Annotated in this window: 52 protein-coding genes (1 of these 52 cut by a window edge); 22 read left to right on the forward strand and 30 right to left on the reverse strand. The window is 66.9% G+C overall.

The features are described from left to right. Nucleotides 1-12: 12 nt before the first annotated feature. The 8 genes from INT49_RS08710 to INT49_RS08745 all read right to left on the reverse strand — a co-directional run bounded on the left by INT49_RS08710 (nt 13) and on the right by INT49_RS08745 (nt 6,299). Nucleotides 13-585 carry a hypothetical protein gene (locus INT49_RS08710; RefSeq protein ID WP_193117350.1) on the reverse strand — a complete coding sequence of 191 codons (573 nt, stop codon included), beginning with the start codon at nt 583-585 and terminating at the stop codon, nt 13-15. Between the two features lie 535 nt (nt 586-1,120). Continuing rightward, complete coding sequence (locus INT49_RS08715) at nt 1,121-1,294, reverse strand: helix-turn-helix domain-containing protein (RefSeq protein WP_193117351.1); 174 nt, start codon at nt 1,292-1,294, stop codon at nt 1,121-1,123. A 78-nt stretch (nt 1,295-1,372) separates the two neighbouring features. Next, nucleotides 1,373-1,636 carry a hypothetical protein gene (locus tag INT49_RS08720; RefSeq protein WP_193117352.1) on the reverse strand — a complete coding sequence of 88 codons (264 nt, stop codon included), beginning with the start codon at nt 1,634-1,636 and terminating at the stop codon, nt 1,373-1,375. A gap of 895 nt (nt 1,637-2,531) precedes the next feature. Continuing rightward, nucleotides 2,532-3,632 (reverse strand): tyrosine-type recombinase/integrase, encoded by a 1,101-nt coding sequence (locus tag INT49_RS08725; RefSeq protein WP_193117353.1) that lies wholly within the window; start codon nt 3,630-3,632, stop codon nt 2,532-2,534. A gap of 92 nt (nt 3,633-3,724) precedes the next feature. Beyond that, entirely contained in the window at nt 3,725-4,015 is a 291-nt protein-coding gene (locus INT49_RS08730; protein ID WP_193117354.1) for a hypothetical protein, read from the reverse strand. A 165-nt stretch (nt 4,016-4,180) separates the two neighbouring features. Continuing rightward, on the reverse strand, nt 4,181-5,125 hold the full coding sequence (locus tag INT49_RS08735; protein WP_193117355.1) for a type II secretion system F family protein: 945 nt from the start codon (nt 5,123-5,125) through the stop codon (nt 4,181-4,183). Then, on the reverse strand, nt 5,122-5,994 hold the full coding sequence (locus INT49_RS08740; protein ID WP_193117356.1) for a type II secretion system F family protein: 873 nt from the start codon (nt 5,992-5,994) through the stop codon (nt 5,122-5,124). The genes INT49_RS08735 and INT49_RS08740 overlap by 4 nt, the downstream gene beginning before the upstream one ends. Then, a complete protein-coding gene (locus tag INT49_RS08745) occupies nt 5,991-6,299 on the reverse strand; it encodes a hypothetical protein (RefSeq protein ID WP_404801946.1) in 309 nt (102 codons plus the stop codon). The genes INT49_RS08740 and INT49_RS08745 overlap by 4 nt, the downstream gene beginning before the upstream one ends. 162 nt (nt 6,300-6,461) lie before the next feature. Here INT49_RS08745 and INT49_RS08750 point away from each other — a divergent pair, with 162 nt between their 5' ends. From INT49_RS08750 to INT49_RS08785, 8 genes are all read left to right on the forward strand, one after another. After that, complete coding sequence (locus tag INT49_RS08750; RefSeq protein ID WP_193117357.1) at nt 6,462-8,240, forward strand: hypothetical protein; 1,779 nt, start codon at nt 6,462-6,464, stop codon at nt 8,238-8,240. Between the two features lie 218 nt (nt 8,241-8,458). Beyond that, nucleotides 8,459-8,665, forward strand: coding sequence for a hypothetical protein (locus INT49_RS08755; RefSeq protein ID WP_193117358.1), 207 nt, complete (start codon nt 8,459-8,461; stop codon nt 8,663-8,665). Beyond that, the gene (locus tag INT49_RS08760; RefSeq protein WP_193117359.1) at nt 8,662-9,006 is read left to right on the forward strand and encodes a hypothetical protein; all 345 of its coding nucleotides are present in this window, start codon (nt 8,662-8,664) and stop codon (nt 9,004-9,006) included. Before INT49_RS08755 ends, INT49_RS08760 begins: the two co-directional genes overlap by 4 nt. A gap of 63 nt (nt 9,007-9,069) precedes the next feature. Next, on the forward strand, nt 9,070-9,783 hold the full coding sequence (locus INT49_RS08765) for an SOS response-associated peptidase (RefSeq protein WP_193117360.1): 714 nt from the start codon (nt 9,070-9,072) through the stop codon (nt 9,781-9,783). A gap of 25 nt (nt 9,784-9,808) precedes the next feature. Further along, complete coding sequence (locus tag INT49_RS08770; RefSeq protein ID WP_193117361.1) at nt 9,809-9,991, forward strand: hypothetical protein; 183 nt, start codon at nt 9,809-9,811, stop codon at nt 9,989-9,991. 387 nt (nt 9,992-10,378) lie between these two features. Further along, a protein-coding gene (locus INT49_RS08775) for an IS3 family transposase (protein WP_226850018.1) occupies nt 10,379-11,544 on the forward strand; the annotation gives its coding sequence in 2 pieces (ribosomal slippage) (nt 10,379-10,663 and nt 10,666-11,544; 1,164 coding nt in all). Nucleotides 11,545-11,654: 110 nt separating this feature from the next. Continuing rightward, entirely contained in the window at nt 11,655-12,968 is a 1,314-nt protein-coding gene (locus tag INT49_RS08780) for a hypothetical protein (protein ID WP_193117362.1), read from the forward strand. Nucleotides 12,969-13,003: 35 nt separating this feature from the next. Beyond that, entirely contained in the window at nt 13,004-13,591 is a 588-nt protein-coding gene (locus INT49_RS08785; protein ID WP_193117363.1) for a recombinase family protein, read from the forward strand. Here the strand turns inward: INT49_RS08785 and INT49_RS08790 are convergent. The 9 genes from INT49_RS08790 to INT49_RS08830 form a co-directional block, all read right to left on the reverse strand. Continuing rightward, complete coding sequence (locus tag INT49_RS08790) at nt 13,580-13,834, reverse strand: hypothetical protein (RefSeq protein ID WP_193117364.1); 255 nt, start codon at nt 13,832-13,834, stop codon at nt 13,580-13,582. The two genes, INT49_RS08785 and INT49_RS08790, sit on opposite strands and share 12 nt — an antisense overlap. A gap of 129 nt (nt 13,835-13,963) precedes the next feature. Continuing rightward, entirely contained in the window at nt 13,964-15,163 is a 1,200-nt protein-coding gene (locus INT49_RS08795) for a hypothetical protein (protein ID WP_193117365.1), read from the reverse strand. A 120-nt stretch (nt 15,164-15,283) separates the two neighbouring features. Beyond that, nucleotides 15,284-15,961 carry a hypothetical protein gene (locus INT49_RS08800; protein ID WP_193117366.1) on the reverse strand — a complete coding sequence of 226 codons (678 nt, stop codon included), beginning with the start codon at nt 15,959-15,961 and terminating at the stop codon, nt 15,284-15,286. Between the two features lie 330 nt (nt 15,962-16,291). Further along, nucleotides 16,292-19,624: a type I restriction endonuclease subunit R gene (locus tag INT49_RS08805; RefSeq protein WP_193117367.1), complete on the reverse strand. Its 3,333-nt coding sequence runs from the start codon at nt 19,622-19,624 to the stop codon at nt 16,292-16,294. Then, nucleotides 19,624-20,841 (reverse strand): restriction endonuclease subunit S, encoded by a 1,218-nt coding sequence (locus INT49_RS08810; RefSeq protein WP_193117368.1) that lies wholly within the window; start codon nt 20,839-20,841, stop codon nt 19,624-19,626. The genes INT49_RS08805 and INT49_RS08810 overlap by 1 nt, the downstream gene beginning before the upstream one ends. Continuing rightward, nucleotides 20,838-22,388: a type I restriction-modification system subunit M gene (locus INT49_RS08815; RefSeq protein WP_193117369.1), complete on the reverse strand. Its 1,551-nt coding sequence runs from the start codon at nt 22,386-22,388 to the stop codon at nt 20,838-20,840. Before INT49_RS08815 ends, INT49_RS08810 begins: the two co-directional genes overlap by 4 nt. A gap of 295 nt (nt 22,389-22,683) precedes the next feature. Beyond that, complete coding sequence (locus INT49_RS08820; protein ID WP_193117370.1) at nt 22,684-24,339, reverse strand: recombinase family protein; 1,656 nt, start codon at nt 24,337-24,339, stop codon at nt 22,684-22,686. A gap of 33 nt (nt 24,340-24,372) precedes the next feature. Continuing rightward, a complete protein-coding gene (locus tag INT49_RS08825; protein WP_193117371.1) occupies nt 24,373-25,575 on the reverse strand; it encodes a hypothetical protein in 1,203 nt (400 codons plus the stop codon). Between the two features lie 459 nt (nt 25,576-26,034). After that, nucleotides 26,035-27,207, reverse strand: coding sequence for a CpaF family protein (locus INT49_RS08830; RefSeq protein WP_226850019.1), 1,173 nt, complete (start codon nt 27,205-27,207; stop codon nt 26,035-26,037). Between the two features lie 148 nt (nt 27,208-27,355). Here INT49_RS08830 and INT49_RS08835 point away from each other — a divergent pair, with 148 nt between their 5' ends. The 6 genes from INT49_RS08835 to INT49_RS08860 all read left to right on the forward strand — a co-directional run bounded on the left by INT49_RS08835 (nt 27,356) and on the right by INT49_RS08860 (nt 34,956). Continuing rightward, nucleotides 27,356-28,549: a YihY/virulence factor BrkB family protein gene (locus INT49_RS08835; RefSeq protein WP_226850021.1), complete on the forward strand. Its 1,194-nt coding sequence runs from the start codon at nt 27,356-27,358 to the stop codon at nt 28,547-28,549. Nucleotide 28,550: 1 nt separating this feature from the next. Continuing rightward, nucleotides 28,551-29,297, forward strand: a complete 747-nt coding sequence (locus INT49_RS08840) for an SOS response-associated peptidase (protein ID WP_193117372.1) — start codon at nt 28,551-28,553, stop codon at nt 29,295-29,297. 76 nt (nt 29,298-29,373) lie between these two features. Then, on the forward strand, nt 29,374-30,780 hold the full coding sequence (locus tag INT49_RS08845) for a sensor histidine kinase (RefSeq protein WP_193117373.1): 1,407 nt from the start codon (nt 29,374-29,376) through the stop codon (nt 30,778-30,780). Beyond that, complete coding sequence (locus INT49_RS08850; protein WP_193117374.1) at nt 30,777-31,466, forward strand: response regulator; 690 nt, start codon at nt 30,777-30,779, stop codon at nt 31,464-31,466. Before INT49_RS08845 ends, INT49_RS08850 begins: the two co-directional genes overlap by 4 nt. Before the next feature lie 224 nt (nt 31,467-31,690). Continuing rightward, nucleotides 31,691-32,443, forward strand: a complete 753-nt coding sequence (locus INT49_RS08855) for an ABC transporter ATP-binding protein (RefSeq protein WP_193117375.1) — start codon at nt 31,691-31,693, stop codon at nt 32,441-32,443. Further along, nucleotides 32,443-34,956: an ABC transporter permease gene (locus tag INT49_RS08860; RefSeq protein ID WP_193117376.1), complete on the forward strand. Its 2,514-nt coding sequence runs from the start codon at nt 32,443-32,445 to the stop codon at nt 34,954-34,956. The genes INT49_RS08855 and INT49_RS08860 overlap by 1 nt, the downstream gene beginning before the upstream one ends. Before the next feature lie 150 nt (nt 34,957-35,106). Here INT49_RS08860 and INT49_RS08865 read toward each other — a convergent pair whose 3' ends face one another. Next, nucleotides 35,107-35,562 carry a hypothetical protein gene (locus tag INT49_RS08865; RefSeq protein WP_193117377.1) on the reverse strand — a complete coding sequence of 152 codons (456 nt, stop codon included), beginning with the start codon at nt 35,560-35,562 and terminating at the stop codon, nt 35,107-35,109. 393 nt (nt 35,563-35,955) lie between these two features. Here INT49_RS08865 and INT49_RS08870 point away from each other — a divergent pair, with 393 nt between their 5' ends. Continuing rightward, nucleotides 35,956-36,204: a WhiB family transcriptional regulator gene (locus tag INT49_RS08870; RefSeq protein ID WP_193117473.1), complete on the forward strand. Its 249-nt coding sequence runs from the start codon at nt 35,956-35,958 to the stop codon at nt 36,202-36,204. Nucleotides 36,205-36,328: 124 nt separating this feature from the next. Here the strand turns inward: INT49_RS08870 and INT49_RS08875 are convergent, their stop codons facing one another. Continuing rightward, nucleotides 36,329-37,819 carry a sensor histidine kinase gene (locus tag INT49_RS08875; protein ID WP_193117378.1) on the reverse strand — a complete coding sequence of 497 codons (1,491 nt, stop codon included), beginning with the start codon at nt 37,817-37,819 and terminating at the stop codon, nt 36,329-36,331. Nucleotides 37,820-37,918: 99 nt separating this feature from the next. Here INT49_RS08875 and INT49_RS08880 point away from each other — a divergent pair, with 99 nt between their 5' ends. Continuing rightward, nucleotides 37,919-38,425 carry a DUF2505 domain-containing protein gene (locus INT49_RS08880; RefSeq protein ID WP_193117379.1) on the forward strand — a complete coding sequence of 169 codons (507 nt, stop codon included), beginning with the start codon at nt 37,919-37,921 and terminating at the stop codon, nt 38,423-38,425. 105 nt (nt 38,426-38,530) lie between these two features. Here the strand turns inward: INT49_RS08880 and INT49_RS08885 are convergent, their stop codons facing one another. From INT49_RS08885 to INT49_RS08895, 3 genes are read right to left on the reverse strand one after another with little or no spacing between them, the layout of a single operon-like run. Next, nucleotides 38,531-39,013, reverse strand: a complete 483-nt coding sequence (locus INT49_RS08885; protein ID WP_193117380.1) for a DUF6912 family protein — start codon at nt 39,011-39,013, stop codon at nt 38,531-38,533. A gap of 43 nt (nt 39,014-39,056) precedes the next feature. Further along, the gene (locus tag INT49_RS08890) at nt 39,057-40,280 is read right to left on the reverse strand and encodes an AAA family ATPase (RefSeq protein ID WP_193117381.1); all 1,224 of its coding nucleotides are present in this window, start codon (nt 40,278-40,280) and stop codon (nt 39,057-39,059) included. Next, nucleotides 40,277-40,918, reverse strand: coding sequence for an SAF domain-containing protein (locus INT49_RS08895; RefSeq protein ID WP_193117382.1), 642 nt, complete (start codon nt 40,916-40,918; stop codon nt 40,277-40,279). The genes INT49_RS08890 and INT49_RS08895 overlap by 4 nt, the downstream gene beginning before the upstream one ends. 214 nt (nt 40,919-41,132) lie before the next feature. Between INT49_RS08895 and INT49_RS08900 the strand changes: the two genes are divergently transcribed. Continuing rightward, nucleotides 41,133-41,372, forward strand: a complete 240-nt coding sequence (locus INT49_RS08900) for a helix-turn-helix transcriptional regulator (RefSeq protein ID WP_193117383.1) — start codon at nt 41,133-41,135, stop codon at nt 41,370-41,372. 61 nt (nt 41,373-41,433) lie between these two features. Here INT49_RS08900 and INT49_RS08905 read toward each other — a convergent pair whose 3' ends face one another. After that, on the reverse strand, nt 41,434-41,979 hold the full coding sequence (locus INT49_RS08905; RefSeq protein ID WP_193117384.1) for a hypothetical protein: 546 nt from the start codon (nt 41,977-41,979) through the stop codon (nt 41,434-41,436). A 299-nt stretch (nt 41,980-42,278) separates the two neighbouring features. Between INT49_RS08905 and INT49_RS08910 the strand changes: the two genes are divergently transcribed. After that, on the forward strand, nt 42,279-43,280 hold the full coding sequence (locus tag INT49_RS08910) for a LysM peptidoglycan-binding domain-containing protein (protein ID WP_193117385.1): 1,002 nt from the start codon (nt 42,279-42,281) through the stop codon (nt 43,278-43,280). Continuing rightward, complete coding sequence (locus INT49_RS08915) at nt 43,280-43,681, forward strand: Rv3235 family protein (RefSeq protein ID WP_193117386.1); 402 nt, start codon at nt 43,280-43,282, stop codon at nt 43,679-43,681. Before INT49_RS08910 ends, INT49_RS08915 begins: the two co-directional genes overlap by 1 nt. 247 nt (nt 43,682-43,928) lie before the next feature. On the opposite strand, the gene secA is transcribed toward INT49_RS08915, so the two are convergent. From secA to mtrA, 7 genes are all read right to left on the reverse strand, one after another. Further along, complete coding sequence (gene secA, locus INT49_RS08920) at nt 43,929-46,955, reverse strand: preprotein translocase subunit SecA (protein ID WP_193117387.1); 3,027 nt, start codon at nt 46,953-46,955, stop codon at nt 43,929-43,931. 138 nt (nt 46,956-47,093) lie between these two features. Then, nucleotides 47,094-48,437, reverse strand: coding sequence for a winged helix-turn-helix domain-containing protein (locus tag INT49_RS08925; RefSeq protein WP_193117388.1), 1,344 nt, complete (start codon nt 48,435-48,437; stop codon nt 47,094-47,096). A 91-nt stretch (nt 48,438-48,528) separates the two neighbouring features. Continuing rightward, nucleotides 48,529-49,221, reverse strand: coding sequence for a ribosome hibernation-promoting factor, HPF/YfiA family (hpf, locus tag INT49_RS08930; protein WP_193117389.1), 693 nt, complete (start codon nt 49,219-49,221; stop codon nt 48,529-48,531). Between the two features lie 164 nt (nt 49,222-49,385). Then, nucleotides 49,386-50,261, reverse strand: a complete 876-nt coding sequence (locus INT49_RS08935; protein WP_226850023.1) for a ComF family protein — start codon at nt 50,259-50,261, stop codon at nt 49,386-49,388. A gap of 107 nt (nt 50,262-50,368) precedes the next feature. Continuing rightward, nucleotides 50,369-52,072 (reverse strand): LpqB family beta-propeller domain-containing protein, encoded by a 1,704-nt coding sequence (locus INT49_RS08940; protein ID WP_193117390.1) that lies wholly within the window; start codon nt 52,070-52,072, stop codon nt 50,369-50,371. Further along, on the reverse strand, nt 52,069-53,853 hold the full coding sequence (mtrB, locus tag INT49_RS08945; RefSeq protein WP_193117391.1) for an MtrAB system histidine kinase MtrB: 1,785 nt from the start codon (nt 53,851-53,853) through the stop codon (nt 52,069-52,071). The genes INT49_RS08940 and mtrB overlap by 4 nt, the downstream gene beginning before the upstream one ends. A gap of 16 nt (nt 53,854-53,869) precedes the next feature. Continuing rightward, nucleotides 53,870-54,565, reverse strand: coding sequence for an MtrAB system response regulator MtrA (mtrA, locus tag INT49_RS08950; RefSeq protein WP_193117392.1), 696 nt, complete (start codon nt 54,563-54,565; stop codon nt 53,870-53,872). A 196-nt stretch (nt 54,566-54,761) separates the two neighbouring features. On the opposite strand from mtrA, the gene INT49_RS08955 reads away from it, so the two are divergent. The 3 genes in view from INT49_RS08955 to INT49_RS08965 are tightly spaced (each overlapping or abutting the next) and all read left to right on the forward strand, a layout consistent with a single transcriptional unit that may run on beyond the window. Next, nucleotides 54,762-55,898, forward strand: a complete 1,137-nt coding sequence (locus INT49_RS08955) for a glycerophosphoryl diester phosphodiesterase membrane domain-containing protein (protein ID WP_193117393.1) — start codon at nt 54,762-54,764, stop codon at nt 55,896-55,898. After that, the gene (locus INT49_RS08960) at nt 55,895-56,611 is read left to right on the forward strand and encodes a DUF4129 domain-containing protein (protein ID WP_193117394.1); all 717 of its coding nucleotides are present in this window, start codon (nt 55,895-55,897) and stop codon (nt 56,609-56,611) included. Before INT49_RS08955 ends, INT49_RS08960 begins: the two co-directional genes overlap by 4 nt. After that, nucleotides 56,608-57,208 carry the 5' end (the start) of a DUF4350 domain-containing protein gene (locus INT49_RS08965; RefSeq protein ID WP_193117395.1) on the forward strand. It continues 626 nt past the right edge of the window, so the window shows 601 of its 1,227 coding nt (coding positions 1-601); its start codon is at nt 56,608-56,610; its stop codon lies beyond the right edge, outside the window. The genes INT49_RS08960 and INT49_RS08965 overlap by 4 nt, the downstream gene beginning before the upstream one ends.

Genomic DNA, 57,208 nt, shown 5'->3' on the forward strand with positions numbered 1-57,208 from the left:
CACCTTCACCCATCACGACCCACCCCTCGGACACCTCAACGATGAAAGCCCGAGGTTAGTGATGAGGTCTGCGGGGTCTGCGGGGTGCAGCTCCAGGGTGTGCAGGTCCAGGGTCCCGTTCGCGCAGTTGAGCTTCCACGGGTCCGTGTCAGTCTCGGGGGCGAACAGCTTTCGTGAGGCGAGGTCGAGCACGCCGGCCGATCCGTGACTGGACATACTGGCCTTCACGTCGGCCTGTAGCGACTTGTCTGCTAGCGCTTCACCCCAGGAGATGTTGAGCATCATCTCCAGCAGGTCGTGAGTGCGCTTGGCGTGTACGTCTCGTGCCCAGCGGGTGCCGTCCCAGCAGTGCCAGCCGGTGCCGTCTACGTACAGGGCGTGGCCCTCGGCGTAGGTGGCGAACCGCTTGGCGATGCGCTGATGTGAGCGGAGGCCCGTGTCGTTCCATACGGTGGGCGTGGGCGGGTAGGCGATGGCGGGGCCTGTGTCGCCAATCGCTGCGTGCTCGCGGTCGAACTGCGCCTTCTCGTCTGCCAGATACTGGGCGAGGGCATCGTCAGCGGAGCCGTCTGTAGTGATCGTCAAGATGCACCACCCCGACCGGCCTGCTCCATGACGGTGAGCATCACGCGGGCGATGCTGGGAAGGTCTCGGGGATCGATCATGATTCGGGATCGACCGTTAGTGACCGTGACGACAGGCGTCGTGGTCCCGTCCGGTCGATGCCAGCGCGACCTGCTTGCTATCACCTGCATCGGCTTGCTATCGTCTTCCATGAATGAATGCCTTACTGCCCTTGCCGGGGCGTTTGGTCCGGGGCGGTAACCCCGGTGTATGGAACTTGAATGACCTCACGCGTTTACGTGAGGGTCTAGCTACCGGGTCGGCACTTACAGGTGTCGGCCCGGTTGTCTTTGTGCGGCCTGATGGGCGACTTCCGCGAAAGTGCGGGCCAACGCTGCCCGCAGGTGGGGCTGTAGTGGCCGCTGCTCGGCTTCCCAGAGCGCGTTAGTGGCGCGTGCATGGTTGAACCAGGTCGCCTCTCGGTGTGCTCTCACGCGGGCTTCTGCTGCGGCGGTGCCGGGGCCGAGACTGTGCGCCAGATCGAACGGGGGGCGGTTCACGCGGTGGGGACCGGGACCAGAAGCGCGAGCACGTCGTCATGCTTCACGCGGATGTGCCGGGGGCCGAGGCGGAACGCGGGGAGGTCGCCAGCTGACACGTAGCGGCGAATGGTGCGGGTGTTGACTGCGAGCATTTCTGCGGCATCGTCAAGGGTGATGAGCGGATTCATTACGGGGTGCCCTTTCTGGCATGGGAAAGCCCCGGTGCGGTGTGCTGCCGGGGCTGAGGTCGTGCGGGGTGGTGCGGGTCAGGCGGTCTGCGAGGCGAGTGCTCGTGCGAGCCAGGCGTTGACTGCTCGTCGTGCTCGTCTTCCGTGGTCCGTGGGGAAGCCGAAGTGCTTGTCAGTGGCGATGCGTGCCAGCTCGTGCGCGAGGGCACTGCCGCCGACGGTGATCGTCTCGGGGTCGCGTCCGGTCCAGTCGCGGATCGTGTCTGTGAAGGACATGCGCCAGATGGCCTCCAAGTGCGTTCGGGCGCGGGCGGGGCCGTTGTCCAGTCCGGGGGTGTCCATGATCCGGCGCTTCACGTTGTCTCGTACGTCGTCATACACGCGTGAGGGGCCGTGGCCGGTGATTGCCCGGAGTGCGTCGAACACTTCGGGGGGCATGCGGCGGGGAACTGCCGGGGTGTTGCGTCCGACGTTTCGTGTCGGAGTGTTTGGTGCGAGAGTTGTCGTCATGTACGGTGGTCCTTGTCTTCGAAATTGATCGGCCTCCGCATTGCAGTGCGGGGGCGGTGCCCGCGAAAAGTCTGCGGGCGTACGGGATCGCCGGGTAGCCGTTTGGCTGTCCGGTTACTTCCCGTTTGCGCCGAACCCCTCGGCACATAACTAACACTACAGGCAGTGGTGTCCCAGTGGAGTGACCACAAGATGTACTGAGTTACAACCCTGTCATCCACATTCGACTGTTGATGGGCTGTGGACGGCTCGGGAAAGGTGGGGACAGTCCATAGCGGTTACGCACGAAACGCGAGCATGCATGTACCGCGGAATGTGGACGAGGGGTCCGACAGCCCATCGCAGCGGTGGACGACGGGCTGCGGCGAGCGCTGCGGATCACTCCGGAACGTCCTCCACGTGAGGAGGATCCCGGCGTGTCGCGGCAGTGTCGCGCGCGCTTCGCGGGGGCATGACACCTCCACCTCTGCGTTCAGCGCCACGAAGTAGGCGGCGAACCGGGTGAGATGCACGTCGGGGACGGCGCGAGCAACGGCGCTACCCGTAACGATCTGCTCTGCGTTCTCGAAACCGAGGACGTTCTCGCTTCCGGCCTGACCTGCGACGTTGTGGCTGGCGACCTGCTGGACCGCATTGTCGGTAGCGGCACCACCATTGGGGCGACCTGCGGAAACGTGGTTCGAGACCTGCTGGCGTGCGCGGGGCGTCTGGCCCAAATGAGCCATACCTACAGCGACTCCCCCAGCCGATCCGCAATCGCACGGTCACGCTCAGCCGTCGCATGCTGATAGCGCATCGCAATCTCCGGGCTGGTATGACCGAGGCGCGCCATAAGTTCCCGCGTCGTCGCGCCCGTAGCAGCTGCCAGAGTCGCACCCGTGTGCCGAAGATCCGCGGGGCGTACATCCTCTAGGCCGGCTGCTTTCACGGCGAGACGGAATGTGTACGTGTAACCGCCGAAAGATAGAGGTTGACCGGGGAAACGCGGCGAGGGGAAAAGGTGCCCCTGTTGACCTTCTGCGGCGTGCTCCCGGAGGTGGGCGAGGATCGGCTCATGGAGGACATTCGGGTAATGCACGGCGCGCACCGACCCGGCAGTCTTCACAGGACCGATAGCCTGCCCGCCATCGTGTCGGGCGCTCACCGTCTCCCTGATGTTCAGCACCCGCTTCCTGGTGTCCACGTCACGGCGGCGTAGACCTAGAGCCTCACCGGGCCGTAGTGCGCAGTACGCGGCGAGGGTGACTGCGAGGCGGCGCTCCTCTGGCATCTTCGCGGCAAGGGCATGCACCTGCTCCACAGTGAGCGCGTGGCCGTCGCGTTTCGGCGTGTACGTTGCCGCGCCCTTCACCCTCACCGGGGACTCGTGGAGGATCCCGTCATCTACAGCGGCACGGAAGATCTGAGCCATAACCCGGTAAGCACCGGCGCGTGCTGCGGGCTTGTCGGCAGGGAGAATCGACATCCACTTGCGGACCATGGCAGGCGTGACGGCAGACAGTGCCGTGGTGCCGAACGTGGGCCGGATCCAGCGCTGGTACGTCGTCCGGTACTTGACGGTGGAACGCTCACGGACACGATGGGTTGCTAGCCACTGCTCAGCGAACTCCCCCACCGTCGTCTTGTCATCGCGGCCCCTCCACGTCCCGGTCTCTAGGGCAGCGCGCTGGACGGACAGCCACCCGTCGGCGTCCATCTTCGCTGTGAACGTGACGGGCGCGTTGACTCGCTGCCCGTGAGGGTCGAGGTAGGAGGCCTGGTAGCGGCCAGAGGGGAGCTTGCGAATGGCCCCGAATGGTCTGCGTGTCCGTCGCTTCTGCGCTGCCATGGCCTGCCCCCACCTGATCGTGCAACTAACGTGCGGTTGCTTCTGTGCGTCCGCGACTACTCGTGTCCGCTTGCGCCTATTGCACGCTTACGCTAGCCTACGAACACTCCCGACCGAAAGACCTGGTCAACCCACCGATCCTGTTTGGTCCCCTTGTAGATCTGGACGATCTGGTCCGAGGCGACGGCCCAGAGCGCGACGACGATCCCCGCGGTCATCAGCGTGATGAGAACCCATCCGGGAACATCCCCGCGGTCCGAGCCGAGGCGTGCCAGGAGGCGCGCCAGAGGTCTCGGTTCGGTGGTGCCGGCGTGCTGCGTGACCCGGGCGGCAGGTCGCACGCGGCGGGTCGGGCGGTGCAGTCGGGTGCGGTGAACGGTCATGTCGGGCTCCTCATCGAATGGTGCGGTGGAATCGTCGGATCTGGACGGTGGACGGGCGGATCGTGCGGTCCTTCGGTCTGGTGGATCGGGGCGGTGACGCCTGGGGTTGGGCGGAGGACGGGGACTGGAGCGGGGGCGGTGGCTGCTGGAGACGGAGCGGGACGCTCAGACGGAGATCTGGAGGACGGCGAGCCCTGGGAAGATGGCGAAGACGATCACGAGCGGCATGACGAAGAAGACGACCGGCATGAGCATGTAGATCTCCCGGCGACCAGCGGTCTCCATCAGGTCGCGCTTGGACGCCTCGCGAGCGTCCTGCGCCTGTGCACGGAGCACGTCGGCGAGAGGTGTTCCGCGTTCGATGGCGACGGAGACCCCCTCCCCGAAACGGCTCAGGGACTGCAGTGGAGTGCGCATGCCCAGGGACGCCAGCGCCTGGGCGACGCTGGTCCCGGAGCGGATGTCTGCGACGGTCGCCGCGAACTCGTCCGGCAGAGCGCCGGTGGAGGTCCGGGCCACGCGCTCCATGGCCGCGATCGGGCTCTCCCCGGCCGCGACGGCGAGGGCGAGCAGATCGGCGACCGTGGGGAACTCCCTGGCCATCCGCGCAGCGCGACGAGTGATCTCGACGCCGAGCAGGTAGTCCCTCAGGAGCACCCCCAGGATCACGCCGAGAGCGACGATGAGCAGGCCCAGCACGGGACTCGCTCCACGGGTGCTCATCGCGAGAAGGGCGACGACCATCCCGAGGATCAAGCCGAAGGCGGCGAAGACGACCTGCTCGATGCGGAAGGAGTCCGCAGAGGAGCGCCGTCCGGCCAGACGGAGTCGACGCTCGAGCTGGTCCGCTCCCCCGGTGAGCCGTTCGAGCACTCCCAGGACGTGGTGTGCGACGGGCCCCAGCAGGTTCTCTGCGACCACCCGGGCTCGACTCGTGGCCGCGGACGGGCTGAACAGCGATGAGGACCGCGAACGTCGCAGGTACGGATCGATCCGGGCATCGAGGTCCCGCGATCGGAGCCAGGGCAGATGGCCGGCGATCAGCGCGAGACCGAGCCCGAGCACAAGGCCCAGGAGGGCGCCTGTGAGGGTGGTGCCCGACGCGGTCATCGCAGGACCCTCTCGTCCTGGGGCAGGCGCGCGATCTGCAGCATGACCCGGTACGCGATCAGAGACACCACAGCCCCGATCAGGATCATCGCCATTCCCATCGGGGAGTCGTAGGCCTGAGCGGCCTGCGGACGCGTCGACATCAGGGCCAGCACCAGCCAGGGCGCGACAAGGGCCAGTCGTGCCGCGTTGACCGTCCAGGACTGGCGGGCCTCGAGCTCTGCACGGGTCCTCGCGTCCTCCCGGAGGAAGGCGGCCAACGTGCGCAGGAGCCCTCCCAGGTCGGTCCCGCCGACGTCCCGGGTGATCCGCAGCGCTTCGACGATCCGATCCCCGACCGGATCGGCGAGCCGGACCTTGAGCCGGTCGAGACTCACGGCGAAGTCACCGCTGGCCTGGTAGTCGAGGGAGAACTCGTGGAAGGCGGGGCGGAGGTCCTCCGGCCCCTTCCTGCTGAGCTGGACCAGTGCCTCGGGAAGCGAGAGCCCGGCGCGGATCGCTGAATTGATGTGATCGACGGCTTCCGGCCAGACCTCGCGCATCGCTGTCGTGCGGCGCCGTGCCGCCGAGCGCAGGAACACGACCGGAACGACCATCGAGGCGACGCCGATGGTCAGAGATGGGACGACTGCGCTCGAGACGGCCCAGAGAGCAGCGGAGACCACCAGGCCGAGGCCTGCGCTCAGCGCGGGAACGGCCGCGGGCGGGACAGACGTCAGACCGACGGTGACCAGGTCATCTCGGAGGTGATCCATGATCCGTGCGATCCTTCCGCGCCGAGTCGATTCTCCCTCCTGCTCCCAGAGAGACCACCAGATCGACAAGATTCCGAGCCCGGTGATCAGTCCGAGGAAGGCGCCGTCGCTCATGCCGCCTCCGCCCGACCCAGCAGCGCTCCCAGGTCATGGCCCGCACGGGCGAACCGCTCCGCATGGGGCGGGCGTCCGTCTCCCCGCACGAGTCGATCCCCGCGCAGCGCGAACAGCTCCGAGATCTCGATGACCTCGTCCTCCACGCGTCCGCTGAGCCCGACGATCTCCCGGACCCGGCGCCGACCGTCGGCCAGCATGTCGAGGTGCACGACGAGGTCGATGGCGCTGGCGACGGTGGGGACGACGAAACGACTGGAGATGTTCTCCCCGGCGAGAATGTCGAACAGGGGGTGCATGAACACGGGGCCCACAGCGACAACCGGACGAGTCTCCTCAAGCACCACGGGCCCGATGACGCCTACCCGTGTATCAGTGCCTAGGATCTTGATAGTGGCGCGCCCTCCCTGCAGACAGCGCGCGACGTTCGAATACGGTCACGCAGTGAAGATGATGGGCGGCCCCAGGTGCGAGAACATAACTACAATCCGGCGGTCGACTGGACTAGGTTCGATCAACCACTCTTTGATCGTTTTGCCGAATCCCTACTTGCACGCACACACCCTGCCGCAGAGGTAGAGGTGTTCAGCGACAGCGGGGGCGATGGAGGCCGAGATCTTCTCGTCCGCGAGAACGGCGAGCTGACGATCTATCAGTTTAAGTTCTGGACCGGCAACGTCACGAGCGCGCCAGCCTCGAGGAAGAGTCAGATCGAGAGATCGTTCATTTCGGCCCTCCAGCACGACCCCGACATATGGGTTCTCGTCGTGCCAGCAAAACTCAATGACACCATGAAAAAGTTTGTCGGGAACCTCCATGCCCGCAAAAATGTTCAAGACTCTGTTCACGATGCCTCGCGGGTGAAGATTGAACTTCTCGACGTCCTAAAACTTGATCAACTTCTAATTAAATACCCGGAGACGATCGCGCTCATCCAGCACGAGGACCCCGCTTACCGACGTATTCTGGATCAGCTCGAAGCGCAGGGCCTAGGGCCGATCACAAACTCCAAGTCCCTCAACCAGGCCATTCAAGCAGCCACAGACAGGATTGAAACCGGAAGCGTCAACTGGGATGCCCGCATCGACCACCGAGGCGGAAAGTCCCGGATACTCCCTGTGGCCCGACACCCTCAAGCACAGGCTCTAGAGCCGATCCGGACAAAGTACCTCTTCCAGTTCCCCACCGGGGACTCGTCAAATGACGTTTCCGCTCGCTTCGAACAGATGCTGGCTTTCGGTTCGGAATCTGTGGAGGTTTCACGAGATCACATCAGCGCAATTGACTACGAGGGACCGGAGATATTCAGGGATTCCTTCGCAGGTGACAGCGAAACTACATCATGGCTTTTCACACCGCAGGACATCGGGGTCGAAGCGTTGCCACACCTGCTTCTACTGACATCGCAGGATGACGATGTCGTCGAGCTACCCGCTACAGCATTGCGAGCAACTCGAGGCATGTACGGGGGCACCTACTCGTTTGACTGCGGTTCAGGATTAACAGCAACTATTACTGCGGACGCGCGCTCGCGACATAACTGGAGAGCCTCTTTCTCGCTTTCGCCAAAGCGTATTGGCGTAGTGGAATATCTTCTGGCCGTAGAGAACGCCCTCGCTATACAGCGCGCCACAAAGCTAACACTGATTTCGCCGAGTGGCGAAGAAGGCACATTGTCCCGCAGTGCCCCACCTGAGCAACGCGGCTCCGCCTCAACCCCCTCCGACCTAGAAATCCTTGAGGCCAGCGCACGCGACCTCGTAGCGATTCAACGAATGCGGCGGCAACCTTTGTCAATGCCGGAAGAAATGACCGGCCCCAACAGAATGATGCTGCGGACGCTACGCTTGGCTCTCGAGGGTCACCTAACGCCCTATCCTTTCAGGGAGCACCGCTGGATTCTTGAGGATGGCGCATCGATGGAAGGGCAGCTGGCGGCTAGTGCAGCGGGGCGTGGGGCTGGATTTACCGCACAGACCACCCCGGAAGCAGTGTTTGAAATCGGAGATAACCGCATTACACTCCCTCCACTAATCTACTTCCACCCAAGTTGCATGTTTTCTTATGTCGACGAAACTGCCAGAAAGGTCCGAGATGTCGCTACGAACGGGGAGGCCTTTGTCATGTACTCGCCGCCCCTCCTTTCGGGCACGCCAAAAACGGCCACCCCCTGGGGCCTGCCTGACATCACCGAACCACGTACGCCGCGCATCGAGTGGGAGGGCTCTAACGAAGATGTGGGCTAAACAGATGCTGTCTCGAGACATCCAGACCGATCGTCGGGCACGCCAACCACGAAATAGAGCGGACGGTCACTTCGCTACAAACTTCTTGAGTCTCCGCGTCCAAGGACAAGCACGGCGGGCGTGGCTGGGCGAACTTCGCAATGGCTCTGATACGGCGCACCACCCTGGCCTCACCACACCGGGGCAGGATCGTCTGCCCCCTCCCCCACCATGAGCTCATGAAAATGAAGGACTGGCTCCGCGACCTCGAGCAAGAGATCGACCGACGCGTCGACGCAGCCATCCGCCGAGGCTCACTCACGAGCGCGGACGAGACCCTGGAGTGCCGCACAGCCCCCAACGGAGAGCGCATGCACTTCTCGATCCGCGGCATGCTCGAGGACGGTGACGGGTCGCAAGATCCCGGCTGGATGGAACCCGCGTGAGCGACCTCGATCTGTACTTCGCGCACCAGAAAGCCGTGCAGGTGACTCATGGCGTGACGATCCGCTATCGCCTTGCGCTGATCGGTCCATCGGTGGTCGTGCTGCACTCCGAGATCGATCCGACGCTGCCTGAGCGTTCGATCAGGATCACGGCGGGCCATGCCGAGCTGATCATCGACTCAGCGTCCTGGAGCGACCGCCGCGAGGAGCTCCAAGAGCACGTCCTTGCATGGATGCTCGAACACATCGACCTGCGCGCAGCGCGACCCCGACCCGGTGCCAGGAGGTATGACGCCGTCTGGATGAGCGCATGGCAGGAGGCCAACCCGGGCAGACGGTGAGCTCCGGTCCCCCAGTGTCAGTACTGAGTACGATCGAGGGCACAACGCCAAGGGAGGCAGCTCATGTGCGGTCGGTATGTACTCGAGGTCGACGCTCAGGGACTCCTGCGGTCCTACGCCGCGCAACCGGCGAAGGCGTTCGACTGGGAGCCGGTCTTCAGTGTCGCGCCCCGCACCAAGGCCCCCGTGGTCCGCGAGCACATCGATGATGACGGCGAGCTGCAGCGCACGCTCGAGTTCGCGCGGTGGGGCTTCAAGCCGGCATGGGCCAAGGAGAAAGGTCCGCGGCCCATCAACGCCCGCTTCGAGACGGCCCACACCAACGGCATGTTCCGTGCCGGCTTCGCGAGCTCGCGCGCCGTGGTCCCGATGACCGGCTACTACGAGTGGGTCGAGATGGACGACGGGAAGCAGCCGTACTTCGTCCATGCCAAAGGCGGCGAGCTGCTGCACGCTGCGGGCTTGACCACCGCCGAGCAGAACGCCGACGGCGAGTGGGACGTGTCCTTCACGATCATCACCCGCGAAGCAAAAGACGCTGCGGGTGATGTCCACGACCGCATGCCGGTGTTCTTGGACCAGGACCTCATGAACGAGTGGCTGGCACCGGGGAAGCTCGAGAAGGAGGAGCGCGAGCACCTGCACGGCGTGCTCGGCGACGTCTCCGAGGCGGTCGCTGCGTCGCTGGTGACGCACCCCGTCGATCGGGCCGTGAACAACGTCCGGACACTCGACCGCAGCGACTCAGGCCTGATCAAGCCGATCCAGCTCAATTGACGGCAGCAGACGAAGGAGGCGACTTATGGAGCACACCAGGAAGTCCACGTCGACGATGACCGAGCACGAGCGCGAGATGGCCGCGAAGCTCGAGCGGATCATCACGGACCCTGAGGGCTACTACGCCACAGCCCGCAAGGCCGCCTACCGCGATGAGCTGCGCCGCGCGCTGATGCCCTGGCGGAAGAGCCACCCCCGTTCGGCCTGAGTACGAGTGCCAACGGGACCGTGCGACTCTGAAACTCAGCGCGCTCACCGACCGTGGACTCGTGAACAAAGTCCATGAGGATTCTCGCCGACATCTGGTTGCCGAGGTGCTCGACCCGCACCTCCACGAGCGGATCGAACCCCCGCGCTCGGCATCCTCGCGACTCGCCCGGCTCAATGCCGTCGATCCTCGCGCAGCTGCTCACGCTGGTGGCTTCAGGTGAGCAATTCTGCTGCCGCTGCCGCATACGCGCGTTCGATGTATGCCTCGAGCTCGCGCAGATCCACGCGCCACTGCCCTCGGCCACCGACGCGGATGGGACTGCCGCACGATCAGGTGTCACATGATCTGTGGCGCTGAGGAGCGTCACAGGGAAGGATGTGCACCATGCCCGCTCCCTACCCCCAGGAGTTCCGTGACGACGTCGTCCGCGTCGCCAGGAACCGCGAACCTGGCCAGAAGCTCTCGATAATCGCGAAGGACTTCGGGATCTCCGAGTCCTGCCTGACGAACTGGATGCGTCAAGCCGATGTCGAGGACGGTTCCCGGCCTGGCAAGACCCGTGAGGAGTCCACCGAGCTGCGGGATCTGCGTCGCCGTAACCGGCTGCTTGAGCAGGAGAACGAGGTCCTCCGCCGCGCGGCCGCCTACCTCTCGCAGGCGAACCTGCCGGGAAAATCTTTTACCCGCTCGTGAGCGAGCTCGCCGGCGATGGTGTCCCTGTCGCGGTGTCCTTGCGGGTCCTGAGGCTCTCCCGCCAGCCCTACTACCGCTGGCGGAAACAGCAGGTCACCGAGTCAGAGCTGGTCGAGGCCTACCGTGCCAACGCGCTGTTCGATGCCCACCGGGATGATCCCGAGTTCGGGTATCGCTTCCTCGCCGGCGAAGCGGAGGCAGCTGGCCAGCGCATGTGTGAGCGGACCGCGTGGCGGATCTGCCGAGACAACCAGTGGTGGTCCGTGTTCGGGAAGAAGCGTGGGAAGAACGGCAAGCGCCCGGGCCCGCCGGTCCACGATGACCTCGTGAAGCGGGACTTCTCCGCTGACGACGTCAACGAGCTCTGGCTGACGGATATCACCGAGCACTGGACCGATGAGGGCAAGCTCTACCTCTGCGCGATCAAGGACGTGTTCTCCGGCCGGATCGTGGGCTACTCCATCAGCGACCGGATGAAGGCTCGCCTCGCGGTAAACGCCCTGGACAACGCAATATCCAGGCGTCCTGACGCTGCCAGTTGCATCGTGCATTCGGACCGCGGATCTCAGTTCAGGTCGCGAAAATTCGTGCACGCTCTGAACCGTCACCACCTCGTGGGATCGATGGGGAAAGTCGGCGCGGCCGGGGACAACGCAGCGATGGAGTCCTTCTTCGCTCTGCTGCAGAAGAACGTCCTGAACCGACGTCGATGGCGAACCCGGGAAGAGCTGCGGATCGCAATCGTCACCTGGATCGAGAGGACGTACCACCGTCGCCGTCGACAGGCCCGTCTGGGCCGGTTGACCCCCATCGAGTACGAGACCATCATGAACCCGACCGTCAGCCTGGCGGCCTAACCTCAGCTGACACCTGATCGCGCATCAGTCCCGGCGAGGTCATCGGACGCGCAGGGTTCCATGCTCAGCACGCAAAGAAGGTTGGTGAGCGCGGCGCGATCGTGCACGAGATGATGCGCGAGCTCGACGAGGACTCCATCGCATATTGGGCCAAGCGGAACCCCAACATCGTCGTCGCCGACGAGGTGCTCAACGAGGCGATGGTCAACGACGGTGACGGCGGTTTCCGGCGCTGCGTCGACCGTCAGGACGTCTTGGACTATGGAGCTGATCGTGTCCGCCGCGTGAAGCGGAAGTTCCGTGATGACAAGCTCGACCCTACGACGAGCAAGATGAAGGGTGGGACGGTCACCACCTCCCTTCTCGTGTCACACCTCCCCAAGTCGATGTGCGTCGAGATCCCGGGCTTCTACCCCGTTCTCGACAGCAGGACCGGCGAAGCCGCGCTCGACGCCGATGGCGAGCCGATGATGCGCAGCAGGTGGGTGGCGCGAGATCGGGACGAGGCACGGCGCTACTTCCAGGACGTCATCCAGTACCTGTCGGCTGAAGCGATCCCCGGCGGGCCTGACGCTGTCCTTGGGTACGACATCCAGCACAGTGAGTCCACCCCGCACGTGCAGATCATCGCGGACACGTTCGCCCCCGACCCCAAGGACGAAGAGTCCCTCCGCGTGGAGTCCTCCCAGGCGTGGTTCTCCCACCGCGAGGTGAAGGACAAGCAGGGCCGGCAGAAGAGTGGGAAGACGAAGTTGCGCGAGTACCACCGGGGCCTCAAACAGCACCTGGTTGACCGCGGCTACGACATCTCTCCTGACTTCGACGAGAAGCGCCATCTAGTCGGGATGGGCAAGGAGGAGTACGGCCGGACGATGGACGCCAAGCGCTCTGTCGACATACTCCGGGACCGCGCTGTCGAGGACCACGAGAAGCTCAACGGCTGGGACGCCGAGCTCCTGGACCGCAGGCACGAGCTGGAGGGTGAGGCCGAGCGCCAGCGCGACCACATGGAGAGCCTCGAACGCCGTGAAGCGGACCTGCCGATGCTGCGCCGCCACCTTGAAGAAGAAGTTCGCAAGGACGGAGTCAAGGCCGCCGAGGCAGAGATCAAGGAACACGTCCAGCGGGGAGTCGCGACGGCGCTCGCCCCGGCGCAGGCCCTCCTCGATCGCCAGCGGGAACAGCTGGAGGAGCAGCTCACCCTGGCGGCAAAGGAACGCGACGCATACACGTCCACCGCTGCCCAGTTCGATCAGATGATCCGGAACCTGCAGCCGCTGGTCAAGAGGTGGGAACAGGCGAACCCCCACACCGACAAGGGAGCCCGTGCACAGAGGAACGCAGCGCGGCTGCGCCAGTTCGAACAGCGCGCGTCACAGTTCCGCAGCGAGGCTCCGGAGCATGACCCCCAGCCGGGCGAGTGAGCATGTCCCGCCGCACACAGACGAAGGAGGATCCGATGAGGTACGGGTACACCCGCACGTCCACAGCGGACAAGCAGACCGATGATCTTCAGCGCCGTGCGTTGACCGACGCCGGGGTCGCAGAGCGCCAGATCTACTCCGACCAGGTCTCCGGCACGAAGAAGACCGCGACAAGAGACGGCTGGACGGCGCTGGAGGCCAGGCTCCGCGGGGGCGACGAGCTGGTCGTGTGGAGGATCGACCGCATCGGGCGGTCGATGATCGACGTCATCACGACCGTCACCGACCTGACGGAGCGTGGCGTCATCCTTCGATCCCTGACCGATGGCATCAACCCGTCCACCCGCGAGGGCCGGCTCATGCTCACCCTCATGGCGACCTTCGCCGAGTACGAGCGCGACCTCATCCAGGAACGCGTCCAGGTCGGCGTCGACGCGGCGAAGGCCCGCGGGGTGAGGTTCGGTCGCCCGGCACCAGATCCCGAGGAGACGGAACGGAGGGTTCGTACCGTGCGGCACCTCGTCGAGACCGAGCGCATGACGGTAACAGCAGCCGCACGGATGGTCGGGTGGTCCCGTGCGACCTACTATCGCCACGCCGACAAAGTGTCATCAACCGTCTGAGACCCTGGCTCCCTCGAAGACGATGGCCACGTCCCGCAGCCACTCGTCGACGCAGTCGGCGAACTCGCCGTCGTCGAGCTTGCCGAGGACATGCAGGGACACGAACCCGAGAAGTTCGGAGAGGATCGGCTCGTCATTCACCGCGAACGAGTGGGCGACATCCAGCACCTGCCGCTGCTGGTCGGCGGTGAGACGTCCTGTGATCTCCGCGTAGCTGGTGAATCTGTCGGTGTTGTCTTCCATACCCTTCAGGGTGACTCCTGTGGCTGTCTCAGAAACCCCGGCTGGCGATCTCGGCGTTCATGAGACACCCGCCCGTGCCTAGAACACACGTCGAGACCCCGCCAGCAAGCTGTCTCGTCAAGGTGATGTCTACGAGACGACTGATGCTTCGCCCTTGCCCAGACTGGAATCGTTGGCTACCGCTACGCTGCGACCGAACCGCACCGCCTCGTCGCGCATACCTTCCATGATCGCAAAATTGGCCAACACGATCTCGGGCTCATAGTCGAACGTCGCCCGGAGCTCGGACATCCGCCGAAGCATCTCCTCATCAGAGAGACTCTCCAACCATGCTGTGATCTGATCCTTCTCAGGCGCGTCTTGCATCGCTCCGAGAGTCTCTCCCATATCTGCCCTCACCATGCGAGCGCTCAGGCGCTCGAGGTGTACCTGCGGAGCGGCCTTCGCTGACCCTCCCGCGAGCGAACTCCGATCGTCTTCATGACCAACAGCAATTGCATAGCGTGCCGGGAGCGCGGGTACTACGGACGGAGCGCCGGTAATCAGCCGAGGGACCGCGACGGCCCGGACCCAGTGAGCAAGTTGGTCGAGCTCCTTCATGAGTACCGGCCACCTGGCGGTATCGGGACGGTTGATTCCAACAGTCGGGAAAAGAGTAACCATGACCTTCGTCCCGATCGGGTTTTCGGCAATCACCTCCCCGACCTGTAACGGTGCCTCTGGGCGGCGCGGCAGGTCGCTAAGCGAGCTCGGCATTTGATCTTCGCGATACATCGCAGGAAGCATGACGGCCGTACTAGGAACAGTCCGGTGCTTGTATCTGTTCGTGTGGGCTGCCAGTATCGCTAAGGGGTGGTCAGAAGGGTCTTGAACTCGGTGGTATGGCTGCAAAGCGTCAATCCGCTCCAGGAGCTCACTGTCAGCTTGCAGCGAAGGTGGACCGTTCTTGCGCTTCGAAGCAATCCATTTTTGGAAATTCTCGATTGTCTCATTGGCAGGTATTTCTACCTGCCGCGCCGCCTTGGCATCGAGATCCCCGTCTCGATACTCGACCTCAGCGAAGAGGGTGTGTTCGAGCGCATTGCGCAACCCGACCATCGCATCAACGACGAGCAACTGTACCTTGCGCGGAATCGGAGCCACACTCGCTACGACCGATTGACTATATTCCCCCACCGGTACTTCGGCGAGCTGGAAGATTCCGTCCTCCTGCGTCTGGAACGCATAGAGGACCTCGGACAAGTTGGCGATCACTTCGTCGGTATGCGCCAGCGTCGCCGCGACACCGAGGTGGTGGTCGGGGAGCCATGAATATTGGGAGCTCGTCATGGCGCAAACGTACATCCGAGCACCGACAAACCTCTCGGTTACGCCCGACACCCTAACGAGCAAGTAGATCGATCCGACGCTTGAGTCCGCCTTCGTGAACCTAGGAAGCACGCACGAAGATCAGCCTTTTGCGAAGGCGAATATCTGGCTCAGCAGGGGTTCCAGCATGGGAATGGGGTCGTGCTCGTAGTGCGCACGCAGACCTTCAGCGAGCTCGGAGTAGGAGACGGTGGCCCAATGATCGTGGCGGTGCGCCGGAACCATCCAGTCGTACATAGGGAAGGCCTCGTCCATGGTACGTTCGGAGGCGTCTAGGAGAACAGGATGGATGGTGGCCGCTGGATCGAACGGACCGCCCAGCAGACGCGTGTCGCCCGCTACGCGGGCGTCATCGATATCGCACAGCATCTTCTCGGTCTGCCAGAGGACTTCGTCCATGCGCCCGAGCCTGGTCAGCTTCTGGTGTCCCGGCTGATTCGAGTTGGAGTCCAAGTGCTTGTTCTCCAGGATCAGCATGTGCGCCGACCCATCGGCGACGAAGCCGACCATGAGATCGACCACCGAGCTGGGCCACCAGGCGGAGGTCACCTGGATCTGATTCCAAGACTGCCCGCACAAGATGTTCAGCAGCGGTGCCGCGCTAGAGCGCTGCAGCACCGCGGCCAGGAGCAGCCCTGAGATCGGGTTCTCCAGAGTCCATTGCCCGTCCACGACATCAATGCCGTGCTCACGACACCAGGCGAGATGGGTGCGGGCTGGGGCCTCGTGGCGTCTCTTCTGTGCAACGGAAGCTGACATAGTCATCCTCTTTCATGAGTCATATCAGGGGTACATAAGTTCCAGGGCGGCCTGGGTGAAGTCGGCGACGAACACATCGATCTCCCGATTACTTGCCCCGACGCGCCTCTCAGCGGACGCCTGGGGAGCCGCACGGATCAGATCGGTGGAATTCCTCGATCCCGGCATCCGAAATCAGTCGGGATGCCTACGCCGATCGTGTAGTCGAGCGAGTCTGTTCCGCCCGTACGGTGAGCCAGGGATAGCCGCAGTTGTCCTTGCCGAGCACGACACCCAGATGCGAGTCGACCCGTTCTTTGAAGGGGCTGACTGCTCAGGATTTCACTCGAGTCACGTCGCCGCGCCTCCGACGTCGGTAGCGCCCAACTGCGAGGCAACTCGGGCTGCCAATGCTGGGTCATCGTGAATGCGGGCGACGACATCGTCAGCGACCTTGTCCACGTCAATAGGCCCGCCAAAACTGACCGCTTGCGCAGGCACGCGTTGGTTCGCTCTCGAGTGGAAGGCGCTTTCGCCGTCGTCGCCGTAAGCGGTGAGAACGTGGTCGAAGACGAGCTGCACTTTCGAGCTGAAGATGTCGAGCGTGTAGGACGACTCCGGCAAGCCTTGGTCCAGGATCTGCCGGATGGTGCTGTCGACATCATTCTTCACGTCAACCTTGCGACGCCAATCCTGGACGAGCTTGTCGTGCAGGTGCTCCAGGAGTTTCCTTGCGCTGGCCTTGACAGTCTCGCGCTCGTCGTCGGTAAGAACGGGATCGGGCTGGGTCAACAGATCAAAGATCGCGAGCTCTTCCTCCGATAGTCCCTCGCGGGCCGAGCGCTCTTCTTCCGCTGTCAACGTCTGCGACAGCTCGATAAGGCGTCGCAGGTACTCGTCGATGTTCACGCTGCCGGCGTTGTAGTCGTCGATCAGCTTTTCGATCCGCTCGACCAGTTCATACCGGGTTGGGTTCCGAGTGGCTGATGCGATTGCCTTCTGCCGGAGTAGCTGTGCCAGCCGGTCGGTCTCGGCGCGCTTGCGACCAGCGAACTTTGCCGCCAACCCCTCGAAGTCGATCAAGGACAGGTCGATTAGGGGGTCAGGTTTGGTTCCCTCTGCAGCAGCCCGGATGACGTATTCTTCCGCTCCGACAGACCGATCAAGCAGCGCGTCGACCGCATCCGTAACGGTCCGGATGTCGGCCTTGGGTGGGCGCGTGACCTCGGTGATCCGTTCGGCGACTACCCGAATGGCCGCAACATTCCGCTGCTGGGCAGCTGCCCTCGGGTCCGGCAGGAGAGCCTTGAAGAGCTTGCGTGCCTGGCGAGCTCCCTCCTGGAACTCGGTACGGGTTTCCTCGTCTACGAGGAGGGCCTCGACGGTCGCGTTGCGCTTGGCGATATGAGCGAATCCCTCGGCGTCGCGCATCGCAGCAAGGTCGACCCCGATGCTGGAGCAGAATTCGAAGACCTTGACCACGGCTGCATCCAGCTCTGCAGCGAGGGCATCGATGATCTCGATGGGTGACTCACCGACGCCCGCGGCTCCGTAGATCGCCAGCGCCTTCTCCAAGTTCCTGAAGACTCCCACGTAGTCGACAATCAGTCCGTTGTCCTTCTCGGGGAAGACGCGGTTTGCTCGAGCGATCGTTTGCATCAGCGTGTGGTTCCGCATCGGCCGATCGAGGTAGATCGTTGAGACACTGGGCGCGTCGAAGCCGGTCATCCACATCGCGCAAACGAAGACCAATCGCAGGGGGTCCTTAGAGTCCTTGAACTTCTCGGCCAAGTCTTCTCTGTTCATCCGATCACGATGGGGCCGAATGTCGAGCCCAAGGTCGTCGAGCATCTTCAGCTCGTTCTGGCTCTGCGAGACCACCACCGCCATGTCGGTGGTTTCCATCAGCTCGATCCGCGATGCCAGCCACGGCCGCTCAAGCTCGGGCAGTTTGTCGTGCTTAGTTCTCAGCTCTTCCAGATGCACAGTCCAGGCTTCCCTGACCAGGTTGTACATCCGCACGGCCGCCGCCTTGTCTAGGCCGACGTACATTGCCTTGCCTGTGAAGCCACGCCCAACGAAGTGGGAGACGAGGTCCTTCGCGATGGTCTTGAGGCGGTCGGGCCGTGTCAGCAGCGTGTACTGCGTACCGAATGCCCGTGCGAGCTGCCCCTCCGCGTCCTCGTCGACCTCGGCCTCCTCTAGGAGGGCGTTGAGGTCCTCGGAGAAATTCTCGTTGACCAACTGAAGCTCAGGTATACGGTTCTCGTAGTACAGCGGCACTGTCGCGCCATCCTCGATGGCGTCACGGAAGTTGTAGACGCTGACGTAGTCACCGAACTGCTCGCGCGTAGCCTGTTCCTTGCCGGCGATCAAAGGAGTGCCGGTGAAGCCCATCATCGAGGCATTGGGCAACGCGGTGCGCATGCTGAGTGCGAGGGTGTCGTACTGGCTGCGGTGCGCCTCGTCGGTGATAACGATGACGTCGGATCGAGTGGAGAGCACAGGCATCTGCCGCTCCCCCAGCGCCTTGGAAGGCTGGAACTTCTGGATCAGCGTGAACACGTATCTGTGGTCAGCCGCCAGCAGCTCACGCAGATGCGCGACAGAACGAGCATGGACATTTGCCTTCGGCGAGATCGCGCCGGCGTCGGCGAACTCCCCATGAAGCTGGGTGTCGAGCTCGGTGCGGTCAGTGACCATGACGAAGGTCCACTTGCCCGCCAGCCGCCGCAGCACCTTCTGCGTAAACCAGAGCATGGACAGCGACTTGCCCGACCCCTGTGTGTGCCAGAAGACGCCGAGACGCTTGTCTTGCTCGGCACGCGCTCGATGCAGGTTCTCGATCGCCGCGTTCACACCGAGGTACTGGTGCGAACGGGCAAGCACCTTGATCAGGCCGCCTGGGCGCTCCATGTACGCAACGAAGTTCTCGAGCAGGTCCAGCAGAACCGCTGGGTCACAGGTGCCTCGAAGTGCAGTCTCCAGGGCGACCTCGCCGCGGGTGCCGTGTGCGTCAATGACCTTCCAGTCGTTGAAAAACTCCCGCGGCGAGTAAGTCGATCCGACCTTGGCCTCGTTGCCGTTGGACAGCAGCACGAAGCAGTTCGGTATGAACAGCTGAGGGATCGTGTCGCGATAGTCGGTCAGGTTGTTGTCGTAGGCCGCCTTGACCGACTCACCCGGCTCCTTGAACTCCATCAGCACGAGTGGGACACCGTTGACGAACAGAGCCAGATCGAGTCGACGGCTGTGTAGTTCGCCCTTAATCCACATCTGCTGTACGGCCAACAGGTCATTGTTCGAAGGATTCCTCAGATCGAGGTATCGGAGTATCTCGGTCTGCTTGTCACCGCGACCGTCGGCCCACTCAGCGCGGTAACCGTCGCGGAGCAGGTCATGCACCTCACGGTTAGCCCGCACCCGGTCCATGGCTGATCGGTCCTTGGTGAGCACCTCGATGGCTTCGTCGATTGCGGTGTCCGGCACGCGCTCGGGGTTGAGCTGGCGCATCGCGACGCGCAGACGGTGCGTGAGCACAACATCGCGTCGGGAGTCGCGACCCAGGGTGCCCTGGGCTCCCAGAGTTTCCTGGAAGGCATCCACAGCGGTCCAGCCAAGTTGCTCAAGGAGTTCGATGCTCGGCTTCTCGACGTACCAATACTCCGGACCGGTAGGAGTCATCACGCCACCGCGCTCTCGCCGGTTGAGACTGTAGAAACCACCGCGTCCAAGTCGAGAGTCGAAACATCGATCTGCCCCGCTACCAGCTTCGGAAGGAGCAGATCACGCACACTGACCAGCGAAGTTGACTGTCGTTGAAGAACTACGCCCTCCTCGAACATCGGCAGTACTACTTCGTCCCATTGCGCAATGAGGTCGGCTGGTGGGCAAACCGCGGGCATCGCATGTACGACCCTTCGATCAAGCGTGGGCACCGCCGCACCAGAGGCCGACCGCCGAAGGTCGAGGTCGTCGAGCAAGAAGTACGCAAACCTCGGAGTCGCGAGTCGGAACTCCTTCACCCACAGGGACGTGTTCAACGGCCAGAAGTCCTCCGGAACGTAGTGGACAACACCGACGGTGCCGCTTCGTCCAGTTGTCACACCGGGGCCGACGGCCTTCGCCACATCATGGGTGCCTTGAACGCCCGATGCACCCATGACGTTTACCAGGCCAGGAGCGCGATCCTTCGTCGGTAGGTCGAACCCACGCTGCAAGAAGACATGTGAGTCAACACTCTCTACGGCCCACCCCTCAGGAATCGGGCCAAGGGCAGACTCGACCATGGGCGCGTCTTCATGGCCGGGATAGCGGAACTTCACGAACCACTCGCGGTAAATGGCCCGCGCCATCTCCTCCAGCACCTCAATCCGCCGCCGGCTGTTCTCAATCAGGTCGTCGATCGCCCTGAGGACAGCACCGATCATGGCCTGAGTGGCCCGGTCAGGGATCCGCACCGGAACCCTCACGAGCGTTGACTGCGTTAGGTACGGCAACGCGGTGCCTGTCGCTGTGGCCGCGAAGTCAACGGTGTTCATGAGGTAGTGGAAAAGTTCCGGCTCCACCAGCTCCCTGGCAGGGACTGCCCCCATCATGTTGTTGTCGATGACCGTGTCGCGGATAAGCATTCGCACGCGATTTTGCTTCAGCGCTTCTCCAATCTTCGCGAATACCGTCGTCCCCGTAGAGAAGGGCTTCAACTTCAGTCGTTCCGCCTGCTCCGATGTGACCCAGTTGTTCGCCTCTTGGACTAGCACTCGATTACCAGACAGGTTCATGTCGCTGACCTTGATAAACGGCATATCACCTTCGGAGCGGCCTTGCTCAGCGGCCTTAAACGCGTTCCCTGCACGGAGCGTGCAAATGTCTCCGAGGGCGAACTCCTGCCAGAGGCTCATGCTCTGATAATCCCTTGAACGGCCGAATCGACCTTTGCGCGCAGCACATCGGCCTCGTCACCCAGCATCGTGAACACCTCGTACAGCGCTTCGAGATCTCCGATGAAGTCCACGTCGCTCTCGTCGACTGCGGCGCTGCCGGCGTAGCGGCCCGGGTTGAGACTCCAGCCCTGAGCTTCGATTTCGGCGCGGGTGGCAACCTTGCACAGACCTCCAACGTCGACGTACTTCCCGTCGGGAAAGTTTTCCGACACCAGTGCTTCGCTGCCTTCGTTGGTCTCTACGTGCTCCCCGCGGTAGAGACGGACGATGTTGGCCAAGAACTCGATCTGCTCAGGCAAGAAGTCGCGATGGGCGCGGTCGATCTGGCGAAAGATCTGCCGGGCGTCTAGGAAAAGCACAGTGTCCTCGCGTGGACTCCCGACCTTGGCTTTGTCGAGGAACCACAGGGTCACCGGGAGGGTCACGGTGTAGAAGAAGTTGGAGCTGATCGCGACCATGACGTCGACAGTCCCGGACTCGACGAGTTGCTTGCGGATCTCCTTTTCGGAGTGGCCCGCGTCGCCGGCGGAGTTGGCCATGACGAAGCCGGCGCGGCCCTTCGGGGAGAGCGCTGCGTAAAACTCCTGAATCCACAGGAAGTTGCCGTTGTCGGCCCTCGGTAGCCCAAAGGGGAACCGCTTGTCACCGGCCAGTTGGTCCTTCTTGATCTTGTCGACGTTGAAGGGCGGGTTCGCCATCACGTAGTCGAAGGCACCCACGGCGCTGTGGGGGTCCTCGTAGTAGCTGTTGGCCTGGCGAATGTCGCCGGAAAGTCCGTGCAGTGCCAGGTTCATCTTGGCCAGTGGAACGGTGTCCTCGGTCTTCTCAGCACCGAAGACCGAGAGCTTGCGACTAGCAGAATCGTGGTGGCGCTCGACGAATTTTGCGCACTGGACGAACATGCCACCCGAACCACACGCCGGGTCGAACACGCGGCCTTCGAACGGTTGCAGGATCTCGACGATGAGTCGGACGATGGAGTACGGGGTGAAGTACTCGCCACCGCCCTTGCCTTCCTGGGCAGCGAAGTTGGAGAGGAAGTCTTCGTAGATGAATCCGAAGGCATCACCCTCGAGCTGGGTTGGCAGCGGCGCGAAGAGCCGCAGCAAATCGATCAGTGTCGAGCGCTCTAGCTTCTGGTAGCCCCTCGGCAGGATGTCTTTCAGCTCCGGGTTGGCGGTCTCGATGGCCTTGACCGCCTCGTCGGTAGCCTTGCCGACATCGTCGCCCTCGGGCAGAGCCACCAGACTCGACAGCCGCGACTCGTCCGGGACGAACAGAACAGACTTCGCCTTGTAGTCCGCGATGGTCGAGGGGTTGCGGGCACTAGCCGTCGCTTCGACCTCACCACGCACAGAATCGAATCGGTTTTCGGCGTACGCGAGAAACACCAGGCCCAGCACGGGGTCGCGGTACTGGACGGGGGTGAGCTTCGAGTTAGCGCGCAGTTCATCAGCAGCGGCCCAGAGCGTCGCTCGCACCTTAGCGAGGTCAGTAGTCTTCATTGCCACAGGATATCTGCGACAGCTGACAGATTGGCCAGTAGTCAGCTTCTCGATACAAGCGGGACTGAGGAGTGAGTCCGCAGCTGCCAGCGGGCTAGCCTCCCTACTAGCTTCGTGACGAGTCGACCGAGGAGGATCCGTTGCCTGACATCACCGAGACGCCCGAGTTCGAGGAATGGCTCGACCGCATGATTGACCGGTTCCCGGCCCCTAGTCCCGAGGTCGCACGGCGGCTTGTAGACCTCCTCGGCCCCGAACACGGCGACGGCCCCGCATCTGACGAGTCGACCGGCAACTAAGCCTTCCCGGCGTCCGGACCGTCTTGCGCCGGCTCGCCCTCCTCGACGTCCGCCCCGGCCTGTCGATCCCAAGAATCGAGCAGGAAGTCGCCGGGGAGCACGTCGACTCGCCAGACGTCAAAGGCCCGGCCGCGCTTGGTCGCCTTGTGGATCTGCACATCGAGCAGCAGCCGGATCACGTCGCGACGGTCCATGAGGTCTGCCTCGCCCCAACCGGCAGCCACAGATCCGGCACTCAGCATCCGTCGCAAGGCCGGCGAGGTGACCGGGGCGACCTCCTGGCTCCGCAGCTGATCGAGTTCTTGTTCGATGCGCAGGTCCTCGGCAGCGTAGGCACGCAGAGAGATGTCCCCTGCGCCCCTCAGCTCTTCGAGGTCATCCCGCTCGCTCTCCTTCGCCGTTATCAGAGCGTGGAGATCCGGACCCGAATCTTTCGCCTGCGGCCGCTGCCGGAAGGCCTCGGTGAGGAAGCGGCGAAACCCATCGGTCTCGAAGAGTCGAAGTACGAGCGTCTCGACCATCTTGTCGACCTTGGGGGCCGTAATGGTGACCTTCCTGCACCCCTCGTGGTCGCAGGTATAGGCCCGTGGCATGCGGGACATATTCGTCCGTGCCTTCATTCGGGCCCCGCATTCGCCACAACGAGCGATGTGGGACAGCAAGTGGCGTGGAGCAGGCCCTCTAGGAACTGGTGTCGACCGCCGGGATGGGTTGCTGAGAACAGCGTTCACCTTCAGCCAGGTCCCGTACTCGATGATCGGTGCCCACGTTGCTTCCCCGATGTCCTGTCCCTGGTGGATCCGCCTACCAGCGATGGTCGGGTTGACCAGACGCTGTCGGAGCGAAGCGGGATGCCATGCCTCGACAACGCCCCGTGGGTTCTCTTCAAGGGTCTTGGTGCTCGGCCTCCGCGGGCTCGGCACGCCTCTCTGGTTCAGGTCCATGGTGACCTTGCGCAGCGATACCCCGTCGAGGATCTGCGTGGCGGCCGCGACGAGCACCTGGGCTTCCGGTGAGAGCACCTTCGGCTCGTCGGAGTCAGGAAGCACCGGCATTAACGCTCCCTGATCGTCCTCCACTGGCGATCCAGTGCCGTCGTCAAGGACGTACGGAGACTGGTCCAGCAACGAGCCCGTCGTAGCGTCGTAGACACGCCTGTAGCCATATGGAAGGCGACCGTGGGGGCGCTTGAGCTCTGCGTTACGACGAACTGTACGGACGTTTCGGTCCCGAATATCCGAGGCGTCGCGCTCGGCGATAAGAGCATCGAGGCTCGCGTTGAACGAGTCGTTGGAGTGCGAGAGGTCGTAGCGTCGCCCCTTGGAGACGAGGTCGACGCCCGCCCCCAGGCACGCGGCACGCAGGGGCAAGAACGCTTCCAGGTCTCGCGCTGCACGTGAGGCTTCCCAGACGATGAGGACGTCGACTGAACCGGCTGCGATCAGTGTCAGCACCTCGATGAAGCCCTGGCGCTCCCGCTTCGCTGATGCGCTTGCTGAGCGGTTGTCATCCCGGATGATGTGATCGCTCAGCACGGTCACACCGTTCAGGTCCGCCCACGCCTGGCACTCGCGGATCTGGTCGTCGACGCTGGTTCCGCGGTGCTTGGGATCCCGCGATGCACGACCGTAGATCAACCCTCGCTCTGCCACATCGATCAGGCTAGCCGGTGCGCTCCCCCGCGACTACGTTCTCCACAGGTCGAAGAGGCCCGGTGCGGGCTTGCTGCGCATCCGAGACTCTTCTCCGTGAGTCAGGTCAGGAATCTCGCCCTCCGGAGGTTCGAACCCCTCGACCGGGTCGAGCTGCTCGATGTACTCCCCCGCCCAGGAGATGAAGTCTGCGCTCTCTGGCCCCGACCCAGACTTCAACTCATGCAGATAGGCACGCATCTGCTTCGTGCGCTCCCAGGATTCAACGCCCTCGAGCAGCTTCTTCTCCCACTGGGCATAGTGCTCGCGGCGTTGCGCGAGCAGCTGAGCTGCCTTCTGGCGCTCCTCTTCGCGCCGGCGATGCTGCCGATGAGATGCCTCGAGCTGGATTTCCTTCTCGGTCGCGAGCTGCACCAGATGAACAACGCGCGGGATGAACTCATGAAGCGGCTTCCACACGGTCTCGACCAGCCGCGTCGGCGTTCCGAGTCGGGTGTAGAGACGCAGGCAGATCAGGCCCGTAGGCACGTAGTCCCACCGACGGGACCATGAGTATCCCGAACGGCGCTCACGCTTGAGTTCCTCCTCGGTCTTCACGTGCTCGACCTGGCGGTCGTACTCTCCGATCCTCACGACCACTTCTGCGCTGCCAGCGTTCAAGGTCACCAGCGGGTCCCCCGTGTACGGAGAGCCGGATGTGCGCTTCTTCGGCTGTTCGTGTGCCGTGACGGTGAAACCTGCTTCGATAGCTGCGGCGACCAGAAGATCAGCAGCAAGGAGCCCGCGCTGCCGACCAGCTACGTCCGCCGGTAGAGCCACCGGCCGATCCCTTAGCGCCTTCACCACAGGATGGGGTCGTAGGAATCGTCTGCTCGCCAGCTCGGGACTCAACACCGGCGGTGTGACCACCATCGGCTTGGGCTGGACCGAAGCCTTCGCAGTACGGGCCTCCTTGGATGCGTGGGAGCCGGCGGCTGAATGTGCCTTCCGACCTGCCTGGCGCGTCTGTCGCCCTCCCGCACTGTCCACCGGGTACTCGCCATGCTGGTGCATATGCCGCCCGACGTCCGTGACCGCGACCGAGTACTTGCCGCCGGCGCGGGAGATCGAGACGAGCTCGCGCCCCTGAAGTGCCCGAGCTGCATGCTTCCAGGAGTCCGTTGGCGGCGCACTCTCCGGAGATGTGCACAGCCAATCAAGGATTGTCTTTTGCGCGGAATTTAGCTTCCAGTCCATGGGATCAGTCTCGCCGATCCGTCGCTTACTGGAGGGGGCTTGGAGAGCCGTTCTGGACAAACTCGAATCGACGCCAGATTCGACGCAGAACCTGCAAGTGCGCCGTCGAAGCTAGTGACAAAAATGAAGAAGGCCCCGGCGCGCGCCTGGGACCTTCTTCTGTTCGCAACCTCAAGGAAGGGGGCGTGCCGCCAATACACCAGCGCCGTAAGCCCACATGGATTCCATTACGTACTGCCAGAACTTCCGCCCTGACCACTTCGACCGCCAAGCGGTCACTTTGCTGTAGAACTTCTTCGACATGTCTGCTCTCATGATGAACCTCCCGTACTTATTGTCGTTGTCACATTCGCTTTTGGTCTTGGACCATTCACTCAGTAGACGCACGACGCCAAGAATCAGCAGTGCCACCACGACCTCTAGGACGCCCCAGATTTGAACTGGGTCCGCCCCCAGCTTTCAGGCTACGAACTCTCTAAACCTATCAGACCGGCGGGACCCGCGGAAGTGCGCTTGATAGGCCCTTCGCGTGCCCACAACTGCGAACGGGACTCCTCGTTGCCGGGTCGGTCGGAAGGCGAGCAAGCATCGGCAGGGACTCGCCCCCTGTTGTTCAGACCACTGCTGACTGAACTCGTGTCGGCACCAAAACTTGCACACCCTGTATTCTCTTTTCTCCCCGGCGAGGAGAGGAAGGGTGCAGAGCTTGGTGACGGCGTCGCGCGCGGAGTTCGCATGGATCGAGGCCATGCCGGGCAACCCGCTGTTCAGGGCGATCAGCATGTCCAGCGATTCCGCTTCCCGGACCTCTCCGACGATGACTCGGCTGGGCCGCATACGCAGTGCTTCCTTCACCAGGCGACGCATCGAGATCTCACCGGTTCCCTCGAGGTTCGCCTGCCTGGTCTGCATGGCGACCACGTCCCTCAGGCCCAGGTCCAGCTCGAAGACCTCCTCGATCGTGACGACGCGTTCCCGGGCGCCGACGGATTGGGAGAGGCACCGCAGGAAGGTCGTCTTCCCGGCGCCGGTCGCCCCGCTCACCATCACATTGAGACCCGAGGCGATCGCCGCATCGAGGAAGTCCGCCGCCTGAGTCGTGAGCGACCCGAGGGAGACGAGCCCTCCGAGGTCATAGGCCTTCGCGACGAACTTGCGGATGTTGATCGCCCAGTGAGCCCGGGTGACGCTGGGGATGACCACGTGCAGGCGCGATCCGTCGGGAAGGAGGGAATCCACGAAGGGCGTGCTCATATCCAGTCGGCGCCCGGAGCTCACCAGCATCCGCTCGACGATCCCGCGCACCTCGGTGTCCGACAGGACGATCGTGGTCAGCTCGCTGCGTCCGTTGCGGGCGCAGAACACCTGGCTCGGCGAGTTCAACCAGATCTCCTCGACCGATGGATCATCCAGCATCTCCTGGAGCGCCCCGTAGCCGCCGATGCGGGCTGCGACCTCGGCCACCGTCGAATCGTCGTCGTGCAGGACCGGCACCTCACCGGAGGAGGAGCGACGGTCGTAGTCGGCCACCACTTCCCTGATCAACGGCTCGAGCTGGTCCGCCTGCGCGTCGAGGCCTCGGCGGCGGATCAACTCCCGCGATTCGGCCTCGATGATGGCGGCGGTGTCCATCCAGTCCCCTCTCGAGCCGACCGACCGGTCCCTTCCGATCGTGGAATACGCTTCACACGCACGCCGGTCACTGTAGGACGAACCGAGGGCCTTCGCTGGCAGATGTCAGGAATTGTGGATAACTCTCCCAGCGTCGGCCCATGGCAGGATGACAGCACCTGTCCTCGAGATCCTCCACACCTCAGGAGCCCTCCTCATGGCCGACTCCCCCGATTCGTCCTCCTCGTCACTCAGCCTCCCCACCGTGAAGTACATGGCCAAGCGCGTGCTCTCGGAGTTCTCGCGCGACGGCGGCACCGACCAGGCCGCGAAGCTCACCTACTTCATGGTGCTCTCGATCGCGCCGACGCTGCTGGCCCTGTTCTCCCTGGCCACACTGCTGCTGGCCCCCATCAAGGACCAGATCGCGGAGCTCATCACGGAGGGCATCTCGTCCGCAGCCAGCGGGTCCGAGCTCGGCGCCGGCGAGGCCGTCAGCTCGACGATCACCTCCCTCATGGGATCGGCGACCGGCGGCACGATCGCGCTGATCATCGGTATCGCCACCGCCCTGTGGTCCGCCTCCGGCTACATCAAGGCCTTCGGCAGGGTCACGAACCAGGTCTACGAGGTGCCGGAGGGTCGCGGACCGATCCGCCTGACCCTCTCGATGCTCGGTCTGACCATCGCGATGATCCTCGGCATCCTCCTGGTGATGGTCTCGGTCCTCCTGAACCAGTCGCTCGTGGAGGGCGTGCTGGGGCCGATCGCCTCGACGATCGGCGCCGAGGGGGTGCTCGCCTTCCTCACCGAGTCGTTCCTGCCGATCTGGGCCTGGGTCAAGTGGCCCGTGATCCTGCTCCTCGCCTTCGTGCTCGTCTCCCTGCTGTACTGGGGCGCTCCAAACATCGCCAAGCCGTTCCGGCTGATCTCCCCCGGCGGCGTGTTCGCGATCGTCGGCGTCGCCGTCGCCGCCGTCGCCCTGTCGATCTACATGGGCACCGTGGCCGGATACTCGAGCTACGGCGCCATCGGCGGCATCATGGCCGTGCTGTTCGCGCTGTGGATCATCAACATCGTGATCATCCTCGGTGCGGAGGTCGACGCCGAGTTCGAGCGGGCCCGCGAGCTCGAGTCGGGCAAGCCGGCGGAAGACACCCTCGACCTGCCCATGCGGGAGTCCAAGGGCGCGGAGAAGGCCGAGTCCAAGCGGGAGGACCTCATCGACCAGGGCCGCGATATCCGGCTGAAGAACCTGCATCGCGATGCCGAGGCCTACACGGGCGAGGACGCCCGGCTCACCCCTCGCCATGGCGTGCCGACCGTGCCGTCCGACGACAGCCCCTCCGCCAAGGACTCCTGACATGTGCGGGCGCTTCGCCTTCTTCCAGGAGATCGACCCGCTGGTCGACGACCTGGGCGCTGTCGACCTCACCGATCCGCATCTGCGCAGCCGCTGGAACATCCCTCCGACGGCGCCGATCCACGTGGTCACGGAATCGGTGGACAAGGAGACCGGTGAGGTGGTCCGTGCCCTCCGGGTCGCCCGCTGGGGCCTGCTGCCCCCGTTCGCGAAGGAGGCCTCGTTCTCCTCGCGCACCTTCAACGCCCGGAGGGAGACGCTCGGGGAGAAGCCGAGCTTCCGCGGGAGCCTCGGGCGGTATCGGGCGATCGTCCCGATGGACGGGTACTACGAGTGGGTGCGGGACGACAAGGGCAAGCGCAAGCAGCCGTACTTCATCAGCCCAGCCGACGGATCTCCGCTGTACATGGCGGCTCTGGTCTCCTGGTGGAAGGGGCCCGGGCAGCATGAAGGGCCCGCCGCCACGGAGGACGGCACCTTCCTGCTCAGCGCCACGATCATCACCCGGGAGGCCACCGGTGACCTCGCCGAGCTCCACGACCGCACCCCGGTGATGCTGCGCCGCGGCGAGATCGATGCCTGGCTGGACACCGCCATGGACGATCGCCACGCGGCGCAGGAATGGATCCTGGACGACGCACATCTGCTCGACGACACGACGCTCGAGGTGCGCGAGGTGGATCCGGCTGTCGGCACAGTGGGCAACGACGGCCCGGAGCTGCTCGAGCCGCCGCAGACCCTGCTCTGACCCGATCCGACCCGTGACGGACAGTCCGACTGCGGTCTGACGCGCGACGCGTGCTGATCCCCGTACGCTCGATCCCATGACGAACGGATCCGATGCGCGGCCCGACGTGCCGGACGGGCGCGTCCGCCGCTCCGACCCCTTCCGCTGGATCATCGAGAACCCCGGCACCGTCGACCTGATCGTCTTCGGTGCCGCCGCCGTCCTGGTTCTCCTCTCGGGCTTCTGGACAGGGTCGTTCGGCTGGTGGACGGTGTTCTCCGTACCGATGATCCTGACCGGCGCCGTGTGCCGGACACGTCCTGCCCTCGGGGTCCTGGTCATCGGCGGCCTGGCCCTGCTCCATGTCCTCGTCGGCATCCCGGTCGTGATGGGCGATGCTCTCACGTTCTACGCGATGTTCTGCGCGGTCGCCTACGGCTCGCGCCTCGTGCACGGTCTCGGCGTCGGCGCCGGATTCCTCGGCGTCCTGGTCCAGGCGACCTCGTGGACCGTGGGCGCCGTGCGCGACGAGTACGGCGGTCCGCTCCAGGCGGCGATCATGTTCAGCACCTTGATCCTCGTCGGCAGCATCACCATCGTCGCGATCTGGGCCCTGGCGAGCCTCCAGCGCGCCCGGGTGCGGCAGCTCGCGCTCACCCGTGACCGGGCGGAGCAGGCCATCCGGGAGAGGGAGCAGCGCACCGCGCTGGCCGTCGCCGACGAGCGTGCGCGCATCGCCCGCGAGATGCACGATGTGGTCGCCCACTCGCTGTCCGTGATCATCGCGCAGGCGGACGGCGGCCGCTTCGTCGCCGCCCAGAAGCCGGAGAAGGCCGCCGAGGTGCTCTCCACCATCGGGGAGACCGGGCGGGCCGCGCTCGCCGACATGCGCTCCCTGCTGGGAGTTCTGCGCCAGGAGGATGAGACCAGCTTCGGCCCGCAGCCCGGGCCGGAGATGCTCGAGGACCTGATCGCGCGGGTCCGGGCCACGGGCCTCGACGTGTCCCTCGACCTCGAGGGCCGGATCCAGGACCTCCCTCAAGCCCTGGGGATGTCCGTGTTCCGGCTCATCCAGGAATCCCTGACCAATGTGCTCAAGCACGCCGGGCTCGGAGCCTCCGCGAGGGTCCGGATCCACCGCACACCGCAGAGGCTGGAGATCGATGTCTTCGACGACGGCCAGGGCACCGACCCGGAGTCCGACGGCGAGGGCCATGGGATCACCGGGATGCGCGAGAGGATGGCCGTGTTCGGCGGGGTGCTCCGGGCCGGGCCGCTCCTGGAACGCGGCTATCGGGTGCAGGCGATCATCCCGCTGGACGGATGCGTTCTCGCGGCGTCGCAGACCGCCGACCGACCCCGGCACCAGCTCTCCCAGCCCGAACCGTCCGTCGACCCCATCCGGCCGGCGGCGACCCCGACGCATACAGTCACCCACACGGCACCGCGCGCCGCACCGCAGCGCACCAAGCCACCCCACCACCCCGGAGGAGCTCCCCGATGACCTCACCACTGGACCGCCCGCTGCGCATCGCCCTGGTCGACGACCAGCCTCTCGTGCGGGCCGGCTTCGCGATGGTGATCGATTCCCAGGACGACCTCGAGGTCGTCGCCCAGGCCTCCGACGGCGCGGCGGCGGTCGAGGAGCTGCGCGCACGCACCGTCGACGTAGTGCTGATGGACGTCCGCATGCCCCGGATGGACGGCATCGAGGCGACCTCTCGGATCCTGGCCCAGTCCCCCGAGGGCCGTGCCCCGAAGATCATCGTGCTGACCACGTTCGACCTCGACGAGTACGTGGTCTCCGCGATCCGCGCCGGCGCCAGCGGCTTCCTGCTCAAGGATGCGCAGCCCGAGGACCTGCTCGGCGCGATCCGCACGGTGCACAGCGGCGACGCGGTGATCGCCCCGTCGGCCACCCGCCGCCTGCTCGCCCGCGTGATCGCCGCGCCTGAGCCCCAGGAGAAGGACACCTCGGTGCTCGACGTGCTCACCGAGCGCGAGCGCGAGGTCCTCGCGCTCATGGGCCGTGGCTACTCCAACCAGGAGATCGGCGCGGAGCTGTTCGTCGCCGAGGCGACCGTCAAGACGCATGTGGGCCGTGTCCTCGCGAAGCTCGGCGCCCGGGACCGGGTGCAGGCCGTGATCGTCTCCTTCGAGACCGGCCTGGTGAGCCCCGGCGCCGGCTGAGGCGACGGACAGGCGTGGGCCGACGGCCACATGCTTCAGAGCGGGCGACCCCGTCTGCCGCCATGCAGCATCGGGATCTGCCTCGCGCGTCATTCCCGGGTATGACATGACAGCATCCTGAGGTCGGACAACGCTGCCCTGCACGGGACCACGGACTGACGACGCGGAGCAGATCGGGGCAGGAGCATGGTCGATGACCGCCTACCTCTTCGTGAAGGATCCCGATGACTGCCCAGTCCCTCGCCGCACAGCCCTCCCCCGGCGACCCCACCGGCGCGACGTCCACCGCCCCCGCCATCGTCGCCCGCGGGGTCACCCGCACCTACGGCACCGGTGCCGGCGTCGTCACCGCCCTGGATGCGGTCGATCTCGACGTCGCCCGCGGCGCGTTCACCGCGATCATGGGCCCCTCCGGCTCGGGCAAGTCGACGCTCCTGCACACGCTGGCGGGGCTCGACGTCGTCGATGGCGGCTCCATCAGCATCGACGGCACCGAGATCACCACACTGGGCGACGACGCCCTCACGAAGCTCCGCCGCGAACGGATCGGCTTCGTGTTCCAGTCCTTCAACCTGCTGCCGATGCTCAGCGCCGAACAGAACATCCTGCTGCCCCTCGAACTCGCCGGCAAACGGGTGGACCGTGCCTGGCTGGACACCATCACCTCGGCCTTCGGGATCGGCGACCGCCTCACCCATCTCCCCTCGCAGCTCTCCGGCGGCCAGGTGCAGCGCGTCGCCATCGCCCGCGCGCTGGTCACGTCCCCCGCCGTGGTCTTCGCCGACGAGCCCACCGGCAACCTCGACTCGCGCACCACCGAGGAAGTCCTGGAGTTCCTGCGGCTCTCGGTCGACGAGTTCGGCCAGAGCGTCGTGATGGTCACCCATGAGCGGGATGCCGCCGAGCGTGCGGACAGGATCGTCACCCTCGCCGACGGTCGGATCGCCAGCGATGAGGACCTGCGGGGGCAGCGCTGATGGCCCGCCGCGTCCCCGTCAAGCTCACCCCGCTGCGCCGGCATCTCGCAGCCGTCGTCACCATCGCCCTGTCCTGCGCCTTCGTCGCCGTGATGGTGCTGGCCGGGAACCTCATGCAGGCGTCCCTGCGATCCCAGGCGTCTCAGCAGTACGAGGGCGCCGATCTCGCGATCGAGCGTCCCATGACCGACGAGCAGTGGTCCTCGCAGACCCCGCCTGCTCCGCCCGAGATCGAGGGGGCCGACGCCGTCTGGCCCCAGCTGATGGACTACATCCAGCTCGACTCCGCGACCGGTTCCAGTGCCGTCCTCTCGGCCTCGATGCGTCCGCCGGGCGCGTCGGGCCAGGACGGCCTCTCCGAGGGGACGGCCGCCTCGTCCGCCTCCGAGGTGGTGCTCGACGAGAACGCCGCCGAGGCGCTCGAGGTCGCAGTCGGCGACGCCGTCGTGCTGCCCGCCGATCATTCGGCCAGCGGCGCGGAGCACCGCTTCACGGTCGTCGGCATCGCCCCGGCCCCCACGGGCGCCGTCTTCGGGGGAACCCCGCAGATCCTGGTCTCCGAGGCGAACGCCGAGGCGCTGCTCGGGCCGACGGCCGGGGCGATCACCGACCGCTGGCTCGCCAGCGTTCCCGCGGGAACCGATCCTGCGACCGTCGCGGCACAGGCCGCGGGCGACGGGACCACCGTGCGCACCGTCGACGAGGCCGAGGAGGAGTCCGCCTCGCAGATCATGCGCGGCTTCGGGGCCCTCGCGATGATGCTCGCCGTCTTCGTGGTGATCGCCCTGTTCACCAGCGCCGTCGTCATCGCGAACACCTTCGCGGTGACCGTCGCCCAGCGCACCCGCAGCCTCGCGCTGCTGCGCACCCTCGGCGCGACCCGGTCACAGGTGCGCGGCGTGGTGCTGCGCGAGTCCCTGACCGTCGGAGTGATCGGTGCGGTGCTCGGCATGCTCGGAGGGCACCTCCTCACGCAGGCCGCGCTCGCCGCCGCCGCGGGGCTCGGATGGCTGGATGGCGTCCTGCTGGTCCCCCTCGGCCTCTGGTCCGTGGCGCTCCCGGTGCTCGCCGGCGTGGCGATCACGCTCGCGGCGAGCCTCGCCCCGATGCGCTCCGCCACCCGGGTGGCACCGCTGCAGGCGCTGCGCCCGGCTCCGCCGGTCCTGCGTCGTGGACTCGGGATCCGGGGCATGCTGGGCCTGATCGGTGTCGCGGCAGGCATCGCCATCATGGTGGCGGGCACCGTCCTCGCCGTGAACCAGGTCGCCTCGCTCGGGATCCTCCTCGCGCTGGCCGGAGGCGTCATCAGCTTCTCGGGCGTCCTGCTCACGCTGGTCATCATTACCCGCCCGCTGTCGGCCATCGTCGGCCGGATCATCAGTCGCGTCGGCGGCCTCCCGGCGAGGATCGCGAGCGCGAACGTGGCCCGCAACCCCCGACGCAGCGCCGCCACCATCGCAGCGCTCCTGATCGGCACCACCTTGATGACCATGATGGCCGTCGGGGCCCGGACCGCCGAGGAGACCCTCACCTCGGAGCTCGACTCCCGCCGCCCGATCGACATGGTGGTCTCCGCAGCCGACATGCCGCAGGACGCCGCCGCGCAGATCATGGCGATCCGGGGCATGGACACCGCCATCGCCTCCGCCCGCGGCGACATCGAGGTCGGGTCCACGGAGCCGATGACCCTCTACAGCGCCACCCCCGAGACGGTGCGGGAGGTCTCGCATCGACCGGAGATGGCCGACGAGCTCGTGGACGGTGTGGTGCTCCTGGGGCAGGAACGTGCCGAGAGCTTCGGCGTCACCGACGGCCAGGTGCTGTCGGTCGACGGAGCCGACGGCTCCCCGTACGAGCTGCGGGTGCAGATCGATGCGAACCTGCAGATGTCCCTCGTGACGCCCTCCACCCTGGAGCAGCTGCACGGGGACGAGACCTCACCGGTGGTGCTCGCCGACTTCGCGGACCCGGGCACGCCGGCCCGTGAGGGCGTGGCCGCACTGGACCTCGTCGACGCCGTGAACGAGCAGATCAACGGCAACGGGTACTCGGAGGCATCCGCAGATTTCGGAGGCATGGAACGGGAGTCCTACGGGCAGATCCTCACGATCCTGCTCGGCATCACCGTCGGCCTGCTCGCCGTCGCGGTGCTGGTCGCCCTGGTGGGCGTCGCCAACACGCTGAGCCTCGGGGTCATCGAACGCACCGGGGAGAACGCCCTGCTGCGGGCACTGGGCACCACCCGCGGTCAGATGCGGGCGATGCTCGGCTGGGAGGGCATGCTGCTCGCGCTGGTCGGAGCGGTGCTCGGCATCGTCCTCGGCAGCGCCTACGGGGTGCTCGGCATCGAGGCGCTGCTGGGCTCGGCCTATCCGGTCTCGATCACGATCCCGTGGGCGCAGGTGGGCCTGGTGCTGGTGCTGGCCGTCCTCGCGGGAGGACTGGCCTCGGTGCTGCCGGGACGCACCGCGGCCCGGACGGCTCCCGCCGCTGCACTGGCGGCGAACGAATGAGGGCCTGAACCCGCCCGCCCCACGCGGTGGTGCGCCGGACGGGGCCTGGGACCCGCACTCTGCTGGCCCCAGGCCCCGGAACGCGGAACGCCGTCATCGACACCGGTACCGGACCTGGCCCTGGCCCTGGCCCTGGCCCAGGCTGGAGGGTCAGCTCCGGCGCACGCTCTCGGGCAGGGGCGTGGAACGCACCAGGCGCAGGAGGAGGAGGAACAGCACGACGGCGAGGACCAGGGCGAGCGCGCCCTGCCAGTACAGCGTTCCGCGGAGCATGTTCACGCCCACGAGTGCCTGGAACAGCTGCCAGGTGATGCCATAGCCCAGACCGAAACGGCCTCTCACCAGGATCGACCGCGCCGCCAAGGCAGCTCCCAGGGCGAAGACGAGCAGGAAGATCCCCAGACCGGTCAGGAGCTTGGAGGGGATCTCCCCCGCCGGGACCAGCAGGAAGCAGTAGGTGGCGGCGGCAGCCAGCATGAGGGCTTCGACGCCGAGCAGCGCGGCGACCGTCGGACGGGTGCGCGGGCCGGGATCGTCGGCATCCGCCGGTCGCTCACCGGCGCGTCGGGACGCGCCGGATCCAGGAGTCTGGGAATCGATGGGCATGGAGGAACTGTATCCGGGCAGACCGTCGGGACCCGCCCTCGGCGCAGGCCCGACGACGACCCGAAGCCAGCCCGACGCCAGCCTGACGCCGAGCTGGAGCACACCCCAAGCACTCCGCGAGCGCTTTCGCAACGCCTGAGTGCGGGGCATCACGCCCCTGCGGACCCGTGTGGGAAGTGCCACCCAGGTCGGGCACGCAAGCCCTTGTCGAGGCCGCGACCGGCCCAGAGAATGGAAGTCGGCTCGTCCACGACGCCGCGCTCCGCAGCAGCATCAGCCGCCCTCGGAGCCGCGCCCCAGAGCCGGAGACCCGAGAACGCCCCACCCGGAGCGACCCTCGCCGCGTCGCGCCCCGAGGGGTGAGGCGTGGCGTTCTGGAAAGAGAGAGTGACGATGGACTGGCGCCACCGTGCCGAGTGCCTCAACCATGATCCCGAGCTGTTCTTCCCGATTGGGAACACCGGCCCGGCGATCACCCAGATTCAGGAGGCGAAGGCGGTGTGCCAGCGGTGCGACGTCATGACCGCCTGTCTCAAGTTCGCTCTCGAGTCCGGTCAGGACTCCGGTGTCTGGGGAGGCCTGTCCGAGGACGAGCGCCGCTCCCTCAAGCGCCGCAACGCCCGCGCCCGCCGCGCGAGCTGACCGCTTCGTCCTGCGGCGCGACCTTGCTCGGCGCCGCAGGACACTCCAGCGCCGCGGGACACCCCCGCGCCGAAGCACACCCCGGTGGAGACTCCGACGCGAGTCCTGCCTGCAGCTGACCCGATCAGAGGCTGAGCGGGTCCAGGTAGACGTCGACGACAGCGCACGTACCGCCCCCCGGGCGGACCTGCCAGGTCAGCGTCCCGCCCAGCTGACCCTGCACGAGGGTGATCGCGATGTTCGTGCCCAGCCCCGTGGGCTTGGCCGCTCCCATCCCGTCGCCATCGTCCTCGATGTTGATCACGAGATGGGACCCCACGCGCTCGCTGCGCACCGTGAGCGTTCCGCCGGTCTCCGAGAGCCCGTGCTCGACCGCGTTCGTGGCGAGCTCCGTGACCACCAGGGCCAATGGTGTCGCCTCCTCCGCACGGATCGAGCCGACCCGACCGATCTTCTCGGTGTGCACCTCGACCTGGGTCTCGGTGAGACGCGGCGCCCCCGCCCTGTGCACCGTGGCACTGGCGGCATCGACGGCGAGCCGCAGGCAGCGATCGATCACCTCATCGAAGTGGACCGCCTCCTCCGATCCCTGCAGCAGGGACTCGTGGACCAGGGCGATGGTCGAGACCCGGCGCATCGCCTCGCTGAGCGCCTCACGCGCTTCATCGGACTTCATCCGACGCGACTGCATGCGCAGCAGCGCGGCGACCGTCTGCAGGTTGTTCTTCACCCGGTGGTGGACCTCGCGGATGGTCGCGTCCTTGGTGATCAGCTCCCGTTCGCGGCGGCGCAGCTCGGTCACATCGCGCACCAGGATCACGGCACCGGTGCGCACGCCGCGCTCTGTGAAGGGGACGGCGCGCAAGGACAGCGTCCCTCCCCGTGCCTGCATGTCCGAGCGCCAGGCCGCGCGACCCATCAGCACCAGGGGCAGGGACTCGTCCACGGGCGATCGGGACTGCAGCACGTCCGTGGACAGCTCGGCCAGGGTGATTCCCTCCATCGCGCCGTCGATGCCGAATCGGTGGAAAGCGGAGAGCGCATTGGGAGAGGCCCAGCGGACCACGCCGTTGGCGTCGAGCTGCACGACGCCGTCGCCGACGCGCGGCGCACCGCGTCGCGGCGGGATCGGGGCCCCCTCGATGGGGAACGCCCCGGATTCGAGCATCCGCAGCAGGCGGCGCCCGAGCTCGTGCTGGTGCACCTCGTTCGCCGAGCGGGAACCGTCGCTGAGGGGACTCTCCGCGGCGAGCACCGCCAGCGTTCGCCCGTCCTTGCGCACAGGGACCAGCAGGCCGGTGGCCTCGCGGCCCTCGCGCTCGATGGGCTCGGGCTCCCTGGTGGGCTCGGCGCCGGCGAGAAGGGACGGGATCGAGGATTCCTGCTCGTCCGTGATCACGATCCCTACGGGGTCCTCGTAGTAGACGGTCGAACCGGTCGCTGGCCGGCAGTGGGCGACGGCGTGAGCACCCTCCACCCCCTGGATCCAGAGCACGAGGTCGGCGCGGAGGAGGTCGGAGACGAGGTTCCAGTCCCCGACGAGATGCTGCAACCAGTCGGCCTCCTTCTCGGAGAGTCCACGGTTGTCGGAGAGGAACTTGGACAGGCTCGGCATGGGATCAGGATAGTGGCCAGGACGAGGGACGAGCACGTCGTGCCCACGGGCGCTCCTGACATAGGCTGAGACCGACCGATCCACCGGGGAGGACGAGGAATGAAGCTTCGCGAGACGTTGAACCTGCCGCTGTCCGCGCGCACCGCTGCCACGATGTACGCCGACGAGGAGTACACCGCGATCCGCAAGGAGACGCTCGGAGCCAAGAGCGCCGCCGCGACGGTCGAAGGGGATCCGATCGGAGCCTTCACCGTGCGCACCGAGCTCGCGATGCCCACGGACAAGGTTCCGGACATCGTGCGCCCGTTCGTCGGATCCTCGGTGACGATCCGCGAGGAGCAGTCCTGGTCCGCGCCGGAACCGGACGGCAGCCGCACAGGCACCATGACGCTCGAGGTGGTCGGCACCCCCGCAGGGATGAAGGCCTCGCTGCGGCTCGCCCCCACGGGCGAGCTGACCAGCAGCGTCGACATCGACGGCGATCTGGTGGCCAAGATCCCGCTGCTCGGCTCCAAGCTCGAGAAGGCGGCTCTCCCCTACGTCTCGAAGGTGCTGCGCGCCGAGGAGAAGTCCGCCAAGAAGTACCAGGATCGCGCCAGCAGCTGATCCGCGCTCGCACTCCGACGGGCGTCACGGGCGCCCGTCGGGACCTGCCTGGCCTGCGGTCTCTCGCCGGAGATGCCCGCGTCCAGGCCGGAGATTCCTGCGGGTTCAGGCCAGGGGGGCGTTCGGGATAGGCGGGACCGCCCCGCTCCCGGCGGAGCCCTCGAGATATGCGAGCGCGTCAGCTCCCTCGGAGGCGTCGAACCAGAGCAGGGCAGGGTCGGTGTCGTCCTGCTCTGCGGCGGCAGCGTCCAGCTCGGTCACGTGGAAGCTGGCGATGCGTGCCCGCGTCGTCCCACGGATCTCGACACCGAACGCACCGCCGTTCTCCTCGGCGGCCGCGACGTCCCCATCGGGGGCATCGGCGGCGATCACGAGAGCGCGGGCCGTTGCGTCGGCGGAGAGCAGAGCGACGTGCACGGCGTCCTGCATGGCCTCGTACTCGAGATCCTCCTCGTCCTGATCTGGGTTGCCGGTGCGCGCAGGCCCCGTGACGCCCCAGGCTGCTCGCCCCGCGATCAGCTCGAGCCCCGAGGAGGAGTTCTCCAGGGTGGTCCGGTCCTCGGCGCTCAGCGGCAGGTAGATCCTCATGGCCACCATCTTCTCACCCTTGCACCCATCTCCCTCGGCAGCCTCACGATTCGGATGTCGCGTCCACGACCACCGGATCGGTCTCCTTCGCCCCGAGGATCGCCTCGGAGGCTGCGATATCGCGCAGCGCTCTGCGGAGAGCCGAACGGGGCGCGGACTCCGAGAGCAGGGCGCCATCCCATGCCGCGGTCCGGCAGGCGATGGGATCGTCCGGGAGCAGGTGCACCGAGGCGACCTGCATCCGGGACGTGATCAGGTCCCGCACCCGATCGCCGGGGATCGGCGAGCCGACCCTGTTGACGATGACATGGAGTTCGTGGACCCCGAGCTCCTCGAGCCGGGAGTGGTCCCGCAGCAGACGGGTGATGCTGACGGGGTCGGCGGCGACCACGGCGATCACGACATCGGCGCTCTCCAGGGCGCTGATCGTCGCGGCATTCCGCTGCGGCGCAGCGGTGTCGTAGCTGAGCTCCTCGTCCTCCTCGAGCACCGGTCCGACATCGGCGACGACGAGGTCGCCACGACGTGCCAGCGCCTGCCAGAGGCCATCCATCGAGGTGCGACGCACCTCGGACCAGCGAGCGGGGACCCCGATCCCGCTCAGCAGTCGGAGCCCCGGCTGAGCGCTGGGGAGCAGCGCCTCGAGCGATTCCGCGTCGAGCGTGTCCCGGTCGTGCGCTCGGCAGGCCGCCACCAGTCCCGGAGTCTCGTCCAGCACCCCGAGCATCTGGCTCTGCGCCGGACCATAGGTATCGGCGTCCACCAGGACGGTCTGCTCTCCGGCCAGCACAGCCTCTGCTGCCAGGTTCACCGCGATCGTCGACCGCCCGGGAGCACCTCCGGGGCCCCAGACGACGACGAGGCGGCCCGCCTCGTCAGGGCCATCGATCGCCGGCTCCTGCACCCAGGCTTCCTCGCGCTCCGTCGGCGCGACGGCGGCGTCGAGCACGGCGAGGATCTCGGCGATGGGCGCGGAGGACGGGAGCAGGTGACGCAGGCCCAGCGACGTCTGGTCCGGCGCCTCCTCGGAACGCAGCCCCACCACGGCTGCTCCACGCATCAGCGTCGCCAAAGGATCTCGCCCCAGACCACGGACCGAGACATCGATCAGGACGACGTCCCCGACGCCGGCGGCGACCACGGCCATCGTCTCGGCGAGATCCGCGCATCGACGCACCACTCTGGCCGTGCCGCTCTTCTCCTGGGCCAGGTCATGCACGATGCGCACCTCGTCACTCCCGGAGGCGCACAGGACGACATCGATCACGGGGCGACCCCATGCGCTCCGGGCACGCCGATCACGTCCAGGCGCTCATCACGGGAGAGGACCTTCAGCACCGCAGGAAGATCCGCCTGGGGAACCAGCACCTCGACGGCCATGGACCGCATTCCCAGCGAACTTCCCTCGTCGATGTTCCGGACGATGCCCGCGGACACCAGCAGCTCGGCGTCGGCGCTGGTGCCGTCGTCAGCCTCAGGACTGGTGTGCCACAGCTCGACCGTCGCGCCGGGAGCCACGGATTCGGCGACGGTCGCGTCCACCGGGATCACGATCGGCCGCAGCGGGACGTCGGAGGCCTGACCGACGGCAGAGAGCGGGATCAGCTCCCCCGCCTGGACGGTTCGAGTGGCCACCGCTCCGGACGGGACGGCGTCGAGGCTTCCGACGTAGAGGCCGTCCTGCTCGCCCAGTCGCATCTCGACCGTGGCAAGATTCTCGGGCCCGATGACGTCCCCCGGGACGATCGGTGAGCGCGCCACCAGGACCGGCGTGGTCTCTGCCAGGCGGGAGACCAGCAGCGCCCCCATCAGGACGCTGGCGACGACGAGCACGATGCCCACGATCAGCCGAGGATCCTTCCACCGTGGTCGGCGCAGTCTCATCACCGGTGCAGCACCCGCCACGTCGTCCTCCAGCTCCCTGCCCGATCCCCGTGACCGAGTTCTGCCAGAGGCTACGGGACGGGGGACTGCGGGGAGGCCCACTCCGACAATTGTGGAAAACTTCGTCGAAGGAGGCGGCGAGGCTGTTCCTCCACATCGCGCCCCCAGCTGGGCACGGGAGGGTATGAGAGCATCCGTGTCACAAGGTTTCTTCCCTGACCGGAAAGGTACGTCGATGGCGCCGCGATTCGTCCCGTTGTCCGATGTCGCCGAGATGCTCTCCATCTCCGCATCGCAGGCATACGCCCTGGTCCGTTCCGGGGAACTGCGGGCCATCAAGGTCGGCGGGCGAGGGCAGTGGCGGGTCGAGGTCACGGAGATCGAGTCCTACATCGAGCGCAGCTATGCCGCAACCGCGTCGATCCTGGCCCACGAGCGTGAGCTCGACCGTCAGAAGCACGACCAGAAGCACTGACCCAGCGGCCCGACACCCAGCGGCACGACGGCTCGGGTCCGATCAGACCCCCGGGGACCGATCAGCGTGCAGTGATCGCCAGCAATGATGCGGTGGCCACGGTGACGCGCGACGACCCGGGCACCGTCCCTCGTTCACCGGTGGGCAAGGACTGCACGTCCAGCGCATCCGCGCCGACCGCTGCGATCCGGCCGGTGATCCCGCCCGCCGTGGTCTCCAGACGCACCACGCTGCGATCCCTGGCGATCTCGCGGAGCACGGATCCCAGACCGAGAGGTGACCTCAGGGTCTCCTCGGCCGGTCGCGCCCGAGTGGGCAGCCCCTGGACGAGGGCTATCGCCGGCAGGGGCACCACGGCTCGCTGACGGGCACCTGCCTCGCGCATCGAGAGCCAGCCCTCCCCCACTTCCTCGACGGTCCCCTCGAGGCGCAGTGCGGCACCCAGGTGGAGCGTGAGCGAGTGGGCTCCTGCGCCTCGGAGGCGGTCCGCGAGCGAGAGCTGTGCCCGCTCGGCGCGCGCCAGGTCTTCGGAGACTGCACGCATCTCCTCCCGTTCCTGATGGGCGAAACGACCCTCGAGGTCGTCGAAGATCCGCTCGAATCGCATGCCGACACCCTATTCCGCCCCGCACGGGTGATGGCGGCTCATGGAGAACTCCGACAGAAGCGCGCGGGCGGCCAAGCAACCGGACGACCAGGAGTCCGCGTTCCGGGGCACGGGCGAGTGCCGGCCGGAGCGGATGTCCCGGACCATTCCTCCCCAGTGCCGCGCCATCCACACGGTGACCAGCAAGCCTTGCACTGTGCCCCATGACACACTAACTTGGCGTCACGACACACGAAGCACATCAAACTGCATCAAACGACATGGTCTGCAGTGCGAAGAGTGCCCACCGGGAGGAACCCATGGACGACGACGCACCTGAACCGGCACAGCCGGCGACAGCTCTGGCGGGTGCGCTGCTCTCCGGGGCGGCCGCCCTGGCGATGGCGGGCGCGGCGCACACGCTGCGCCCTCCGGTGTCACATGTGCTCGGCGAAGATGTCCTGATCGCCTGGGTCCTCGTCGCCTGCGCGGCTATCGGCGTGCTGTTCTGCGTGTACCTGACGGTGATCTGGGGGCTCGCCGCCGCGGTCATGGCCGCAGGGCCCGCCAGCCGTCTCGGAGCCGCACTGTTCATCGCGCTGCGTGTCCTCGCGCCTCGGGTCGCGCGGCGCGTGGTCGTCAGCACCGCACTTGCCGCGACAGCGACCGGACTCGCCCTGGCTCCCGCCACAGCGGCGGATCGCTCGCTCGGCGCCGACGCCGTGTCCCCGATCCCTGCTGCCGTGTCCTCCGAACTCACCCCGTCGGACAGCTCCGAGCCCGGCACCGGTGCCGAGGCCGAAACCGATACCGATACCGAAGCAGGCACCGGGGCCGACGACCCCTCCTCGACCGCTGCGTCTGATGGCCAGGGGACGGAGCCGGGCCCACTGCCCGCGCTGGGATGGGGCGGCGAGGACCAGGGTGAGGTGCCCTCCGAGCCGGAGGGCGACGGCGCAGAGGATTCGGGAGCCGCAGCCCCCGAGAGCTCAGAGAACGAGGCCGGCGAGTCCGCACCGTCGTCCACGACCGACGCCGACCCTCGTCTGCCTGTCCAGCCTTCCCCTCCCGGACATGACTCTTCCCCTGCGCCTGCGCAGTCCGCGCCGGCCCCGAGCACCGTGGTGGTGCAGTCCGGCGACACCCTGTGGAGCATCACGGACGACCTCCTCGGTCCGGTCCCGGACTCGCCGTCCGAGATCGCTGCGGTGTGGCCCCTCCTCCATGAGTCCAATCTCGACGTGATCGGCACAGACCCAGATCTTCTCGAACCCGGGCAGGAGCTTCTCGTGCCCGCACCCCTTTCCTCCCAGGAGCAGTGATGACGACGACCGACCAGCACCCGAATGCCACACCCGATACGTCTGAACGCCTCGAACTCAGCGATCCCCGAGTGGTCGAGCGGATGGTCGAGCCTGTCGCTCGTCGAGCCGTGGAGATCGTGCGCGACATGCGCCCGGAGAACGCCCTGACCCGGATAGTGACTCCGGAGGTGGAGAAGCTGCTGTCCCGACGGGCCGCGCTGACGCGTCGGCTTCGGGCTGCCACCGGCTACGCCCCGCCAACGCGCCTGGAGGTCAGCGGAGTGCGCACGTGCATCGTGAACGAGCACACCGTCGAAGCGAGCTGCGTGCTACGCGAACCGGAGCGGGCGCGGTTCCTCGCGATGCGGTGGGAGCTGCGGCACTCGGGATGGCGGGTCACCGTCCTCGAGATGGGCTGACGTACGGCGCGGCCGGGCTATCCGGCGCGGGTCGCTACCGCTCTGGGGCGCTGCCGCTCCGGGTCACTAAAGCTCCGGCGAGGTCCCGCCCGCACGTCGGTACAGCGCGTCCATCAGCGCTGCTCGCCGCTCCCCCGAGGACGACGAAGGGCCGGGACGGTTTCTGTCCGCGATGAGCGGACGGGAGCCGTCCCTGCCCTTCGTCATCAGGGTCTCAGCGGTTCAGCCGCCTCGCCCCGACATCGCCTCAGCTCTTGCGTCGCCTGCCTCGGCGGGGCCCGCGGTTCTCCGCCACCGGCGCACCCTCGGGCTTGTCGGAGGTCTTGTCCGCGGCGGCCGAATCGACCCGGGCGCTCTGCTTCGCCCGACGGCGGCGCTGGGCGCGGGAGAGCGTCGCATCATCCTGGACTCCGCTGCCCTCGGCGGAGGAGTAGCGCAGCTGCCGCGAGTTCGGGCCATCATCGAGGCCCTTGGCGGTCAGCACCACGCTCCTCTCCTCGTCGAGCGGATCCGATGCAGAACTCTCCTCGGAGTCCTTCTCGGACTCCCCTGCGGACCCATTCGGCTCCTCGTCGACCTCCGACGATGTGTTCGCCGGCTTCTCCGACGAATCCTCCACCGGGCTCGTCGTCCCCGTCGTCGCCGACTCTGCCGAGGCCGGTCGCGAGGCCCCCGCACCAGAGGTGGCCTGGGCAAGAGCCGTCGCGAGCTTGCTCTTCCCGGTGCCGGCCTGCAGCAGGTCGCTGACCGCCTTGGGCACGACGGGCTCGGCCTTCTCCACCTGGACCTCGAGGTTGTAGATGTAGCCGACCACATCCTCCTTGATGCCCGCGATCATGTCGTTGAACATCAGGTGGCCCTCGCGCTCGTACTCGATGAGCGGATCGCGCTGGGCCATGGCTCGCAGGCCGATGCCTTCCTTCAGGTAGTCCATCTCGTAGAGGTGCTCGCGCCACCGGCGATCCATGACCGAGAGCAGGACACGGCGCTGAAGCTGACGCAGGCCTTCGTCGCCGAGCTCTTCGACACGGGTCTCGTACGCCACGCGGGCATCACCCAGGATCTCCTCCTTGAGCAGATCCGCGCCGAGGTTCTCCTTGCCGCCGACCTCGGCGATGAGCTCATCGGCCGTGATCGACACCGGGTACGCCGGGCGCAGCGCGCCCCACAGCTCCTCGAAGTCGAAGTCCTCGGGGTTCTTGCCCTTGGTGTGCGACTCGACGGTGCCACCGATGACCTCGTCGATGAAGCGCTCGACGTGCTCGTCGAGCTCCTCGCCCTCCAGGATCCGGCCTCGCTCCTCGTACAGCTTCTTGCGCTGCTTGGTGAGGACGTCGTCGTACTTCAGGACGTTCTTGCGGATCTCGGCGTTGCGGGACTCGATCGAGTTCTGGGCACGCTGGATGGCGCCGGAGACCATACGGCCGGTCAGCGGCACCGACTCGTCCACGCCGCCGCGGGCCAGCAGCGATTCCGCCGCGCCCGAGTTGAACAGACGCATCAGATCGTCCTGCAGGGACAGATAGAAACGGGACTCGCCCGGGTCTCCCTGTCGGCCGGAACGGCCGCGCAGCTGATTGTCGATGCGGCGGGACTCGTGACGCTCGGTGCCGAGCACATAGAGTCCGCCGAGCTCCACGACCTCGTCGTGCTGCTCGGCGACGGCCGCCTTGGCCTTCTCGAGCTGCTCGTCCCATGCGGCCTCGTAGCCCTCGGGATCCTCCTCGGCGTCCAGGCCGCGCTCCTCGAGGGCGGCGTGCGCCATGAACTCGACGTTGCCGCCGAGCATGATGTCCGTGCCTCGCCCGGCCATGTTGGTGGCCACGGTGACGGCGCCCTTCGCGCCGGCCATCGCGATGATCGCGGCCTCACCGGCGTGGTTCTTGGCGTTGAGCACCTCGTGCTTCACGCCCTGCGCGCTGAGGAGCTTGGCGAGGTACTCCGACTTCTCCACGCTGGTGGTGCCGACCAGCACGGGCTGGCCGCGGTCATGCCGCTCGACGATGTCCTCGACCACGGCGTCGAACTTGGCCTTCTCCGTGCGGTAGATACGATCCGGCTCGTCGTCGCGCTGCATCTCGCGGTGCGTGGGGATCGGCACCACGCCCAGCTTGTAGGTGTTCATGAACTCGGCGGCCTCGGTCTCGGCCGTGCCGGTCATGCCCGACAGCTTCTCGTAGAGCTTGAAGTAGTTCTGGAGGGTGATCGTGGCGAGAGTCTGGTTCTCCGCCTTGATCTTCACCCCCTCCTTGGCCTCGATGGCCTGGTGCATGCCCTCGTTGTATCGGCGCCCGGCGAGGATACGGCCGGTGTGCTCATCGACGATCATGACCTCGCCGTTGATGATCACGTAGTCCTTGTCCCGCTTGAAGAGCTCCTTCGCCTTGATGGCGTTGTTGAGGAAGCCGATCAGCGGGGTGTTCAGGGACTCGTAGAGGTTGTCGATGCCCAGGTGGTCCTCGACCGTGTCGATCCCTGACTCCAGGACGCCGACCGTGCGCTTCTTCTCGTCGACCTCGTAGTCGCGATCCCGGCGCAGGAGCTTCACGACCTTGGCGAACTCGCTGAACCACTTGTTGGCGTCACCGGAGCCGGGGCCGGAGATGATCAGCGGTGTCCGGGCCTCGTCGATGAGGATCGAGTCGACCTCGTCGACGATCACGAAGTTATGGCCGCGCTGCACCCGGTCCTCGGGCGAGAGGGACATGTTGTCGCGCAGGTAGTCGAAGCCGAACTCGTTGTTCGTGCCGTAGGTGATATCCGCGGCGTACTGCTCGCGACGCTCGGCCGGGGTCATCCCCGACTTGATGACGCCCGTGGTCAGGCCCAGACTGCGGAACACGCGGCCCATGATGTCGCTCTGGTAGCCCGCGAGGTAGTCGTTGACGGTGACCACGTGGACACCCTTGCCGGAGAGCGCGTTGAGGTATGCGGGCAGCGTCGCGACCAGGGTCTTGCCCTCACCGGTCTTCATCTCGGCGATGCGGCCGCGGTGCAGAGCGGCACCGCCCATGATCTGCACGTCGTAAGGGCGCTGGCCCAGCGTGCGCTGAGCGGCCTCACGCACTGCGGCGAAGGCCTCGATCATGACGTCGTCGAGGGTCTCGCCGTCCTCCAACCGCTCCTTGAAACGGTCGGTCTCCTCGCGCAGCTCGTCGTCGCTGAGGTCGGTGAAGACGTCCTCGACCTCGCCTACCTTCTTGGCGATGGACTCGAGCCGACGCACCTCACGGCCTTCGCCGGCGCGCAGGATCTTGTCGAAGAGGTTGACCACTCGTGCTCCCGAAGTTCTGTGGATTCGTCCTTGCGGACAGTTGATGCCTGACCCATCGTAAGGGTCACCGCCTGGAGAGGTGACTCCCCGCGCATTTCTTCACGTCCCCGACGGGGTCCGAGCGGCGCGGGGACGCGGTCAGACGCCGACTCCTCGCGTCGCGCACACAGCGGCCAGCTCCGTGGAGAGAGCCCCGGTCCCTGGCCCGGTGCGCACCTCGATCCGGTCCAGGCCCTGCCAGATCACGGCACGTTCCAGCTCTCCGAGCAGCGCCTCGACCACCGCGCCGTCCGCGGGGCGCTGCCGGGACGGCAGGTGGGGCAGCTCCTCGCGGAAGGTGCCGCGCACCTCGAGCACCCCGCGCGCACGATCGGCCTTGAGGTCGACCCGGGCGGGGAAGACGTCGCCGAGCAGGAACAGCAGGGCGTAGTAGCCGGTGGCGCGCTGGGCGGCCGGCGTATAGATGCCGATGCGGTACTCGACGTCGAAGAGGCGCGAGAGACGGGGGCGATGGAACACGATCGGGTCGAAAGGGCTGACCAGCGCGGCGGTTCGCAGCGGGGACGGCGAGGGCGCGTCCCGATGCAGCATCATCTCCCGCGGCCCAGCCGGGTGGTCCACGAGGACCGGCGTGATGACGTCCTCCGCCAGGAGCTGGTCGACGGCGGTGCGGGCATCCCGGACGCTGATGCGGAAGTAGTCGGCGAGCGAGCTGACCTCCGCGATGCCCAAGGATTTCGCGGCCAGTCCCATCAGGGCGAGGATCGAGGCGTCTCGGTCGTGCGACTCGGCGTCGACCGTGCCGGCCCGACCGTCCTGCGACTCGAGCGCACCGCCTTCCGGTCCGACGCCTCTGTCGACCAGCCAGGAGCCGGGATCCTCCGCCGGGACGTAGAGCCGTTCGAACTGGGAGCTGCGGCCCACGCAGTCCAGGCCGCCCGCGCGGAACAGGTACTCGACCGCCCACTGGCTGGAGGTGCGCCGCCATCCCCAGCCCTCGCCCCGCTCGGTGTCTCCCAGGTGCCGGGAGACGGCGGAGGCGCTTGACGGGCCGAGCTCCTCGAGTGCTCCGTAGATGCGGGAGAACAGCTGCGGTGTGGAGGCCGCTGCCTCCCGGACCTCTCCCCAGTCCTTCGTGGCGGCGGCGCGGCGGCGGAAGTCGAGCAGGGAGTGCACCTCGTGGCTGGCGAAGGTGGCTTCATGGGCCAGTGCCTCTCGCACCAGTCGGGATGGGCCCGGCCGTGAGTGCCGGTCCAGCACCGCGGTGTCCCAGCTGCCCGATCGGGTGAAGACGGGCAGGTGGTGGGCGCGCTCGAAGATGTTCACCGAGTCGATCTGGAGCAGATGGGTGCGTTCCACCGTGGCCTGGAGCGACCGCCTGCTGACCGCACGCGACGGGATCTCGGTGCGGCGTGAGCGCCCCATCCCCTGTGCACGCAGCGCGATGCGTCGTGCCGTGGTCCAGCTCAGTGCGGTGCTCATCAGAAGTTCTCTCCAGCATGGGGTCGGGCGACAGACGTGATCCGGGTGGGTGAACGCCTCGGCGTGCACCCACCCGGATCCGTCGAACCTGTCAGGACGTCGGAAGCTCGGCGTCGAGCTCGATCACGCCGTAGTTCCATCCCTTGCGGCGGTAGACCACCTTGGGGTGTCCGGACTCGGCGTCGACGAAGAGGAAGAAGTCATGCCCGACGAGCTCCATCTGATAGAGAGCGTCGTCGATGGACATGGGCTTCGCGGAGTGCTTCTTCTCGCGGATCACGACGGGGCTGCCGGCCTGAGCGAGATCCTGCTCGGTCACCACCGGCTCCTCGGCCGTCTCCGCGGCTCGAGAGTTCTGGGAGGTCTGCGCATCGTCGGGCTCCGACGGGGTCTCCGGGAGCGTGGCGGGCAGATCCTGGTCGGCGGGCAAGGTGCGCACGCTGTCACCGGATGCCTGATGGGAACGGCCACGACCGCGATGGCGGTCCTTGCGGCGGTCCCGTGCGCGGCGCAGACGCTCGAGCAGCTTCCCGTAGGCGATGTCCAGGGCACCGTAGAGGTCATCCGCACGAGCTTCCGAGCGGACGATGGACCCGTTGTCGTGCACGGTGAGCTCCACGCGATCGCTGAGCTCCGCCTGCCTGGGGTTCTTCTCCTGCGAGATCTCCACATCCACCCTCAGCGCCGCCGGCGCGAGCTGGGTGACCTTGTCGAGCTTGTCCTCGAGGTGACGACGGAATCGGTCCGGGACGTCCATATGACGTCCGACGACATTGATCTCCATGAGGTGTTCTCCTCCTATCCGGGTGCGGCCGCTCTGAGCCCGGCCGCAGTGGCTCGTCGACTGGGGTGCGCACCTCCTGATCAGAGGAAGACTCGGCGGAGTGTGCCGAGTCACATCAGCATGCCATGTTTTGCTCAACGTTTCCTGGCCGTTCGTCTCTCAGGTCAGAAGATTTCTCCCTGCTCCCGCACCGGGAGTCGGGCCGAGGCGACGACCGCGGCGCCCAGCACGGTCATCCCCGCCCCGGTGAGCGCCTCATGCATCCCCCGCAGAGTCGATCCTGTGGTGACGACGTCATCGACGATGATCACCGCGCTCCGCTCCTGGCCGGCTCGCCGTGCGGCGTGGCCCGCCAGGCGAATCTGCCGGGTCCGACGCTGCCTGGACCCCTGCCCCTCCTGCGCGGTGGTCGGCGTGGAGCGCAGCAGCAGCGGGCGTCCGGCACCGGTGCGCGCGAGCTCTCTTACCAGCTCGGCTGTGTGGTCCTCCCCTCTGCGGAGCCGGGCGCCGAGTCGGGAGGGCACCGGGACCAGCGCTGGGCAGGTCTGCTCCGCATCGGCGGCGAGGCGCGCAATCACGGGCGCGAGAGCTCGTGCCAGGGGAGCTCCGAGGTGCAGCATGCCGCCGTTCTTCCACGCGAGCACGAGACGCTGCAGGGGTCCGGAGTATTCCCCCAGCGCCAGCACCGGGAGGATGGGCGTGTGGTCCACCCCGGCGGGGAGGAGCACTCCGCCGTGCTGCTCCGCATGCACCCGGGCCGCGGTGAGGTGCTGCAGCGCATCGCAGCAGGACTCGACTCGGATCGCGGGCGCGGCGAGCAGCCCGGCGCAGCGGCGGCAGAGCCACGTGCCCTCCTCCCCGCAGGGACAATGGCGCGGGGTCACCAGCGAGCAGGTCTGTGCGGCGATCTCCCGGATCAGGGGCAGCGGGTTCCAGGTGGTGCTGCTCGAACCGCCCTCGGTGCCCGCGCCTGCAGGGTCAGCCCCGCCAGTGACGCCGATCGTGCCGTCAGGGGCCGTCGTGGTGATCGCATGGTCCATGGGGTGATTCCAGCACCGTCACGCGCCCTCGGCGGGGCCGAGCGGCCCCGCTGTGGACCGAGGGATGGTGTGGAGGAACGGTCCAGGACGGACCGGCCCAGGACGCCTCAGTAGAACCAGGGGTCGTGCGCGTCGAGATCGACGGTGACCCAGCCGCTGCCATCGCTGCGCTGGAGTGATCCATCGGCGGCCCCGATCCAGATCGTCTCGCCGATGACCGTCCCGGCGATGCGATCCGTGTCCGCACGCAGCGCCGGCAGCGGCTCCCGCCCGGCCTCGAAGTCGACCAGCTGGCCGCGGAGCTCGTCGGTCCCCGGGTCCGAGCCGAGCATGATCACCGCCGTCTCGTCGTACCAGCTGGCCTGGGTCTCCTCCGACAGGAAGGTCCGTACCTGGACCGGTTCGGTGAGCGAGGTCGGAGCACCATGCTCGTCACGCACCACCGCGCACAGGTCGAGCCGAGTCCCGGCGGCATCGGCGGACAGCACGAGCATGCGGGTCGCATCGGCCGCGATGTCCAGCGCCCGCACCTCCCGGCCGACGAGCCAGGGGGCATCGACCTTGGCGTCGTCCGCCGGCCCCCGCCCCGCGAGAGCGAGCAGCACGCCGGCACTGCGTACGGTCGAGGTCCAGACGTAACCGGCATCGTCGATCCGGGGCGGGACGAAGAGCCCTCCCGTGGCGGCCTCACGCAGCGGCACGGACCCGTCCGTCGAGGCGATCAGCACCTTCGAGGCGCCGTCGACGAGCGCAGCGGCCAGCACCCCGTCCTGGGCGATCACCGGGGAGGTGAGCGGGAGGTCCGCGAGGTCCGGGACCAGCTGGTCGGCCGGCGCGTCCGTCGTGGGATCGGCGAGCAGGATCACGCCGGTCGGGCCGGCGGCGATGGCACGATGCCCCGGCAGCGCCCGTTCGATCGCGTCCTCGTCCTCCGGGGCGTACTCCTGGCCGTCCCGCACCAGGCGGATGCCCGAGAGGGTCCGCATGGACCGCAGGGAGGACTCCAGCTGGGCGAGAGCCGCCGCCCGAGGCTGTGCAGCGAGGTCGAGGATCGCTTCGGGCACCGTGACCTCCGGCGTCCCGTCCGCCCCGCTGGTGACCTCTGCGTCCAGCACGCCCAGGACGTCGGGCACCTCGTTGTGGACTGCTCGTCGGAGAAAGGCCGCCGGCCCGTCGGCGAGCGCCTCGAGCACAGCCGAGGCGCCGCGCTGCAGGGAGAACCAGCGATGGTCCGGGACGAGGTGCCGGGTGCGTGCGTCGAGGAAGTAGAGCCGTGCCGGTGAGTAGAGCGTCTCGAACGCGGCCTCGGACAGGAAGATTCCGTCGGGCACCGCGCTGATGCGCCATTGCCCATCCACCTGCGCCATCGTGAGCTCGACGTCCCGTGCGACCGGACCCGACAGCAGGCTGCGCGTGCCGCCCCCGTCGACGAGTGCGAGCACCTGGAGGACGAGGACCATCTCCGACGTGCCGGCGTCCTTCACCTGCAGCTCCTGGCTGCTCGAATAGATCGTGATGCCGGCGGTCGGGTTCCAGGCTCCGCTCAGCTCCTCCGTGAGATAGGAGCGGGCCACGCCGAAATTCTCCTCGGACCCGACCCCGGCCTGCACGAACCCGGAGACGACCTGCTCCGCGGTGGCATCCTCCGGAGGCGGGAGCGCCTGCACATAGGGCGCGCCGGGCTGTGCGCGGCCTGCCAGCGGGCGGCTGTCGATGGGGGACGTGGTGGGGATGCGCGCGCACGCGGCACCGAGTCCGAGCACGGTGGCCGCTCCGGCGGCGCGCAGCACGGTTCGACGGTCGGGACTCATCGGCTGCCTCCGATCATCGGCGGTTCCTGGTCGCGGGTGGAGCTCGGATCTGAACCCTGGCCGGAACCGGCATCGGCCTCCGCCTCCGGATCGGCCGACGTGCCCGAGAGATCCGGGAGCAGGCCCGGCGCGATCGGGATCTCGCCGGTGGGCGTCACCGAATACTCCCCGACGGCGTCACGGTCGAAGCTCCGTTCCAGGCGCAGCGGCGAGCGCAGAAAAGTCCCGCCGGGGCGGCGCGGCACGGTCAGCCGGAACACCGCGCCCCGGCCTTCCTGCCCCCAGGCCTGCAGCCATCCGCCGTGCAGCCTCGCATCCTCGGCGGAGATCGACAGCCCCAGTCCGGTGCCTCCGAGGGTGCGGGCGCGCGAGGGGTCCGCGCGCCAGAAGCGGTCGAAGACGCGCAGAGCCGCCTCCGGGGAGATCCCATGGCCGTAGTCCTGCACCACCACGGCGAGCGCGTCCTCGTGCGAGGCGGTCTGCACCAGCACCGGCCCGTCGGCACCGTGCTCGATCGCATTGGTCAGGAGGTTCCGCAGGATCCGATCGATGCGGCGTGCATCGACCACGGCGTGCATACCGCGTCCCGACAGGTGCACGTCCAGCAGGCAGCCGCGCGCCCCGGCCAGCGGGCGCACGTCGTCGATGGCCCGCACCACGAGCGCGTCGAGATCCTCGCGGTGCGCCTCGAGCTCGACGGCGCCGGCGTCGTACCGGGAGATCTCCAGCAGGTCCGTCAGCAGGACCTCGAAGCGCTGCACCTGGGTGGAGAGCAGCTCGGAGGTCCGCTGCAGCTCCCCGGGCAGCTCGTCGCGCCGTCCGTCGAGCACGGAGGATGCCATCCGGATGGTCGTCAGCGGTGTGCGGAGCTCATGGGACACATCGGAGACGAAGCGCTGCTGGACCCGCGAGAGCTCCGTGAGGTCGTCGACCTTCTGGGCGAGGCTGCGTGCCATGTCGTTGAAGGATTCCCCGACCCGTGCGAGCTCGTCCGCACCGGAGACTTCCACACGGCTGTCGAGGTCGCCGCCGGCGATGCGCTCCGCGGCGTGCGCGGCATGCTTGAGCGGCGTCGTGACCAGCCGGGCGACCACGATCGCGATGCCGACGATCAAGGCCAGGAGCACGCCACCTCCGCCGAGGATCACCTGCTGCACGAAGGCGAGGGTCTGCTGCTCCTCCTGGAGCGAGTAGACGAGGTAGAGGTTGTAGGACCCGACGCCGGGCACCATCACCCGGGTGCCGACGAGGAGCGCGGGCACCGTGTTCCCTTCGAGATCCTCACGGCCGATCGATCGCCAGGAGACCGAGTCCGGGCTCGCCGCCACGGCGGCCGCGAGCTCGTCGTCGACCTCCTCGAGCAGCGTGCGATCCGAGGAGGCCACCGGGAACACCGTCCCGGAGGTCTCCACCGGCACCAGGGCCACCTCCCGCCGGTCGCCGCCGCCCTGGCCACCTGCGGACTGCACGAAGGCGTTGACGGCATCCTGGCGCTGGGTCGTGGTCGCGCCGGACAGCTGGGTCAGGTTATCCGTGAGATCACGGCGCACCTCCACGGTCTCCTCGAGCACACGGTCCCGCCGCTGCTCGTAGAGACCGTCCGCGATCACCGAGGACAGGTAGGCGCCCACGGCGAGCATCGCGACGATCGACAGCAGGGTCGTGACCAGCACGACCCTCAGAGCGAGGGGCCAGGTGCGCGGGTCGACCGTCCGTGATCTCAGCGCCGAACCGGTCTCCTGCGTCGGCCCTCCCGCCGCATTGCTCGCCGGGCTGCTCATGGCCGGTCCGACCTTCTCAGGACGCGCCCCCGGCGCGATAGCCGACGCCCCGGACCGTCACCACGATGCTGGGGTTCTCGGGATCGTGCTCGATCTTCGAACGCAGCCGCTGGACATGGACGTTGACCAGGCGGGTATCGGCGCTGTGGCGGTACCCCCAGACATCGCGCAGCAGCACATCGCGGGTGAAGACCTGCCAGGGCTTGCGGGCGAGCTGGGTGAGCAGATCGAACTCGAGCGGGGTCAGGGAGATCAGCTCGCCGCCGCGGCTCACCTCGTGGCCGTCGACGTCGATGACCAGGTCTCCGATCGCCAGCTGCTCGGTGGTGGGGGGATCGACACGGCGCACGCGGGCCTTGATCCGGGCCACCAGCTCCTCGGGTTCGAAGGGCTTGGTGAGGTAGTCGTCGGCCCCGGCCTCGAGCCCCTCCACCACATCGGCGGTGTCGGTGCGGGCCGTGAGCATGATGATGGGCACGCCGGACTCCCGGCGCAGTCGACGGCATACTTCGATGCCGTCCATGCCGGGGAGCATGAGGTCGAGGAGCACCAGGTCCGGTCGCAGTCGAGGGAACGTCTCCAGAGCGGAGGCGCCGTCGGGCGAGGTGGCGACCTCATAGCCCTTGCCGCGCAGGACTATCCCGACCATCTCGGCGATCGCCTGGTCGTCATCAACCACGAGTATCCGTGAAGGCGTCGTCATGGTGGCCATTGTGCCACCGCAGGGGTCTCCTTCCTCGCATCCGCTCCTTGCGGGGGTGTCCGGAAGATGCGAGGTCATCGACGTTCGTCGGATCGGTGAAACCCCTCCGGGTCCGTAAGTTGTCCTCCAGGACTTCGAAATGCCCCGCCGGCCTCCGTCGGGCCGAGGGCGGCACGACGCGGCAGGACGACTTGCAGGAGGACCGATGAGCACCGGCTGGATCGCACCCGGATCGACAGAGAGCACCGACCTGCCCTCCACCGGCCGCGCCGACGGACCCCCGGACGGCGGCCCGTCGGGGAACGATGGGCGCTCCGCCCCTGCCGGGCCACGGCGCGAGCTGGTGCAGAACATGCCGCTGTTCCCGCTGCGTCCGCTGGGGCTCGGGGAGGTGCTCGGTGCGGCGGTGCGCATCTACCGCCTGCGGGCACGGACGGTGCTGGGTCTGGCGGCGATCGTCTACGGCATCGCCTTCGCGATCATGATGTTCACGACTGGGGCGGGGATGATCCCCTTCGTCGGCGACATGCAGGCGATGATGGACGACCCCACCGCGTCGTCGTCCGCCTCGGTCTTCTCCGGCTCGGACCTCCTGCTGACGATCGGCTCCTCCGCGATCACCGGGGTCATCACGATGATCGCCGCATCGCTGGTGACCGTCGCCCTGACGGCGGTCTCGATCGGTGAGGCCACCGGACGCAGCCTAACCGGCGCCGAGATGTGGGCCCGGACCCGGAAGCTGGCGGTGTCCGCGATCTGCGTGAGCATCGTGATCGGGCTGCTCAGCCTCCTCCTGCTCGCGCTCCCCACGGCGCTCGGCATCCTGCCCATCGTCCTCGTCCAGGAGCCGAACGCGCTCACCATCGGGGCGATCGTCGTCGGCCTGGTGATCGGTGTGGTCGCCGCACTATGGATCTGGGCGCGCACGCTGCTCGCGATCCCCGCCCTCGTGGTCGAGGGCACCGGGATCCTCGGTGCGCTCCGGCGCTCCTTCCAGATGACCCGCGGCCGCAAGCTGTGGCGGGTGCTCGGTGTGGGCGTCCTCCTGTACGCGCTCTACTCCATCGCGCTCCAGGTGGTCGCCGGGGTGTTCAGCACCGTCGCCGTCGTGGTGTACCTGGCCATCATGCTGGCCACGTCCGGACAGGCCGTGGTCGTGGGCATGATCGTGCTGACCGTCCTCACCCTGCTCGGCAGCTACGTCGCGTACGTGATGCTGTCCCCCTTCCTCTGCGCCGGGTTCGCCGCCGTCTACGCGGACAACCGCATGCGCCATGAGGCCTGGGACATCGAGCTGACGCGCCGGGCCCGGGAGAACTGGTCCACAGGCGGCGTGCGATGATCCCCGCCGGCCCTCCTCCGCTGGATCCCGACGAGGCGCGCTCGCGCATCCTCGAGGAGCTGGCCAAGGCGGAGTACGACAACTCCCCCGGCTTCGTGGACTGGCTGCTCGGACAGATCGAGCAGTGGTACACGAACCTCGTGGCGGGGATCGACGGCTCCTCGGCCGCCCAGGCCGGAATCGCCGTGCTCCTCCTCCTCGCCCTGCTGGTGGTCGCGTTCCTGGTGCTGCGCCGCACCGGCATGATCCGCCGCAGCCATTCCCTCGCCGTCGCCCCCGAGCTCGATGCCGATCCCGTGCTGACCGCCGCCGAGCTGCGCGAGGCGTCGCGCAGCGCCATCACCTCGGGACGGTTCGACGACGGCGCGGTGCTCGCCCTGCGCTCCCTCGTGCGCGACCTCGACCAACGCACCCTGCTGGATGTCTCCGCCGGCCTGACCGCCCACGAGGCCGCCGAACGGGCAGCCCTCTCCTACCCGGACCTGCGGGGCCGCATTCAGCGCGGGGCCACGGCCTTCGACACCGCCGCCTACTCCCCCCGGCACGCCACGGAGAAGCAAGCTGATGACCTGCTGCGTCTCGCGGAGTACATCGCCGACTCCGCCCCGGATCTCACCGCCGTCGACGCCGCCGAGCCCACGAGCGAGACCGGTTCCGCGAACGGCCCCGGGACCTCGAGCGCATCCGAATCCCGGACAGGCGTCCGCTCATGAGCGCCCCGACCGTCTCGCGCCGCTCGCCGACGCCACCGTCGACCCCGCCCGTCGGAGCGCTCGATTCCGGCCGGTCTTCTGCAACCCCCGAGACCACACGACGGCGACCCTGGTTGACCATCCTCGTCGCGATCGCCGTGCTCGCCGCCGTGCTCGCCTCGGTCGCCCGCGGTGTCTACCGCGACGGCCCCCTCGAGCCCGATGCCCCTACCGAGCAGGGCTCCAAGGCGACGGTTCAGGTGCTCAGGGACCTCGGGGTGGACGTGCAGACGGACCGTCACACCGACGACGCCGTCGAAGCGCTGGACGCCGGCCGGACCGTGCTGGTAACAGCCCCGAGCGACCTCTCGGGCCAGCAGCTCACCGCACTCGCCGAGGCCCAGGAGGACGACGGCGGGCAGCTCGTGCTCGTCCAGCCCGACTTCGTCACGCTGTCGTACTTCACCTCCGCGATCAGCCCCACCGGCTCCCTCCGCACCGAGGCGGACCTGACCGCGGGCCCCGGATGCGGGGACCTCGCCCACGGGGCACGGCAGGTCCACGTGCCCGGTGCGGAGGGCCTGCGCGGATCCTCCTCCGTGTACCGCACCGCGGACG

This window comes from Brachybacterium tyrofermentans, from assembly GCF_014897585.1.
GTDB lineage: Bacteria > Actinomycetota > Actinomycetes > Actinomycetales > Dermabacteraceae > Brachybacterium > Brachybacterium tyrofermentans.

Excerpts from the sequence above, each read along its gene's own strand:
- INT49_RS08770 (WP_193117361.1), top strand. The coding sequence starts at position 9,809 with ATGGAGCACACCAGGAAGTCCACGTCGACGATGACCGAGCACGAGCGC.
- INT49_RS08910 (WP_193117385.1), top strand. The coding sequence starts at position 42,279 with ATGGACGACGACGCACCTGAACCGGCACAGCCGGCGACAGCTCTGGCG.
- INT49_RS08880 (WP_193117379.1), top strand. The coding sequence starts at position 37,919 with ATGAAGCTTCGCGAGACGTTGAACCTGCCGCTGTCCGCGCGCACCGCT.
- INT49_RS08730 (WP_193117354.1), bottom strand. The coding sequence starts at position 4,015 with ATGACCGTTCACCGCACCCGACTGCACCGCCCGACCCGCCGCGTGCGA.
- INT49_RS08810 (WP_193117368.1), bottom strand. The coding sequence starts at position 20,841 with ATGAGCCTCTGGCAGGAGTTCGCCCTCGGAGACATTTGCACGCTCCGT.
- INT49_RS08850 (WP_193117374.1), top strand. The coding sequence starts at position 30,777 with ATGACCTCACCACTGGACCGCCCGCTGCGCATCGCCCTGGTCGACGAC.
- hpf (WP_193117389.1), bottom strand. The coding sequence starts at position 49,221 with ATGGAGATCAATGTCGTCGGACGTCATATGGACGTCCCGGACCGATTC.
- INT49_RS08835 (WP_226850021.1), top strand. The coding sequence starts at position 27,356 with ATGACAGCACCTGTCCTCGAGATCCTCCACACCTCAGGAGCCCTCCTC.
- INT49_RS08740 (WP_193117356.1), bottom strand. The coding sequence starts at position 5,994 with ATGAGCGACGGCGCCTTCCTCGGACTGATCACCGGGCTCGGAATCTTG.
- INT49_RS08815 (WP_193117369.1), bottom strand. The coding sequence starts at position 22,388 with ATGAAGACTACTGACCTCGCTAAGGTGCGAGCGACGCTCTGGGCCGCT.
- INT49_RS08925 (WP_193117388.1), bottom strand. The coding sequence starts at position 48,437 with ATGAGCACCGCACTGAGCTGGACCACGGCACGACGCATCGCGCTGCGT.
- INT49_RS08800 (WP_193117366.1), bottom strand. The coding sequence starts at position 15,961 with ATGTCAGCTTCCGTTGCACAGAAGAGACGCCACGAGGCCCCAGCCCGC.
- INT49_RS08900 (WP_193117383.1), top strand. The coding sequence starts at position 41,133 with ATGGCGCCGCGATTCGTCCCGTTGTCCGATGTCGCCGAGATGCTCTCC.
- INT49_RS08715 (WP_193117351.1), bottom strand. The coding sequence starts at position 1,294 with ATGAATCCGCTCATCACCCTTGACGATGCCGCAGAAATGCTCGCAGTC.
- INT49_RS08915 (WP_193117386.1), top strand. The coding sequence starts at position 43,280 with ATGACGACGACCGACCAGCACCCGAATGCCACACCCGATACGTCTGAA.
- INT49_RS08780 (WP_193117362.1), top strand. The coding sequence starts at position 11,655 with ATGATGCGCGAGCTCGACGAGGACTCCATCGCATATTGGGCCAAGCGG.
- INT49_RS08935 (WP_226850023.1), bottom strand. The coding sequence starts at position 50,261 with ATGGACCATGCGATCACCACGACGGCCCCTGACGGCACGATCGGCGTC.
- INT49_RS08725 (WP_193117353.1), bottom strand. The coding sequence starts at position 3,632 with ATGGCAGCGCAGAAGCGACGGACACGCAGACCATTCGGGGCCATTCGC.
- INT49_RS08765 (WP_193117360.1), top strand. The coding sequence starts at position 9,070 with ATGTGCGGTCGGTATGTACTCGAGGTCGACGCTCAGGGACTCCTGCGG.
- INT49_RS08735 (WP_193117355.1), bottom strand. The coding sequence starts at position 5,125 with ATGACCGCGTCGGGCACCACCCTCACAGGCGCCCTCCTGGGCCTTGTG.
- INT49_RS08885 (WP_193117380.1), bottom strand. The coding sequence starts at position 39,013 with ATGAGGATCTACCTGCCGCTGAGCGCCGAGGACCGGACCACCCTGGAG.
- INT49_RS08955 (WP_193117393.1), top strand. The coding sequence starts at position 54,762 with ATGAGCACCGGCTGGATCGCACCCGGATCGACAGAGAGCACCGACCTG.
- INT49_RS08790 (WP_193117364.1), bottom strand. The coding sequence starts at position 13,834 with ATGGAAGACAACACCGACAGATTCACCAGCTACGCGGAGATCACAGGA.
- INT49_RS08905 (WP_193117384.1), bottom strand. The coding sequence starts at position 41,979 with ATGCGATTCGAGCGGATCTTCGACGACCTCGAGGGTCGTTTCGCCCAT.
- INT49_RS08720 (WP_193117352.1), bottom strand. The coding sequence starts at position 1,636 with ATGGACACCCCCGGACTGGACAACGGCCCCGCCCGCGCCCGAACGCAC.
- INT49_RS08830 (WP_226850019.1), bottom strand. The coding sequence starts at position 27,207 with ATGGACACCGCCGCCATCATCGAGGCCGAATCGCGGGAGTTGATCCGC.
- INT49_RS08855 (WP_193117375.1), top strand. The coding sequence starts at position 31,691 with ATGACTGCCCAGTCCCTCGCCGCACAGCCCTCCCCCGGCGACCCCACC.
- INT49_RS08785 (WP_193117363.1), top strand. The coding sequence starts at position 13,004 with ATGAGGTACGGGTACACCCGCACGTCCACAGCGGACAAGCAGACCGAT.
- INT49_RS08940 (WP_193117390.1), bottom strand. The coding sequence starts at position 52,072 with ATGAGTCCCGACCGTCGAACCGTGCTGCGCGCCGCCGGAGCGGCCACC.
- INT49_RS08960 (WP_193117394.1), top strand. The coding sequence starts at position 55,895 with ATGATCCCCGCCGGCCCTCCTCCGCTGGATCCCGACGAGGCGCGCTCG.
- INT49_RS08865 (WP_193117377.1), bottom strand. The coding sequence starts at position 35,562 with ATGCCCATCGATTCCCAGACTCCTGGATCCGGCGCGTCCCGACGCGCC.
- INT49_RS08840 (WP_193117372.1), top strand. The coding sequence starts at position 28,551 with ATGTGCGGGCGCTTCGCCTTCTTCCAGGAGATCGACCCGCTGGTCGAC.
- INT49_RS08845 (WP_193117373.1), top strand. The coding sequence starts at position 29,374 with ATGACGAACGGATCCGATGCGCGGCCCGACGTGCCGGACGGGCGCGTC.
- INT49_RS08755 (WP_193117358.1), top strand. The coding sequence starts at position 8,459 with ATGAAAATGAAGGACTGGCTCCGCGACCTCGAGCAAGAGATCGACCGA.
- INT49_RS08805 (WP_193117367.1), bottom strand. The coding sequence starts at position 19,624 with ATGACTCCTACCGGTCCGGAGTATTGGTACGTCGAGAAGCCGAGCATC.
- INT49_RS08870 (WP_193117473.1), top strand. The coding sequence starts at position 35,956 with ATGGACTGGCGCCACCGTGCCGAGTGCCTCAACCATGATCCCGAGCTG.
- INT49_RS08795 (WP_193117365.1), bottom strand. The coding sequence starts at position 15,163 with ATGACGAGCTCCCAATATTCATGGCTCCCCGACCACCACCTCGGTGTC.
- mtrA (WP_193117392.1), bottom strand. The coding sequence starts at position 54,565 with ATGGCCACCATGACGACGCCTTCACGGATACTCGTGGTTGATGACGAC.
- mtrB (WP_193117391.1), bottom strand. The coding sequence starts at position 53,853 with ATGAGCAGCCCGGCGAGCAATGCGGCGGGAGGGCCGACGCAGGAGACC.
- INT49_RS08875 (WP_193117378.1), bottom strand. The coding sequence starts at position 37,819 with ATGCCGAGCCTGTCCAAGTTCCTCTCCGACAACCGTGGACTCTCCGAG.
- INT49_RS08825 (WP_193117371.1), bottom strand. The coding sequence starts at position 25,575 with ATGGACTGGAAGCTAAATTCCGCGCAAAAGACAATCCTTGATTGGCTG.
- INT49_RS08860 (WP_193117376.1), top strand. The coding sequence starts at position 32,443 with ATGGCCCGCCGCGTCCCCGTCAAGCTCACCCCGCTGCGCCGGCATCTC.